51 protein-coding genes and 1 tRNA gene (1 of these 52 running past the window's edge) are annotated in these 57,671 nt (G+C 62.7%); 30 read left to right on the forward strand and 22 right to left on the reverse strand.

Annotated elements, in window-relative coordinates; all coding sequences use genetic code 11:
* Positions 1-292: 292 nt before the first annotated feature.
* The 3 genes from BMW72_RS13540 to BMW72_RS13550 all read right to left on the reverse strand — a co-directional run bounded on the left by BMW72_RS13540 (position 293) and on the right by BMW72_RS13550 (position 2,514).
* Positions 293-571 carry a cupin domain-containing protein gene (locus tag BMW72_RS13540; RefSeq protein ID WP_092111434.1) on the reverse strand — a complete coding sequence of 93 codons (279 nt, stop codon included), beginning with the start codon at positions 569-571 and terminating at the stop codon, positions 293-295.
* Between the two features lie 57 nt (positions 572-628).
* A complete protein-coding gene (locus BMW72_RS13545) occupies positions 629-1,894 on the reverse strand; it encodes an MFS transporter (RefSeq protein ID WP_092111535.1) in 1,266 nt (421 codons plus the stop codon).
* 176 nt (positions 1,895-2,070) lie between these two features.
* Positions 2,071-2,514 carry a VOC family protein gene (locus BMW72_RS13550; protein ID WP_092111436.1) on the reverse strand — a complete coding sequence of 148 codons (444 nt, stop codon included), beginning with the start codon at positions 2,512-2,514 and terminating at the stop codon, positions 2,071-2,073.
* Positions 2,515-2,815: 301 nt separating this feature from the next.
* Between BMW72_RS13550 and BMW72_RS13555 the strand changes: the two genes are divergently transcribed.
* Positions 2,816-4,687, forward strand: coding sequence for an FAD-binding monooxygenase (locus tag BMW72_RS13555; protein WP_092111536.1), 1,872 nt, complete (start codon positions 2,816-2,818; stop codon positions 4,685-4,687).
* Between the two features lie 24 nt (positions 4,688-4,711).
* Here the strand turns inward: BMW72_RS13555 and BMW72_RS13560 are convergent, their stop codons facing one another.
* The 7 genes from BMW72_RS13560 to BMW72_RS13590 all read right to left on the reverse strand — a co-directional run bounded on the left by BMW72_RS13560 (position 4,712) and on the right by BMW72_RS13590 (position 9,114).
* On the reverse strand, positions 4,712-5,236 hold the full coding sequence (locus tag BMW72_RS13560) for an FHA domain-containing protein (protein ID WP_166787817.1): 525 nt from the start codon (positions 5,234-5,236) through the stop codon (positions 4,712-4,714).
* 20 nt (positions 5,237-5,256) lie between these two features.
* On the reverse strand, positions 5,257-5,922 hold the full coding sequence (locus BMW72_RS13565) for a hypothetical protein (protein WP_092111441.1): 666 nt from the start codon (positions 5,920-5,922) through the stop codon (positions 5,257-5,259).
* Complete coding sequence (locus BMW72_RS13570; protein ID WP_134361460.1) at positions 5,912-6,532, reverse strand: hypothetical protein; 621 nt, start codon at positions 6,530-6,532, stop codon at positions 5,912-5,914. Before BMW72_RS13570 ends, BMW72_RS13565 begins: the two co-directional genes overlap by 11 nt.
* 2 nt (positions 6,533-6,534) lie before the next feature.
* Complete coding sequence (locus tag BMW72_RS13575) at positions 6,535-7,233, reverse strand: hypothetical protein (RefSeq protein ID WP_092111443.1); 699 nt, start codon at positions 7,231-7,233, stop codon at positions 6,535-6,537.
* Positions 7,233-8,408, reverse strand: a complete 1,176-nt coding sequence (locus BMW72_RS13580) for a hypothetical protein (protein ID WP_134361461.1) — start codon at positions 8,406-8,408, stop codon at positions 7,233-7,235. Before BMW72_RS13580 ends, BMW72_RS13575 begins: the two co-directional genes overlap by 1 nt.
* A gap of 68 nt (positions 8,409-8,476) precedes the next feature.
* A complete protein-coding gene (locus tag BMW72_RS13585; RefSeq protein ID WP_092111445.1) occupies positions 8,477-8,764 on the reverse strand; it encodes a hypothetical protein in 288 nt (95 codons plus the stop codon).
* Between the two features lie 53 nt (positions 8,765-8,817).
* Positions 8,818-9,114, reverse strand: a complete 297-nt coding sequence (locus BMW72_RS13590; RefSeq protein WP_092111446.1) for a WXG100 family type VII secretion target — start codon at positions 9,112-9,114, stop codon at positions 8,818-8,820.
* Positions 9,115-9,258: 144 nt separating this feature from the next.
* Between BMW72_RS13590 and BMW72_RS13595 the strand changes: the two genes are divergently transcribed.
* Together BMW72_RS13595 and BMW72_RS13600 are read left to right on the forward strand one after the other, a co-directional pair.
* Complete coding sequence (locus BMW72_RS13595; protein ID WP_092111447.1) at positions 9,259-9,843, forward strand: hypothetical protein; 585 nt, start codon at positions 9,259-9,261, stop codon at positions 9,841-9,843.
* Positions 9,844-9,869: 26 nt separating this feature from the next.
* Positions 9,870-14,291 (forward strand): FtsK/SpoIIIE domain-containing protein, encoded by a 4,422-nt coding sequence (locus BMW72_RS13600; protein WP_134450460.1) that lies wholly within the window; start codon positions 9,870-9,872, stop codon positions 14,289-14,291.
* A 12-nt stretch (positions 14,292-14,303) separates the two neighbouring features.
* On the opposite strand, the gene arfB is transcribed toward BMW72_RS13600, so the two are convergent.
* The 6 genes from arfB to BMW72_RS13630 form a co-directional block, all read right to left on the reverse strand.
* Positions 14,304-14,726, reverse strand: a complete 423-nt coding sequence (arfB, locus tag BMW72_RS13605; protein WP_092111451.1) for an alternative ribosome rescue aminoacyl-tRNA hydrolase ArfB — start codon at positions 14,724-14,726, stop codon at positions 14,304-14,306.
* A 36-nt stretch (positions 14,727-14,762) separates the two neighbouring features.
* Positions 14,763-15,524 (reverse strand): SCO1664 family protein, encoded by a 762-nt coding sequence (locus BMW72_RS13610; RefSeq protein ID WP_092111453.1) that lies wholly within the window; start codon positions 15,522-15,524, stop codon positions 14,763-14,765.
* Positions 15,524-16,087 (reverse strand): DUF3090 domain-containing protein, encoded by a 564-nt coding sequence (locus BMW72_RS13615; RefSeq protein WP_092111455.1) that lies wholly within the window; start codon positions 16,085-16,087, stop codon positions 15,524-15,526. The genes BMW72_RS13610 and BMW72_RS13615 overlap by 1 nt, the downstream gene beginning before the upstream one ends.
* Positions 16,088-16,105: 18 nt before the next feature.
* Positions 16,106-16,804, reverse strand: a complete 699-nt coding sequence (locus BMW72_RS13620) for a histidine phosphatase family protein (protein ID WP_092111457.1) — start codon at positions 16,802-16,804, stop codon at positions 16,106-16,108.
* A 52-nt stretch (positions 16,805-16,856) separates the two neighbouring features.
* Positions 16,857-17,624, reverse strand: a complete 768-nt coding sequence (locus BMW72_RS13625) for an MOSC domain-containing protein (protein ID WP_166787816.1) — start codon at positions 17,622-17,624, stop codon at positions 16,857-16,859.
* 81 nt (positions 17,625-17,705) lie between these two features.
* Positions 17,706-17,906, reverse strand: a complete 201-nt coding sequence (locus BMW72_RS13630) for a hypothetical protein (protein WP_092111461.1) — start codon at positions 17,904-17,906, stop codon at positions 17,706-17,708.
* A 230-nt stretch (positions 17,907-18,136) separates the two neighbouring features.
* On the opposite strand from BMW72_RS13630, the gene BMW72_RS13635 reads away from it, so the two are divergent.
* Entirely contained in the window at positions 18,137-19,141 is a 1,005-nt protein-coding gene (locus BMW72_RS13635) for an NYN domain-containing protein (RefSeq protein WP_092111463.1), read from the forward strand.
* Here the strand turns inward: BMW72_RS13635 and BMW72_RS13640 are convergent.
* On the reverse strand, positions 19,138-19,878 hold the full coding sequence (locus BMW72_RS13640; RefSeq protein ID WP_092111465.1) for a hypothetical protein: 741 nt from the start codon (positions 19,876-19,878) through the stop codon (positions 19,138-19,140). The two genes, BMW72_RS13635 and BMW72_RS13640, sit on opposite strands and share 4 nt — an antisense overlap.
* Positions 19,879-20,129: 251 nt before the next feature.
* Here BMW72_RS13640 and BMW72_RS13645 point away from each other — a divergent pair.
* From BMW72_RS13645 to BMW72_RS18810, 5 genes are all read left to right on the forward strand, one after another.
* Positions 20,130-20,206 (forward strand) — tRNA-Pro (locus BMW72_RS13645).
* A 177-nt stretch (positions 20,207-20,383) separates the two neighbouring features.
* Positions 20,384-20,641, forward strand: coding sequence for a helix-turn-helix domain-containing protein (locus BMW72_RS13650; protein ID WP_241984068.1), 258 nt, complete (start codon positions 20,384-20,386; stop codon positions 20,639-20,641).
* Positions 20,642-20,647: 6 nt separating this feature from the next.
* Entirely contained in the window at positions 20,648-21,835 is a 1,188-nt protein-coding gene (locus BMW72_RS13655) for a tyrosine-type recombinase/integrase (RefSeq protein ID WP_092111467.1), read from the forward strand.
* A 286-nt stretch (positions 21,836-22,121) separates the two neighbouring features.
* Positions 22,122-22,265 carry a hypothetical protein gene (locus BMW72_RS18805; RefSeq protein WP_166787815.1) on the forward strand — a complete coding sequence of 48 codons (144 nt, stop codon included), beginning with the start codon at positions 22,122-22,124 and terminating at the stop codon, positions 22,263-22,265.
* Between the two features lie 61 nt (positions 22,266-22,326).
* Positions 22,327-22,581 carry a DUF1801 domain-containing protein gene (locus BMW72_RS18810; protein WP_241984067.1) on the forward strand — a complete coding sequence of 85 codons (255 nt, stop codon included), beginning with the start codon at positions 22,327-22,329 and terminating at the stop codon, positions 22,579-22,581.
* 200 nt (positions 22,582-22,781) lie between these two features.
* On the opposite strand, the gene BMW72_RS13665 is transcribed toward BMW72_RS18810, so the two are convergent.
* On the reverse strand, positions 22,782-23,021 hold the full coding sequence (locus tag BMW72_RS13665) for a hypothetical protein (protein ID WP_092111469.1): 240 nt from the start codon (positions 23,019-23,021) through the stop codon (positions 22,782-22,784).
* 310 nt (positions 23,022-23,331) lie between these two features.
* Here BMW72_RS13665 and BMW72_RS13670 point away from each other — a divergent pair, with 310 nt between their 5' ends.
* The 3 genes from BMW72_RS13670 to BMW72_RS13680 all read left to right on the forward strand — a co-directional run bounded on the left by BMW72_RS13670 (position 23,332) and on the right by BMW72_RS13680 (position 29,540).
* Entirely contained in the window at positions 23,332-23,991 is a 660-nt protein-coding gene (locus BMW72_RS13670) for a hypothetical protein (RefSeq protein ID WP_134450459.1), read from the forward strand.
* Positions 23,981-25,180, forward strand: a complete 1,200-nt coding sequence (locus BMW72_RS13675) for a hypothetical protein (RefSeq protein WP_092111472.1) — start codon at positions 23,981-23,983, stop codon at positions 25,178-25,180. Before BMW72_RS13670 ends, BMW72_RS13675 begins: the two co-directional genes overlap by 11 nt.
* Positions 25,181-25,586: 406 nt before the next feature.
* Entirely contained in the window at positions 25,587-29,540 is a 3,954-nt protein-coding gene (locus BMW72_RS13680) for a helix-turn-helix domain-containing protein (protein WP_092111473.1), read from the forward strand.
* A gap of 468 nt (positions 29,541-30,008) precedes the next feature.
* Here the strand turns inward: BMW72_RS13680 and BMW72_RS13685 are convergent, their stop codons facing one another.
* A complete protein-coding gene (locus BMW72_RS13685) occupies positions 30,009-31,259 on the reverse strand; it encodes an AlbA family DNA-binding domain-containing protein (protein ID WP_092111475.1) in 1,251 nt (416 codons plus the stop codon).
* 847 nt (positions 31,260-32,106) lie between these two features.
* Here BMW72_RS13685 and BMW72_RS13695 point away from each other — a divergent pair.
* From BMW72_RS13695 to BMW72_RS13710, 4 genes are all read left to right on the forward strand, one after another.
* Positions 32,107-33,129, forward strand: a complete 1,023-nt coding sequence (locus BMW72_RS13695; protein ID WP_092111479.1) for a MarR family transcriptional regulator — start codon at positions 32,107-32,109, stop codon at positions 33,127-33,129.
* Complete coding sequence (locus tag BMW72_RS13700; protein ID WP_092111481.1) at positions 33,129-33,890, forward strand: hypothetical protein; 762 nt, start codon at positions 33,129-33,131, stop codon at positions 33,888-33,890. Before BMW72_RS13695 ends, BMW72_RS13700 begins: the two co-directional genes overlap by 1 nt.
* Before the next feature lie 158 nt (positions 33,891-34,048).
* Positions 34,049-34,516, forward strand: coding sequence for a hypothetical protein (locus BMW72_RS13705; RefSeq protein ID WP_241984066.1), 468 nt, complete (start codon positions 34,049-34,051; stop codon positions 34,514-34,516).
* Between the two features lie 100 nt (positions 34,517-34,616).
* Positions 34,617-35,084 (forward strand): SRPBCC family protein, encoded by a 468-nt coding sequence (locus BMW72_RS13710; protein ID WP_092111485.1) that lies wholly within the window; start codon positions 34,617-34,619, stop codon positions 35,082-35,084.
* A gap of 110 nt (positions 35,085-35,194) precedes the next feature.
* Here BMW72_RS13710 and BMW72_RS13715 read toward each other — a convergent pair whose 3' ends face one another.
* On the reverse strand, positions 35,195-37,096 hold the full coding sequence (locus tag BMW72_RS13715) for an ABC transporter ATP-binding protein (RefSeq protein ID WP_092111487.1): 1,902 nt from the start codon (positions 37,094-37,096) through the stop codon (positions 35,195-35,197).
* A gap of 853 nt (positions 37,097-37,949) precedes the next feature.
* Here BMW72_RS13715 and BMW72_RS13720 point away from each other — a divergent pair.
* The 13 genes from BMW72_RS13720 to BMW72_RS13780 all read left to right on the forward strand — a co-directional run bounded on the left by BMW72_RS13720 (position 37,950) and on the right by BMW72_RS13780 (position 49,681).
* Positions 37,950-38,342 (forward strand): ArsR/SmtB family transcription factor, encoded by a 393-nt coding sequence (locus BMW72_RS13720; protein ID WP_092111488.1) that lies wholly within the window; start codon positions 37,950-37,952, stop codon positions 38,340-38,342.
* Positions 38,335-39,573 (forward strand): MFS transporter, encoded by a 1,239-nt coding sequence (locus BMW72_RS13725; RefSeq protein ID WP_092111490.1) that lies wholly within the window; start codon positions 38,335-38,337, stop codon positions 39,571-39,573. The genes BMW72_RS13720 and BMW72_RS13725 overlap by 8 nt, the downstream gene beginning before the upstream one ends.
* A gap of 165 nt (positions 39,574-39,738) precedes the next feature.
* Positions 39,739-40,197: a hypothetical protein gene (locus BMW72_RS13730; protein WP_092111492.1), complete on the forward strand. Its 459-nt coding sequence runs from the start codon at positions 39,739-39,741 to the stop codon at positions 40,195-40,197.
* Between the two features lie 238 nt (positions 40,198-40,435).
* Entirely contained in the window at positions 40,436-40,885 is a 450-nt protein-coding gene (locus BMW72_RS13735) for a DUF305 domain-containing protein (protein ID WP_338419471.1), read from the forward strand.
* 198 nt (positions 40,886-41,083) lie between these two features.
* Positions 41,084-41,881: a M23 family metallopeptidase gene (locus BMW72_RS13740; protein ID WP_092111495.1), complete on the forward strand. Its 798-nt coding sequence runs from the start codon at positions 41,084-41,086 to the stop codon at positions 41,879-41,881.
* A complete protein-coding gene (locus BMW72_RS13745; RefSeq protein WP_134450458.1) occupies positions 41,874-43,130 on the forward strand; it encodes a M23 family metallopeptidase in 1,257 nt (418 codons plus the stop codon). Before BMW72_RS13740 ends, BMW72_RS13745 begins: the two co-directional genes overlap by 8 nt.
* A gap of 100 nt (positions 43,131-43,230) precedes the next feature.
* Complete coding sequence (locus BMW72_RS13750) at positions 43,231-44,091, forward strand: WD40/YVTN/BNR-like repeat-containing protein (RefSeq protein WP_092111499.1); 861 nt, start codon at positions 43,231-43,233, stop codon at positions 44,089-44,091.
* Positions 44,092-44,361: 270 nt separating this feature from the next.
* Positions 44,362-45,663, forward strand: a complete 1,302-nt coding sequence (locus BMW72_RS13755; protein WP_241984065.1) for a multicopper oxidase family protein — start codon at positions 44,362-44,364, stop codon at positions 45,661-45,663.
* A 120-nt stretch (positions 45,664-45,783) separates the two neighbouring features.
* A complete protein-coding gene (locus BMW72_RS13760; protein WP_092111502.1) occupies positions 45,784-46,038 on the forward strand; it encodes an SHOCT domain-containing protein in 255 nt (84 codons plus the stop codon).
* Positions 46,038-47,498, forward strand: coding sequence for a multicopper oxidase family protein (locus BMW72_RS13765; RefSeq protein ID WP_092111504.1), 1,461 nt, complete (start codon positions 46,038-46,040; stop codon positions 47,496-47,498). The genes BMW72_RS13760 and BMW72_RS13765 overlap by 1 nt, the downstream gene beginning before the upstream one ends.
* Before the next feature lie 103 nt (positions 47,499-47,601).
* Positions 47,602-47,760 carry a MarR family winged helix-turn-helix transcriptional regulator gene (locus BMW72_RS19335; RefSeq protein ID WP_241984064.1) on the forward strand — a complete coding sequence of 53 codons (159 nt, stop codon included), beginning with the start codon at positions 47,602-47,604 and terminating at the stop codon, positions 47,758-47,760.
* 162 nt (positions 47,761-47,922) lie between these two features.
* A complete protein-coding gene (locus BMW72_RS13775; protein ID WP_198416365.1) occupies positions 47,923-48,600 on the forward strand; it encodes a response regulator transcription factor in 678 nt (225 codons plus the stop codon).
* Positions 48,575-49,681: a sensor histidine kinase gene (locus BMW72_RS13780; RefSeq protein ID WP_092111508.1), complete on the forward strand. Its 1,107-nt coding sequence runs from the start codon at positions 48,575-48,577 to the stop codon at positions 49,679-49,681. The genes BMW72_RS13775 and BMW72_RS13780 overlap by 26 nt, the downstream gene beginning before the upstream one ends.
* A 182-nt stretch (positions 49,682-49,863) precedes the next feature.
* Here the strand turns inward: BMW72_RS13780 and BMW72_RS13785 are convergent, their stop codons facing one another.
* On the reverse strand, positions 49,864-55,407 hold the full coding sequence (locus tag BMW72_RS13785) for an Ig-like domain-containing protein (RefSeq protein ID WP_174843186.1): 5,544 nt from the start codon (positions 55,405-55,407) through the stop codon (positions 49,864-49,866).
* A 318-nt stretch (positions 55,408-55,725) separates the two neighbouring features.
* On the opposite strand from BMW72_RS13785, the gene BMW72_RS13790 reads away from it, so the two are divergent.
* Entirely contained in the window at positions 55,726-56,619 is an 894-nt protein-coding gene (locus BMW72_RS13790; protein ID WP_092111512.1) for a DUF808 domain-containing protein, read from the forward strand.
* 294 nt (positions 56,620-56,913) lie between these two features.
* On the opposite strand, the gene BMW72_RS19035 is transcribed toward BMW72_RS13790, so the two are convergent.
* Positions 56,914-57,671: the 3' portion of a hypothetical protein gene (locus BMW72_RS19035; protein ID WP_092111514.1), read on the reverse strand. 565 nt of this gene lie beyond the right edge of the window; only the last 758 of its 1,323 coding nucleotides appear in the window; the start codon falls outside the window, past its right edge — the gene reads right to left on this strand; the stop codon is at positions 56,914-56,916.

Raw genomic sequence — 57,671 nt, forward strand, 5'->3', positions numbered from 1 at the left:
TCTGCAACGCCGCCCACTCCAGCATCGACACCTCCGGCTGGAACATCCAAATGCGAAACGGCCGACCCTGGATCCGCGGCCCCCTCCTCTTCGACCCCACCCAAACCTGGCGCCCCGCCGGCCAGAACCGCGCCGCCACCCCCACAGAACCACCCAACTGGAACAAATAAGTCCCACAGACGCACGGCCAGCTAAATCGCCTTGGAGGGCGCCCGCTCGGCAGTAATCAGTCTCTCCATGTTTGCGGAGATGACCGTTGACCAGATCGAGGATTAGGGCAATAAGTCGACCGTCAGGCTAGCTTTTCTACCTCAACGAATTCGATGATGCGCGACCCGCGATTCTCGACGGTGTGTTCGGCACCCGAGGGGCGTGTATAGCTCTGGCCGGCGCGAATTTCCGCGACGATTTCGGAACCGTCGGCGTTGATGACGTGCATGGTTTCACTCACCATGGGTACGACCACGTACTCATATTCGTGCACGTGCATAGGAATGGCGTCTCCCGGTTCAATCGTCCACTTGGTCGACCGAAAAATACCATTGTCGATTTGCGTCTCACCGGTGGCCATGCGTTCCCCTTGCTCGATTAGCAGACATTGGGTCGATCCTACTCAGGGCGGGACGGCCTACGCGGCGGGTGCGGCGGCATCCGCTCGTGCGGTGTTGGTGTCGGCGCGGTCTCTCTGGCGGCGGCTGGCCAGCAGAAACGGCACGCCGATCAGCTCGACGACGGCGCCGATCACGAGCGACGGGCCGTAGCCCTGCAGGTCGGCCGCGCGGCCCAGGGCTGGCTGAATGACAACCCCACCGAGGCTGCCGAACAGGGAGTCGAACGACAGCACCGTCGCGCGCTGCTTCGACGGGATCATGTCGTTGAGATAGGCCTGCCGCACCGGCCCGGCCACGGCGAAGACGAAACCCCAAACCACCAGGAGCACCACGGCTAGCCAGAACACGCCGTTCAGGCCGAGCGCCACGAGTGTGCCGATACTGATGAGACCGGCCACGAGCATCATGCTCGTGCGCTTGGCGAACAGGGAGCGGATGCGCGGCGCCAGCAATCCGCCGCCCACCTGCGCCAGAGACAGCACGGCCGCGGCCAATCCGGCGATGGAGTAGGCCGTCGGGTCGCCGTAGAGCTGCAATAAATAGGGCTGCAGCGCGTAGAACGCGTAGATGCCAACCCCGCCGGCGAACGGCGCCGAAAAGATGACGTAGCGCACCGAGCGCTTGCGCAGGCCGTGTTCGACCGACTGGGTGAGCACGTTGCGGGTCGCTTTCAGCGGGCCGGCGGAGCGGTCCGGGGTGAAGCCGAGGTCTCTCATCACCATGTAGGCGAAAATGAACATCACCACGAGCACTCCCGCGCGCACCAGGAACGGCACGCCGAGGTTGGTGGCCTGGGCTATCACGCCGCCGAGCACCGAGCCGGTGAACATGGCGATTCCGGTCACCACGAGACCGCGGCCGAACACGGCCTCGAGGCTGCCGGTGTATCCGGTGAAGGCGAGGGCATCGACCAGCCAAGCCTCCACCGCACCGGAGAAGAAGGTGAAGCCGAGCCCGAGCAGCACCGAGACGAGCGCCCACCAGACGAAGGGAGAGTGCCAGAGCCACAGCATCCAGTACAGGCCGGTCGTGACCGACAGGGTGATGGTGCCGAGCAGGTACGACACCTTGCGGCCGACCGTGTCGGCAACCACGCCGGTGGGAATCTCGAAGATCACCATGCCCACCGTGAAGAACGCGTTGGCGGCGAAGGCTTCGAAGTTCGACAGCCCCGCGTCGAGCAGAAAGAGCGTGTTGATGCCCCAGATGAACGAAGCTGCGAGAGTGTTGCCGAGCATCAGCGTCAGGTAGATGCGCTGCACCCGGCGCGCAGCCGGGTTCACAACCAGCTCCGCACGCTGCATGTTTTCACAGAGCAATCATCGACCCTGTTCGAGCGGATGGCTACCGCGAGCACCCCGCGGCGTTTCGGTCACCCGCGTCCAACGTAACCGGCGGCCGGGCCAACATTGGGCCCGGCCGCTGATCGTGAGGACCGTGGCTGTGAGGCCACCAGGGATCAGATCGCCGACGGATGCTCGGCCAGGTAGGCCTCCGGACCCTGTTCGGCGGCGACCGGGTCCATCCAGAGGGCGCTGAACTCGTTGCCGTCGGGGTCTTGAAAGTCGCGGGCGTACATGAACCCGTAGTCCTGGGCTGCACGCGGTTCGGTGGCGCCCGCGGCAAGCGCCGTGTCTACAATCAAATCGACCTCCTCCCGGGAGTCCCGGCTGAATGCGGTCTGCGTGAGTACCGTGGTGCTCGGGTCGGCGATCGGTTTGTCGGTGAAGGTGGCGAAGAAGTCTCGCGTGAGCACCATGAGGTAGAGGTTCTCCTCGATCACGATGCAGGCGGCGTTCTCATCGGTGAACAACGGGTTGATGCTCCAGCCCAGTGCGGTGAAGAAGGCTTTCGACCGGTCGAGGTCGATCGTGGGGAGATTGACGAAGATGCTGGTAACCATGGTGACTCCTTGGTCTGGCGAGATTGGTCTGGCGAGGTTTGCCCGGACGTTGCGAGCTCCTTCCATCGTTGTGAGAACACGCGATGTGTCAAGGGCCAGTTGCCGGGCGGGCGGTGCCGACCAGGTCGCGCTCAACCCGCAACCGATGGTCCGTGCCCCAGTCGATACCGGCCGACGTTGCGAATTTTCCCAGAACGTATATGATTCGACAAATGATAATAGAACACCTCGTTCTATTATCGAACAAGCAATGAGGCTGGCATTCGACCTGCCGCCGACCACACAGAGAAGTGAGGAAGCCGTGCAGTTTCACCACCACGGATACGTGTCCACCGATCCCCGCAAACAGGATGCAGCCGGGGTCGGCATCGATCGCCCCGAGGAACTGCCCGACAACGTCGACGTTCTCATCGTGGGAACGGGACCGGCCGGCATGATCACCGCCGCCCAGCTCTCCCAGTTTGCAAACATCACGACCCGCATCGTGGAGCGTCGCGGCGAACGCCTCGCGATCGGCCAGGCCGACGGCATTCAGGCGCGCAGCGTCGAGACCTTCCAGGCCTTCGGCTTCGCGGAGCGCATCATCGCCGAGGCCTACCGCATTACCGAGATGGCGTTCTGGAAGCCGGACCCCACCAACCCGGCCAACATCATCCGCACGGCCCGCGCCATCGACGATCCCACCGGCATCAGCGAGTTTCCGCACCTCATCGTCAATCAGGCGCGGGTGCTGGACTACTTCGCCGAGGTGATGGCCAACGCCCCCACCCGCATGACCCCGGACTTCGGCTTCGAGTTCGTCAGCCTCATCAACACCAACGAAGGCGACTACCCCGTCACGGTCACACTCCGATACACGGCGGGTGCCGAGCAAGGCCAGGAGCGTATCGTGCACGCCAAGTACGTGGTGGGCGCCGACGGCGCTCGCAGCGGAGTGCGCGATTCCATCGGCTGCACACTCGCCGGCGACGCGGCCTTCCACGCCTGGGGCGTCATGGACGTGCTCGCCGTCACCGACTTTCCCGACATTCGCACCAAGTGCGCGATCCAGTCCGGAACCGGCGGGAGCATCCTGCACATTCCGCGCGAAGGCGGCTACCTGTTCCGCATGTACGTCGACCTCGGCGAAGTGGCCGCCGACGACAACGGCGAGGTGCGCAAGACCTCGATCGACGAGATCATCGTCAAAGCAAACGAAATTCTCCACCCCTACACACTCGAGGTGAAGAATGTCGCCTGGCACAGCGTGTACGAGGTCGCCCACCGGCTCACCGACCGGTTCGACGATGTGCTGCCTGACGAGGTCGGCATCCGCTCGCCGCGGGTGTTCATCATGGGTGACGCCTGCCACACGCACAGTGCCAAGGCCGGCCAGGGCATGAACGTCTCGATGCAGGACGGCTTCAACCTCGGCTGGAAGCTCGGCTATGTACTCGACGGCCGCAGCCCCGAGACGCTCCTCGGCACCTACTCCGCCGAGCGTCAGGTCATTGCCAAGAACCTGATCGACTTCGACAAGGAGTGGTCGTCTCTCATGGCCGCGAAGCCGGAGGACCTCAAGGTTCCGCTCGAAGATTTCTATACCCAGACGGCGGAGTTCCCCTCCGGCTTCATGACGCAGTACCCGCCGTCGATGTTGATCGGCGAGGCCACGCACCAGTCACTCGCCACCGGTTTCCCCATCGGCAAGCGCTTCAAGTCCGCCCCGGTTGTGCGCGTCGGCGACGCCAACCCGGTGCAGCTGGGCCACCACCACCGCGCCGACGGCCGCTGGCGCGTGTACGCCTTCGCTGACGCCGACAACTCCGCCGTCGCCGACTGGGCCGAGTGGATGCGCACCGCTGCCGATTCTCCGCTGCTCGCGCACACCCCGGCCGACAGCGACATCGACAGCGTCTTCGACGTCAAGGTGATCCATCAGCAGGCGCACACCGAGGTGGACCTGGGCCAGGTCGACGCGGCGTTCCTGCCGACGACCGGCCCGTTCGGGCTGATCGACTACGAGAAGGTCTACGCCGCCGACCCGCACGACGACATCTTCGATCGCCGCGGCATCAGCTCGGGCGGCGCCGTCGTCGTGGTGCGCCCCGACCAGTACGTCGCCCACGTGCTGCCGCTGACCGCCACCGCCGAGCTCGCCGCGTACTTTCGGCAGATGCTGCTCGTTCGGTAGACGCTTGCCGCCGGGGTGTCGCGATCAGCTGCGGGCGATTTTTACCTCGAAGTTGCCCAGCAACAAGGCGTCGCCGTTTTCAACAACGTATCGACGACCGGGCACGCACTCGACGCGTGTGCCGTCGACTGCCATGATTTCGCTGCCATTTGCTGAACGCAGGTCGACGACGAGCAGCCGACCTCTGGCATCCACTTCGAACCCGAGGTGGTTACGGGAAAGCGACCGCCCGTCATCGGTGACAGCGATGGTTTGCAGGCCGCTGGAGGAGTCCGGACTTCGGCCGATCACTCCCGACGGGGCCTCCACCGCGATCGGTCGACCGTCAACGATGAAACGAAAATGCGGAGTGTCCGCAGCTCGCCGACCGGACACTGGCCGTACCGGGACCGCTACGGGGAGCTGCGCGGGCCGCACGATCGCGCTCGGCGTACCGGGCGCCACCGACTCCGGAATCGGATACACCTCAATGCGGCCAAAATGGCCAGCGCGCCACCGAGCACTCACGTCGTCGGCCGTGATCACGGGCAGTTCGGGCACAACGTCCACTGAGCGACGAGAGCGTCTGGTCACAGGGTCCCGAGAACAAGACAGGCCAGCACTATCGCCAGGAGGACTGCACTCGCTTCCCAGAGGAGAAATGCGAGAAATCCGATCTCATAACGAATGGGACGATGCTCGAGCCAGGTGTAGTAATCCGGCTGTCGCTTAGCCACAGCCAAGGGACTGATCGACTCGGAATGCACGCGAAGCCTCGCTGGCATTGCTTGCGCGATGGCGACCAGGTCATTCATGCGCCAGAGCCGCATGCTCAGGCGCAGCACCGTCTTCTTTCCAGAGCGTATGACCGCCCAGCGTTCATCGTTGACTCCAATCGGCGTTCGAAATTCGCGAATCGGAATCGATCCCGAACCCACCACCGACGCAAAATACACGATCTCGGTCGATGCGTCCGACTCAATCCGGCGCAGGCGAAAGAATACATCCCGATATTCCAGGTAGCCACCGGGAACGATACGCACTGATCTCGACCGTGCTCCGGCATACATGACCGTGAGGATTCCCGGAATGATGAAAACCAGAAACCACATCACGCGCGCAGCCCCAGGATAAACGAGTAAGAAGGCGATTATGGCGAGCGCCGTAGCGCTGACCATCCCCACCGATGCCCAGAAACGCCAGCGTATTGGCGTCAGCACAACGCTGTCGAGAACAACGGATGCCTCAATCGCCACGCGTGATCCCCTTCGCGAATTCCTCGGTCAAGGTGCGCAGTGTCGGGGTGAACGTGAGATCGTCTGTGGTTGTCGTGACGGTGAGCAACATCGTTGGCCCGGCGTGATCGTCGAGAAGCCAATACCAGCAAATGTGTTCGGAGATCACCGCATCGCTTTTGCGCGCGCGGCCGCGGCGGAGTGCGCGTCCAATGGCCTGCGGCTCGTTCACGTAACGTTGAATGCACAGCGTTGCCTTGCCAAGCGGCGTGTCGTTCGGCGAAATCTCCGGATCATCGATCATGAGCGGGCCCGCTGCTAACGACTCAGTAATCGCATCGGCGACGGCACCATCTCCGGCGGCCAACCGCCATCGCACAATCAGTGCGCCCAGGAGCCCCACATTCGGCGCATCGGGCACAAGAGCAAACCCCGCGTCGGCTTCGACCGAAACCATGAGATTCGCCGTGGCTTCGAACCTTGTTTCCAGATCTGCCGCGAGTTCGCGCGAGACCGGTGCGTCAAATCGACTCAGTACCACCTGAGCCGCCATGATCGCTCCGGCGTGAACGTCGTCGAGATGGAGCTCGACCCAGGAGTCAGGATAGGTGAAATTCAGGGGAACGGTCACGATCAGACCCACTTCAATGTCGTCACAATGGCATCGAACATCAGCACCTGCACCTCGCTGAAACTGCTGTCGTCGCAGCTGAAGACGACGAGAAGGAAGGCTCCCGGCGAGGCAGGAACCGGTAGGAGATAACTCACTCGTGTGCTGGGGAGCATTCGTCCGGACGATTCCTCGTTCCGGATGAGCGCGACGGCCTCAAACGCTTGGGCGGTATCGGCCTTCGGTAAGTCGAGCTGCGCACTCCCAGCGAATTGGCCTGCGACGAGACGTCGAAACTCAGCCACCGTCGATGCCCGATGTTCAACCGCACGAAAGCAACGCCCGACTTCAAGATCAACGAACTCCGACTCTGTCGCTCCGAATCCGGCAACCTCGGCCAGGTCCGCCTCGTCGAGGTCAGCAGCACTTGCGCCGAGGTACGTCATCGAGACGACAAAACTCATTACTACCGGGACGCCGCGGATCTCCTCCGAAAAAACGTAAAGATCGAGTGCACCGGCCGCCTCCGCGTCGGAGACCAGACGCGGCATCTGTTCACGCAGAGCGCGCTCCGTGAGTACGTGGTCACGTCCAGACTGTTTCCGCAGTTTCCAGGCAATGAACCGTTCGATTGATTCAGCTGAGCCGTCGCCGGTCGTGACCCGTTGCCAGCCCGCCGGAACGGTGATGCGGTATCCGGAAACCGTGTCGGAAGCCGTCATCACAGTGAACCGACATGAACGCGCGTGAGGTCTGCCACGTAATCACCCGCCATGACTCCGCCAATATTTTGTACGCTCTCAAACAGGCCACCTATGCCGAACATGGTCGCACCCGTGGCAGCAAACGCCGGAATGATTCCGGCCTTGAGCCCGCTAGCTAGAATTTCGGGGGCTCGCAGGGACGCTCCCGCGCTGTTCACGCTGAGAAGTTTGGCGAGTCCGTGGCCGAAGAGTTCGTCGACGACCCGGGTCGACGCTGCCGACTGCGTCGCCACTGCTTTCGTGCCGGAGTAGGCAGCACTGTAGCTGAACCCAGCCGCCCTCGCCGCATGGCCCGCGGAGTGAGAGATCGAGCTGGTGAGTTTTGTGGTGACCTTCGCCAGCGCACCGCCAGAACCGAAAGCGACACACGACAACGCCAGGCCGGCCACGGAGATCCACACGTCAGTGCTGGTGGCGTCACCGGTGCCTGCTTGCGCCAGGGTGATCGCGGTGCTGACGGCGGCCAGGACGATTCCGACCAGTACCAGGCCAATGATGCTGGTCGCCGGGAACACAACGAGAACGAACAGAACCGCCAGAGCGAGGATAACGCCGATGACCGACAGGATGTCCTTGACCACGTTCAACCAACCGCGCGCATCGTGGACCCACTGTTTAATGCCTTCGTACCACTGGTCAGTCATCTCGTCGTTGCTCGAGGCCCGGATGGCGTTCGCGGCACGAGTATTGGTGGCCGCCCACTCGCCCCCCGCCTCGGTGAGGCGTGCGATGTAATTCTTGTTGTTCCGCACAACCGTCTGTGCCGCCTCGAGGGCCTTCTTACGCTCAGACTCGGCAAGGACATATTCCGGGCTGCCGGGTTCTCCAGGCACAATCCGGTGCACGGCCTCGCTGACGTCCACGGCCCCGATGCGGGCCGCCGCGAGATACCCATCGGCACTCGCCTGCACGAGGTCCAGCTCGGTCTTGTAGTCTTCCAGGGCCTTCGCCGTTCCTTCGTATCGGCCCTTGGCCTTCTCGATTGCGTCTGCGAGATTGCCTGCGGCCGACTTGAACTCGCGTCCTGATTCCGAGTCCCAGCCATCTTCCACGTATAACTTGCCGAGCGCGGTCACCTGGTCAGCAATCCGCCTGGCGACGCGGCGCATGTCGCGCGCACTCGCCTCGATCACTGACGTGTCCCCAGCGACAGGATCGCCGGACAGCCCGAGCGGCTGCCAATCTGTTGGACGTGCCATCGCTAGGTCCCCAATATTTCGTTGGCTAACTTGAGATCGACCTGCGAGAACGACGATTCAGCATCGCTGGCCATCGTTTGCACGGCGTCGATCGACTCGAGCAACCGTCCGCGCCGGGTCTTCCAATTGTTCCAGAACTCGTCCAGGGCATCGAGAACGTCGTGCGCACTAATCGCACTCGCGGTTTCGGCGGCACTCTCGGGGACCTCCGAGAAGTCCGAGTGGAGGGTGCTGAGATTGGTGGCCAATCCTGCGATGACGCCCAGTGAGACGGAGATGCGCGTAGTCATGCCGGTTTCTCCCTACCGCAGCGCCACGCGAATGACCCTGGCTATCAAGTTGCTCAGCCCTTCAGTGCGTTGGCGAGCTCGGTGTCGGTGGAGCCCAAGGCTTCGGCGGTCTTCTCGAGAAACGTTGCAAGGCCGTCAATGGCCTGGATCGTTTCGGTCGCGCTCTTGTTATAGCTCGTGTACGTCTCCTCAAAGGCAACGGAAGACTTTTCAGTGACGAATCCATCACTCACCAGGCCTTCGATGTGACTCTTGAGCTTGCCGAGGACGCCCTCGGCCTCTTTCTGCCCGTCACGTAAAACCTTGGCGCCGGTTGCGAGATCCTCATAGCTAACCTTGATGCTGCCCATCGTGCACTCCCCTTGTTCGAAATCTCAGTGTTGGTTCCACGGAGGCGAACGTCGCCCACCCCGCGGTTCCTATCAAAGATAGCCGACACCGAACCCCACAATGGGTGACTTAGGCTCGTCAAGACGGTTTCATACGATCTGGGGGTGGACATGCGCGCAAAACAGAAGGCACCGGGGTTCAGCAAACCGAAGTCGCTGTGGTCGCACATTGGCAACGGGATCATCATCGTCGGTCTGCTCGGCTGCGCAGCCTATTTCATGTACGCGGGAGCAACCGGAGTTGCTTTCGACCTGCGCCGCAGCAACCTGACGGGGGCCATGGAGCATAGCGCGGCCGCTTCGTCGGGGAAAGTACCGTTCATCGCTAATCAACTTCTGTGGTTTCCGGTCGCCCTGGCTTTTCTGAACATTTTCGCTCTGAGGTATCTCAGTCGTTCCGATCGGCAGTTCTGGGTCATTTTCAAGTCGGGTGCAGCGAGCATGGTGGCGTTGTGCTGCGTCGGCCTCGGTGTGGAAATAGTTTGGGTCGCCAGCGGTGTTCCGTTCTCAAACTATTCGGGCATCTCGTCGAGCTGGACCGATCCGGCAAGCTACTTCTGGTCAATCGTTGCCTTCAGCGTCTGCCTGCTGACCGCTGTCGGGGTCGCCGCAGTCGGGGTATTCGCGGCGCGATTACAACGTCGAATTGTGAAGCCCGGGAGCTCCGGAAGGTCGCGCAAACCTGCCTGAGATGCTGGCCCAGCCAATGGCGCAGCGTGCCACCGCATACTCTGGATCTGCACTCATCCGTTTGGGGGATCAACGTGAAACTCGCCGTCACCGTCACGCATTCTGCGTCCGAGCGCAGTTCCGACCTGGTATTCGAGGTTGAAGCAGCGACGCTCATCGGTGAGGTTGTGCGCCACGCCGGCAAACTCTTTGAACTACCTGACGACGAGCTAACGGTAGCGTTTCTCGACACCGTTCCGGTCGACCTGTTGGATGAAATCGGTTCTGGCCCCCTCCTCGACGGTGCTGAACTCATGATAGGAACCCCCCGTGCGTACTCCGCTCGCCCCTTCGAGCATCAATCCAGTCTGCGGATCGTCAGTGGTATCGGCGCCGGTACGGTGTTCTACCTGTCACCGGGCATCGGCGTCATCGGCACAGATTCGCGCTGCACACTGCGCGTTGGAGATCCCGATGTCGCTCCCTTCGCCGCTTGGGTATCGACGGATGCCTCCGGTCGCGTTGAAATCACTCCGTCCAGAGACGCTCCCCTCTTCATCTCCGGCCTGGCCGTGGCCGCAGCCACCGGAGTAGACCCGAATACCGAGATCCGCATCGGCAACACCTTGTTTGAGTTCGCTGTTCCTCAAGGCTCGGATGCCGCTATCACCCGTTCCGACGAGCTGCCCCGGCTCGACTACACCCGACCCCCTCGGTTGCTGCCGCCGGAACGACCGAGCGTATTCAAGCTTCCTACCCCGCCGAAGGAATCTGCTCGGCGACCGCTGCCGCTGATCACGGCCCTCGCGCCAATCGTGGTCGCAGTCCTGATGGCCGTTCTCTTCAAGCAGGTGAGTTTTCTCGCCTTCGCGGTGCTCTCTCCCATCATGATGATTGCCACGTACACGAGCGATCGACGCAATGGTCGAGTGTCATTCCGCAAGCAGCGGGAGGACTACGTCATTCTCAAAGGAAGGATCGAAGCCGACGCTGATGCCGCGCTCGTGCGCGAACGCATCGAACGGCGCAGGGAGGCACCAGATGCCGCAACCCTGCTCGAAATTGCCGTCGGTCTGCGGTCACGCCTGTGGGAGCGCCGCCGAACCGACGATGACTACCTGAATGTGCGCATCGGAACGGCCGACCTTCCGTCCGAGGTGATCCTAGAAGATCCGGAAGAGTTGGAACACCGCCGCGGTGTCACGCGGATTGCCACGGAAGTACCCGTCGTCCTCGATCTTGCCGCGAGAGGGGTTGTGGGAATTGCCGGTACGAACCCGGCCGCTCAGAACCTGGCGGGCTGGTTCGTCGGGCAGATAGCTGTACTGCAAACACCGCGCGACACCTCGATTTATGTTCTGACCGATTCACACTCGGTGCAAAATTGGTCGTGGTTGCGCTGGCTTCCCCATGCGCGTCCGGCGGTCGGTCAGGACGCAGCGGTAATGATCGGGAACGATGCCGAGACCCTTGGCCGTCGCGTGGCGGAACTTGGCCAGATTGTGGAAGCCCGGCTGCGGGCATCCGTTGGCACTCGTGGACGCGTCTGGGCCGACCCGGATATTGTCGTCATTATCGACGGCGCGCGCCGCTTGCGAGCCTTACCCGGGCTGATTCGTATTCTGAAAGACGGGCCGGGCGTCGGCGTGTACGCCGTCTGCATCGACGTCGATCGACGACTCCTTCCCGAAGAGTGCACGGCCGTCATTGTGATGGGGCCGACCAGCGTTGACCTGTTTCAGCAGCGGGCCGAAGATGTCATCAATGCTCGCACCGATGTGCTCCCTGAGGCCTGGTTCGCTCAGGTAGCCCGTGCTCTCTCCCCCATCGTCGACATCAACGACGAAACGGCATCCGGAGCACTGCCTGGGTCGAGCCGGCTGCTCGACGTGTTGCAGCTCGACCCCCCAACCGAGAACGCAATTGTTGCGAAGTGGCGTATGGGCGGTCGCACCACGGAGGTGGTCGTCGGCGAGAGTCTCGATGGCGCTTTCAGCTTCGATTTGCGGCGCGACGGGCCTCACGGCCTCGTCGCCGGCACGACCGGATCGGGTAAATCCGAGCTGTTGCAGACTATTGTCGCCTCACTCGCTCAGGCGAACAGACCAGACTCCATGACTTTTGTACTCATCGACTACAAGGGCGGGGCAGCGTTCAAGGACTGCGTCGACTTACCGCACACGGTTGGCATGGTCACCGACTTGGACACCCATCTGGTCGAGCGCGCCTTGGAATCACTCGGGGCCGAACTGCGCCGACGTGAACATCTGCTCGCTGTTGCCGGAGCCAAAGACATCGAAGACTACACCGAGCTGTCCGACGCCGACCCGGCGATCCAATCGTTTCCCCGGCTGCTGATTGTCATCGATGAGTTCGCGTCGCTGGCACGTGAACTGCCCGACTTCGTCAGCGGCTTGGTGAATGTCGCCCAGCGTGGTCGGTCATTGGGGATCCATCTCATTCTGGCGACTCAACGCCCCAGCGGAGTGATTTCTCCCGAAATCCGCGCGAACACGAATCTGCGTATCGCCTTGCGAGTGACGGACGCCGCGGAAAGTGCCGACGTCATAGATGCGCCCGACTCGGCACAGATCTCAAAGAACACTCCGGGTCGGGGATATATTCGCCTCGGAGCATCAGCGTTGTTGCCGTTTCAGTCCGGACGTGTTGGTGGTAAGCGACGCAGTGCCAGTGCAGCCCCCAGTCGCGCCCTATGGAGCAATGAAACTCGCTGGGAGGACCTCGGACGTGCGGCAGCGGAACCGCCAAAAATCGAACGGAACACCGAGAAAGAAACGGATCTGCAAGCACTCGTACAGGCGATCTGCCGGGCTAGTGAGAACATGGCTATTCCGCCGCAGCACAGGCCCTGGCTTCCGGCCCTCACGACGTCCATCGTGCTCGATGACATCAACGAATTCGCCCTGGACGACAGCCACGACACCGGCTGGTCGATCAGCCCGATTCCTTACGGTCTGCAGGACCTGCCGGCACTCCAGCAGCAGGGCACCGCGTTCTTCGACCTCGATTCTGCCGGGCACCTGTTCATCGCGGGGGCGCCGCGAAGCGGACGCTCGCAGGTACTTCGCAGCATCGCCGGCGCCATCGCTCGCAACACGTCGGCCGCCGACGTACACCTGTATGCCCTCGATTGCGGTAACGGTGCGCTCATTCCCCTCGGCGATATGATGCACACCGGCGCCGTCGTCATGCGCACTCAAACCGAACGCGCGCAACGCCTCCTCGCCAAGCTCGTCCTGGAGACCCACCGACGTCAGGAAATCCTCGCCAACGACGGATTCGCTGGGATCACTGAGCAGCGCCAGAACGTGGTGGCGGGCAGCCGACTCCCGCATATCGTCCTGCTGATCGACCGCTGGGAAGGATTCCTCGGCAGCCTCGGCGAGCTCGACGGTGGGGCCTTGGTTGATCAGGTGACCATGCTCTTACGCGAAGGTGCGAGCCTCGGGGTCCACGTCATCATTGCGGGTGACCGACAGCTGCTCTCGAGCCGCATCGGAACGCTCGTCGAAGACAAGCTGGTCTTGCGACTGTCTGACCGCGGGGACTACAGCTACGCCGGTCTGAACGCCAAGAAATTGCCTGATGTCATTGGTGAGGGTCGCGGCTTCGTCGCGGAAAGTGCGATCGAAACTCAAGTAGCACTCCTCACCGCAGATTCCACTGGTCAGGCGCAGTCCGCCGCGTTAGTCGAACTCGGCCGAATGACTTCAGCGAGGGATGCCTGGGTGCCGCGATCACGCCGTCCGTTCCACCTCGACGTGCTGCCGAGCACGATCACATTCGCCGAGGCCTGGGAGCTGCGCGCTCCGGAGCGCACTGGACTCTGGGCAATGGTCGGGGTGGGTGGCGACGACTTGCTGGCGGTAGGCCCGACCCTCGATGACGGCATGGGTGCCTTCATCGTGGCAGGAGCGCCTAAATCGGGCAAGAGTACTGTCCTCGTGACGATGGTGCGCTCCCTGCTTGCTCAGGGTGCCGAGGTTGTGTTACTAGCTCCCCGGCTCTCGCCCCTGCGTGATCTGGCGGGAACACCGGGCGTGCTGGCCTTGATCACCGACGCTGAGGTCACCGCCGACACTCTTGAAAATTTGTTCCCGGTCGGCCGCCCGCGGCGGGTGCTCGTGATCGACGACGGCGAGCTTGTTCGTGACACCGCTGCCAAGTCGTGGTATTTGCAGTTCGTGAAGTCGTGTGCTGACCATGGGCAGGCGATCATCCTGGGCGGCGGAATCGGCGAGGTAGCCTCCGGAATTACCGGTTGGCAGATAGAGATGAAACGCGGCCGCAGAGGTGCCCTGCTGAGTCCGCAAGCCACGGGCGACGGAGAACTCATCGGAACGCGTCTTCCACGCAGCTCCGTTGGCGGTCCGGTTCACCTCGGCCGCACCATCCTCAACCTAACGACGGGCGGCGACCTCCTAAACGTGCAGGTGCCCGTGGGATGACAGCATTACCGGCTACTCGGCCGCGGGCCGCTGGCGGTTCTGCTTCGTGGCCGAGCGCTGTTGCTTGACGGCGAGGTGCCGGCGGGCCGAACCCCGGGTCGGTTTGGTCGCGCGGCGCGCGGCCGGTTCCGCCGCCAGCCCTGCAATCACCAGGTCGGCGAGCTTGCGCAGGGCAATCTCGCGATTGCGCAACTGGGACCGCTGCTCGCTCGCGGCGATCGTGACCACGCCGGAAACGAGACGGTGACCGAGTCGGGTGAGCAGCAGCATCCGCGCATCGTCGGCGAGCACCGCGGAGTCGGCGACGTTCCAGGACAGTTCGACGCGGCTGTCGGAGGTGTTCACGTGCTGGCCGCCGGGCCCGGACGATCGGGAGAACCGCCAGCCGAGTTCGCGGCCTGGAATGGTAAGCGCCGGTGACACCTCAAGATCCATGCCTCCAGCGTGGCACAGTATCTGCGTTTGTCGCAGCTAGAACAGCGGCCAAGGCACCGCGGGCATGTCGCCGCTCGGGGCCGGGAATCGTGCAGCCGTGTGCAATCGGCTGCAACGCTCGGCGAGCGCGGCGACTTCGTCGGCGCTGAGGAGGCCAGCGAGGCTGTCACCGAGGGCACCGCTCAACTCGGCGCTGACGCGGTCGACGCCATCGAGCTCGTCGGTGCTGAGCGGGTCGCCGAGCCACCCCCACAGCACGGTGCGCAGCTTGTGTTCAGCGTGAAAGGTGAGTCCGTGGTCGACGCCGTGCCGATGACCGTCGGGCATCGGCAGAATGTGGTCTCCCTTGCGATCGGCGTTGTTCACGACAATGTCGAACACAGCCATGCGTCGAAGCGGGGCCGTGTCTTCGTGGATGAGGCTGACCATCCGTTCGTTCTCGTCTCGCCCATCGAAAACGTGGCGCCATCCAGACCCTGGCACGGCCTCGGCCGCCACGATGTCGACGGCGGTCTGGGCCGGGTCGGCATCCTGCCAGAGCTGCACCATTCCCGGGCCCATCGGGCCGCCCCGCAGCCAGGTGCGCGGCACCACATTCCAGCCGAACACCTGTGAGACGAGGTAGGCGGCCACCTCGCGGTTCGCCAGACCGGCGAAGTCCCAGAGCGGATGCTCCCCCGCAACCGGCTTGTAGACGACCGCCACCCCGTCGATGCTGGCGAGAAATGTCGCGTTCGATGCCGTGTTGATGCGGCCCGTGAGCCGCAGCTCGCCGTGCTGCAGGTCGGGCTCGGACATCAGACCTCGGGCAGGGTGCAGGTGTGTCCGTCGGCGTCCACTGGATAGCCGCACAGGGGGCACATGGGCCGCCCTGCTCCCACGACCTCGCGGGTGCGCTTCGCGAAGGCGCGCGCGGTGCCGACGGGTATGCGCACCAACAGCATTTGCGCGATCTCCACCGAATCGGGCGAATCGTCGTCGTTTTGGTCTTCCTCCTCGTCTTCGCCGTCGATGAGCGGGTAGGCCTCGATCACGACCTGCACCGTCGAGGGATCCCAGCCGAGGCTGAGGGCACCGGTGCGAAATTCTTCTGCGACGGGCTGATCGAGGGGGTCGTTGTCGACCAGCTCGACCGGTGTCGTCGTGGGAATGCTGAACGGATTGCCTTCGAAGGTGATCAGCTGGTCGAGAATCTCATCAATTTTCTCGGCGAGCAGCGCCGACTGCTGTTTCTCCAGCGCGATGCTCACGATCCGGGTGCCGGTGCGCACCTGCAGATAGAACGTGCGCGATCCGGGCAGTCCGACCGTGCCGACGACGACCCGGTCGGGCCAGTCGAATTCATGAACGATTGTGGGCATACAAATACTCTAAGCGCGTCAGGTGCGCGGAGCCTGAGGCCCGGCCCCGCCGCCGACCGGTGCGTCAGCCGAATGGATGCCGGTCGCCAGCCACGACAGGTCGCCGGCATCGGTGTTGGTGGCGTGAACGCTTGGCCGCCCCACGCCGTACCGCACGATTGAAACGGATGCCGGCCCCACGTTGATGCGCTGGAACAGGTCAAGGTGCATACCGAGCGCGTCGGCCAGTATTGACTTGATGATGTCGCCGTGGCTCACCGCCACCCAGACTGCGTCGGGCCCGTGCTCGGCTTCGAAGACAGCGTCGTGGCGTCGAATAGCGGCCACCGAACGCGCCTGCATGGCGGCCATCGATTCGCCGCCCGGAAAGACTACGGCTGAGGGCTGCGTCTGCACGACCGACCAGAGGTTCTCGGTGGCGAGGTCGCTCAGGCTGCGGCCCTGCCACTGGCCGTAGTCGCACTCGGTTAGTTCCTCATCGAACGGCGTCACTGGGGAGCCGGTCTGACGGTCGATAATTAGTTGCGCCGTTTGCCGGCAGCGCTCCAGGGGGCTTGAGACCACGCCCACCAGCGGCACGGCCGCGAGCCGTTGCCCGGTCAGTGCCGCCTGCTCCCGCCCGAGCTGGTCGAGGCTGACTCCAACGGTTCGTCCGGCCAGCACTCCGGTGGCGTTTGCGGTGGTGCGGCCGTGCCGCACGAGAATAACTGTGGCCATGTGCCCAGCCTAGACATCCGCTCACCGGTTTGATCGCGGGTCAGGCCACTATTCAGTCGTGCGGTTCGTCTACCAGCCGGGCCTCGTCGCCAACTGACACCGCTCCGGGTTGGATGACGCTGGCATAGACACCGAACATGATGTCGTTCCCCTTCAGGCGATAGCCACCCAGGGATTTCAGCAGGTGAGTTCCCCGAACGCCGGTTTGCGGGTCGATGTCGATGACCGCGCATCGCGGTATACCTCCCTTGATGAGCAGTCGGGCACCGCCCACTACCAGCTCGCGGCCGGCCCACGAATCCTCGATGTGCGCGTCGGCGTCGCCGGTATCGATTGTGAAGGTGGAACGGAAGCGGCGTGTGTCGACGGCTCCGCCGACTTTGTCGGCCAGCCGATCGAGTGAGCTGGTCGTGGAGATCGTGATCGGATCGGCGTAGACCACACCTCCCGTGACCAGGCTCCGCGCGAGAACGACGCTGCGCCCCAGCAGACGCGAGAACTCGCTGGCCCAGGGTCCGTCAACCACCTGCATGGGCGTGCCGCGACCCCAATATTTCAGTTCGATCTGTTGCCCGGTCGGCTCCGGCACGGCCGAGAATCGCCGTCCGTCGATCTCCACCGAGAGAACTCCAGCGGCCCAATCGGCCTCGCAACCCACCAGCGCGGCATTTTCGACGGTTTTCAGAATCTGTCCGGTGTGCAGATCAACGACGGCGAAGTCACGGTCCCCGGCGGCACCGTCGTGCCCCAGCTGAACGCTCTGCCGCGGCTGGTGTCGGCCACCTTTCAGGGGCGAAATACCGATATCTCGAATTTGCATGATGCTGATTACCCTAGCGAGGGGGCGGGGCATCCACTTCTCATGCGTCTCGTCGGCCGACCGGGCGTCGAGTGGCGGCGATCAAGCACCGATTGAGAGCAGCACGTGGTAGACGACATAGACCGGCCAGACGATAGCCTGCAGCAGTCCCAGGATGACACCCCAGAAGGTGCCGGTCGACACCGAGACGAAGTAGATCGCCGCGCCGATGTAGGCCAACAGAAACACGAACCCCCACGGGCCATCGCGAACGACCACCCGAGCTCGACTGTTTGTGGTCATTGCGTCCTCCGTTGATCGTTCTCCGTCACGAAAGACAGTAGTCCTGTCTCGATCCTGGACCCAGCTGGTGTGCGGCCGGCGGCACCCAGAAGGGCGGTTTCGAAAAAGAACGAGCGTCGCCCCTCTTCCTCGGTCACGTCGAACCCAAGTTGCCCTCCACCCGCAGCTCGGCGCAAACTAGGAGTACCGGATCGCTACTGAGTCTTCCGCCTGCGGCTGAGGAGCTCACCATGACCGAACCAAACGACGCGCGCGTCGGTCTCTATATCGACTTCGACAACATCGTCATCTCGCGGTACCAGCAGTTGCACGGGCGAAATGCCTTCCAGCGTGACGGCATCCGCGATTTCAATCGACGTAGCCCGGATGCCGACCCCGAGATCGCCGCTCGGCTCGCCGCTGCGACGGTTGACTTTAACGCCATCATCGACTTCGCTGCGTCGTTTGGCACCTTGGTGGTCAACCGGGCCTACGCCGACTGGTCGGTTCCGGTCAATGCGAGTTACCAGCGCCAGCTCATGTCCCGAGCGGTGGATCTGACCCAGCTGTTCACCACCACGACCCGAGGAACCAAGAACGGGGCGGACATCCGTTTGGCCGTCGACGTGGTCGAAGACCTCTTTCGCCTGCCCGACCTGACCCACGTCATTATCATCGCCGGCGATTCCGACTACATCGCCCTCGCTCAGAAGTCGAAGCGGCTGGGCCGTTTCGTGGTGGGGATCGGCGTTGCGGGTTCGACGAGCACGTCGCTCGCCGCCGCCTGCGACGAGTTCGAGGACTACGACTCACTGCCCGGGATCGGTTCGGCCAGCCCGGTCGTCGCAGAGTCCCCGCGCGAGAGCCGCAAGGCCGCCGAACCGGCTCCTGCCAAGGTCGACCCGGTTGTCAGTCCGGCCCGAAGGCTCACCACGATTCCTATGTTCTCGCACACCGAAGACGCGCAATACGACGAGCCGGAGCTTGGCGATGACATCGACCCGCAAACTCTGGCCACGGACCTCCTGGTGCGTGCCCTGCAGATCGGTCACGCCAAGGGAGATGCCGACGAGTGGCTCAATACAGGCACGATCAAGAACCAGATGCGCCGCATGGACCCATCGTTCAACGAAAAACCCCTTGGCTTTCGTTCCTTCACCGACTTTCTCGCCTCACGCAGCGACCAGGCAGAGCTGAAGGAAGATGGCCCGCACCGGCTGATCCGGCTGCGCCCCGAAGCAGGAAGTCGGCGCTAAGCAGTCACTTGACGCCGCGCAGCGGATCGGCGACGAGAGCGCTCTGCCATCCCTGCCGCTACGAGCATCGCCACGCCTGCCGCGGCCGTCGACACGGCGACGATGGTCTCGGTGAAGGGAGTCGTGTCGTGCGACTGATAGCCCAGAAGGGCCGGAGCAATCTGGAAAGTGGCGACGATATAGCCCGGCAAGGTGACGCCGAGCAGCAAGAGGCACGCAACGGATGACGCCCATGACACACGCAGCCAGCGCACGCTCAAGGCGATCAAACCCGCGAACCCTATCAAGCTCAGCAGCATCTGCACCGGCAGGAATTGCAGCGGGGACGGAACACCCATGAGGCCCGAAACGAGGGCGTGCATGCCGGTGATGCCAAAGGATGCTGCGGTGGCGACGGTGAGCATCCGCTCAAAGCCACTGTCGCGACTCGCGGCTGATCGCGCCAGGGCTCTGATGCCCAGCGCCAGCAGCAGAAGACCCAAACCGAAGAATTGCGCGGTCGTGCCGAGGTTTTCCCACGGGTCAGCGGGGTAGGAGTAGTCGAAACGGTGGTCTTCAATCGAGATGTCGGTGCGCGTCCATGAGCCGGTGAGCACGACCCACCGTTCCAGCGAGGCGACAAGCTGCAGCGCGGCCGCTGCAAGAAACAGCCCGGCCGCGGCGAGCGACCAGCGGACCGAAACACGACGGGCGCGAACGATCGGGGCGGGGTGATCGGTGCGTGCGATGGCTACCATGCGATCAGAGTAGCAACAGGGTTACGTGAATCTAAGCGTGAGGGCGTTATTGCCGCCTCGTCTCACGAGAGCCTTATCGTCGCCGGACCCGTCGCGACGCAACCAACGAACCAGGTCAGCACGCAGGCCGCGGCAATACCAGGGCGATCGTCGGTGCCCTTTCATGTGTTCATCGGTCCTCTCATAAGGCGGTAAGCTCTTACAGTTGTCTTCCGCAGGTTTCGAATCTTGGAATCGCTGTGCGGAAGCGGCGGGCTGTGGCGCAGCTTGGTAGCGCACTTGACTGGGGGTCAAGGGGTCGCAGGTTCGAATCCTGTCAGCCCGACCAAAAGTCCCGGAAACTCAAGGGTTTCCGGGACTTTTTAGGTTAAAGATTTGATTAAGTCATCACTACCCCATCACTTTCAGCGTTCCAGAGCCGGTGACTCGGCCTTCTCGTGCGAGTCGCTGTCGTCGGTTTCGGTACCTCCCGATTGTCCGGGATTGTCGTGCACACCTTCTGGGCATGAGTATCCACGACGACAAGCTGACCTCCCTTCCCACCGACGGCTGGGGGCTCGAACCCCTGATGGACGTTGCCGAGCTGGCGGCCTACCTGGGCATCCCCATCTCCACCGTCTACGACTGGCGGGTGCACGGCAAAGGCCCCACGGCCTACCGGTTCGGCAAGCACCTGAAGTTCGCGATCTCCGATGTGCGAGCCTGGATCGCCCAGCAGCGGGAGCCCTCCCCCAGCGAGCCCAGGCGCACCGATCGGCGGTGAGCTGAGATGGCCCGGCAACGGTTGACGATCGGCACCTTCGGTGACATCAACACCCGCCAGACACCGACCGGCCGGTACGAGGCGAGAACCCGCTACCGGGACTGGGACGGCCACGCGCGCCTGGTGCAAGCCACCGGTGCCACGGCCAACGCCGCCAAGCGGGCGTTGAAGGCCAAGCTCGCCGACCGGGACCTGTTCCAACCCGCCGACACGGCGCTGACGCCCGACAGCCTGTTCAAAGACCTGGTGACGTACTGGCTGGAAGACATCGACCTGGAGGATCGGATCTCCCGAACCACGCGCAACCTGTACGAGCGCAACATGCGCACCCTGGTGTCACCGAGCTTTGACAACTTGGCGCTGCGGGAGATCGGCGTGGCCCGGTGCGACAAATTCATCAAGCAGCTCGCGAAGCTCTCCTACAGCCGGGCCAAACAGGCCCGAGTCGTGTTGCGGCTGGCATTGGAACTGGCGGTGCGGCACGAGGTACTCCCCCGCAACCCAATGGACCACGTCGCCCGCCTCCACCGCGAGCCGCACGTGCCCAATGCCCTCACCGCCCCAGAGGTGAACGTCATCCGCGCGGCGATCGCGCACTGGGAGAGCGCCGCCAACCATATCTCTGGCCCCAAACCCGATGGCCAGCTCGGCGCGATCATCGAGGTGATGCTCGGCACCTCGGCCCGCATCGGTGAGGTTCTCGCCATCCGACGCCGGGACATTGACATCACCAGTGCCGTGCCCTCCATTCGCCTGGCCGGAACCATCGTCAGTCGCAACGGCGAACTGACTTTCCGGCAAGACCATCCCAAAACCGCGAAGTCCACGCGTGTTGTGGCACTTCCCACTTTCACCGCTGACGCCGTACGCCGGCGGCTCGCCAAAGTCGGGAGTCTGGGCCTGGATGGGCTGCTGTTTCAGTCCCGCGACGGCACTCCGTTGACGACCGCGAACGTGCGCCGTCAGTTGCGACAGGTACTCGAGGGAGCGGGCATCAACGGAGTAACACCGCACATGTTCCGCCGCACGGTCGCCACCGCGGTCAACACCAACGCCAGCATCGAACTCGCCGCCGAGCTGCTTGGCCACACGGACACAAGGGTCACGGTGATGCATTACATCCAACGCAGCGAGCTGGTGAACCCCGCCACCGCCGCGCTGCTCGACCGCGCGTTCAAAAAAGATGAGGAGTGAGCACGGTGCTGCCACGGTGGCAGCACGGCTTGATCTGGGTTTTCTGCAAGTCATGCCACAAGCTGCCCAACCGCCGCCGAAGATGTCGACCGGAGCTTGGCAAGAGTTGCCGACTGGAATGCGGTGGTGCCACGGTGGCACAACCGTCTGATCTGGAGTTTTGTCGAATCCGTGTTCACGTTCGTTCCGGTACCCAGGGTGCCTGCTAGAACTATCCTCAGTAATACACCGAAATTTGAGCATGCGCAATCGTCTTTTGGCCGCGTGGAAGGAATAGCATCTCGCCATGGACAGCACCGAGAGCGAAGTTCAGAAGGCAGCGGAAGGTGCTGCGGTGTCGGGAGATGCTGCGTGGGCGTTGCCTGAAGCTATAACTGGCCGAGCGAGCCCCGCGAAAGCGGCCGTCGGCGACAAGCCCGTCTCCGCCTAAATCGCCAGCCTTCCGCAGCCGCAGCGCCGCCGCCAAAACACTGCCCAACGTCAAGCGCTCTGTGAAGTGGGGCATGGCCTACTGCGGAGTAGGCGACGGGTGGTGCTTCAGCAGCGGCGGCTTCGCCGGCCACGTCAAGCTCATGTTCATCAACGGCGCGGCTCTCAAACCGGTACCGCCGGTGACACCGGTAGGGATGGGCAAGTCAACGCGGGGTCTGGAGCTCGAGTCCGTGGGCGACTTGGACGAAAACGAGATAGCGGCGTGGATGACGCAAGTCGCGTCTGTGCCGGGAATCGGAGGCAAGAAAAAGTGATGCCGAAGCTTGTCGCGTCGGCCAGAGTTCGTCCGCGACGTAAGACACGTGTGTCGAGCCATCTCCCGAAATTACCGGGAGCGGCCGCGGCGGTACTGGGCCGACCTCTGCCCATTGCGAAAATCGAATTGGTGGGCGGGCCATGCGCGAGTCACTTCCACCTGTCGTAGCGCCGTCAGCGGAATCGGTGCCGCTGGCACCTAGTGCACTGTCTGGCGGCCATCAAAGTCTGGTCCCAGACCTTCTCGGAAATCTGCAAACGTTCCTCGATCAACCTCATCCATCGACGCGTGCGATCCGATCATGAAGCACCACCGGGACACGGCCTGGCTTAGTTGGTCGACTGTCAGGCCCGGCATGATGCGGATGAGTTCCTCCGCGCGCCGCTTGCGCCGTTCGTCATCCTGAAAATCACTGTCGGTCTTATAGTCAAAGCCCATACGCACACAGTAACGGGGGGTATGCCCTGAGCTCGGGAATTTGGACTACCTGTCATAGGAGGTGTATCGGCGCGAAAGTACTTGGCCGCCACCACCACGGTCACATCGCCGACCACCTCGGTAGCGTTGGATTGAACTAGCGAACGATCAGCAATGTAAAAGAAGAAGCTCGTGTCATCCACAGCGCGAACTGCGGCCCCGCACTCCGGCATCGCCGAAGATGCCATAGTTATACTGTGCGAACGAGAAGCGATGTCCGGGGAGAATTTCTTTGGGCACCCGGTGAGGATTCGCACGGAGGAGCTGTCTCTTGAGCTTCCTTTCACATTTCACTGAAAACGAAATGCTCACCTTAACCCGATCAATACATAGGTCCATTCTTAGCGCTGGATACCCGGGAATCCAGGACTTGTCCGAGGAAAGCGCCTTGGGCTTTGTTCGCTACTTCATCGAGCAACATCCCGACGTGATAATCGAGAAGTTTTCTTTTGCGACTTCGTACACCGTCGAAATTCTTGAACAAGCACGAAAGTTTGCTGAGGACGAAAAGTTTGAGTTCGCGTCCATGTTTTACTCGACATGGATCGAACACACACTTAACGCTCTGATCGCAGCTGAGCTGCGGTTTCAGGGAAAGGCCGACGGCGAAATCGAGTCAGTCATTCGAGCCAATTCCCTCAAGAAGAAGATGACTTCCGGCTGGATTTCTGTGTTCGCGGCATCTTTTGGACTCTCGAAAGAACTAGTCGAAAGGATCCTTCGCTTAGCTGAAGTTCGGAACGAGTTCGCTCATTACAAATGGCGGGCCTCTCAAGCGCAGGACCCAGTCGAGCTTCACGACGACGCGCGCACTGCCATCGGGGTAGCTGAGTCTGTGGTCGGTGACCTATCCAGGATTGTGGATGCTTACACGCATCGTCATGCTCAAGTAGATAGGAGGGGGATTGAAGGTGAATGCAATGCCCCGTAAAGGACGTGGTGTGCCCCACTCGTTACACGATTGGATCCCGGATCGCCATCTCGGCGTCGCCGCAACGCTGTCACACGCCGACGAGTTGGTCGGACAGATCGGTGATCTGCTCTTCGACTACCAGACGCTACCCGGGGGCATTATCTCCCTGAGGGAGGTACTGACGGGCTCCTACAGTAGGACCGTGGTGGAACAGCTGGCTCCTATCCCGCGCAAGATACCGCTGCTGGTTGCTGACGCTCTGGTAGCGCTGAGGGCAGCGCTCGAGCATGCGCTGTTCACTGAGGTCGAGTTCTTGGACGGTGCGCTCGACGAGAAGGCGGCCAGGCTCGTCGAGATGCCCGCGTCAGACACCTACGAGAAGTTCGACGAGTGGACGAAGAAGCGAGTCCGCAATGGCCCGCCGTCGCTAAGAGCTGGTAGCGAGCTCATGCGACGGATTGATGGGCTGCAGCCGTTCCACCGCACGGGCGCCCCTCAGGCGCATCCTCTTGCTCGACTCGTGCTTCACACGAACCACGCGAAGCACAGGACACCCGCAATCACTTCGGTCCGCTTGGCCGCCCTGTACCGCGACGATCAAATGCCCCATTCGGTGCGCGACCTGAGTCCGCGACCTGAGGAGCCGCTGCGCGTCGGAGACGTCATCGCGGAAACCCCTCTCGGCGCTCGGGTCCCAGTCACGCTATTTCCAACGATTGGGATCAACCGGCCGGGTTCGGATCGGTGGCCGGTGCTCATCCAGGAGCTCGATGAAATCTCCCACTGGGTGCGCACCCAGGCCGTGCCACGCCTCATCACCGGCGGGGAGCCACCCGAGCCCGCGCTCCCGACTCGTTACGAGATCTCAAGCGGCCACTTTGACGAACGCAGCGCAATATCTGCGGGGTCGACGACATCGGCAGCGGAGCGCCAGAAGCAGCACGTGAGTGCGGCGACGTGCCGCATCAACCTTGTCGACGTCCTGAGCAAGCTTGAGGGCTCTCCGAGTACTCCCGCGATCATGGCGTGGCTGGCCGAACTCTCCGACGGGGAGGTGCTCACTAGGATGTACCGAATAAAACCGACCCACAACTACGACCCGAATATCGTGCTTCGCAACCTGGAGGTGTTGGAGGGCCTGCGTGTCGAGGCTGAGTCGTTCGCCTGTGACTACACGCAGCCCGTGCCACGTCCCGGCGCTGAGTGAAAGTACCGAGCCTAGGACTGCGGCAGTTCGAGCCAGCCTGCGGCGACGAACGTCGCAGGAGTTCCCTTCCGTTGGTCGGATGGTTGGTGCGCCGAGACTTAATTTTGAGACGCACATACCGCCGGTCGCCCAGTGACCGCGTGCGGTGTTAGGACTCCTGGTTGGCGACCGGCATGTCCGATTGCTTCCCGAATTCAAACGTCAAGTTTTTTGAATCACGTCAGCGGGGGTTAGGAACACCCGCCAAGGGACACATCCGTTGATCAAACACACGTAGCGCGGGAACCTCGTCCCAGCGACCGGGCAGCGCGATGGGTACGCCATCGGTGTTGGGTGAACCCAGCTCAAAGATTGGTTCCAATCGAGCGAAAAGTACACAACATGCACAATGAGATAGACTTTTGGTATGTCTGGTGACCAGTTGAAGCCTTTTCTGAACGTGCGGGAGACCGCGCAGATTCTAAGCGTCCATGCGAACACCATCCGAAACTGGGTGAAGAGCGGAACAATCGTATCTTCTCGCGTGCCGGGATCGACCACTCATCGCTTCGCGCGAGAGGAGGTTCTGCGGCTGCAGAGAGAGAGCGGGAAGGCCACGTCATCCGTCGCACCCATCTTGCGACTCGACGGGCCGGAACTGGTTACGGCTAACGAGCTCAACCTGTGGGCCACAAGGGCGGATGCCAAGGGAACATTTCCTGACTTGATGCGTCGATTGCTCGCCGCTACGACGGGCATCACAAATCTGGACGTGCGAGCGTATGAAGGCGTAGCTGCACACGGGTGGGATGGCAGCGCTAATTCCTCGGGCAGTACATACCTCCCTGCGGGAGCACTGCGGTTCGAATTCGGCACTAACGCGGATCCCAAGTCGAAAGCGCAGAACGACTATGACAAGCGCGTAGAAGCACTCCCCACCGACGCCTCCTCCGTTGTCATCGTGGCCACCCCACGCAATTGGCCTGGAGGGAAGGTTTGGGCTGCTGATCGCGCTAAGGAGAATAAGTTCGCTGGCGTCGAGGTCTTGGACTCCCATCGGCTCGAAGGCTGGCTTCGTGAAGCGCCTCCCGTTCACTACTGGATTTCGGAACGGCTGGGATACTCTCCCAGAGACGTCCGGACGCTTGAACGCTGGTGGAGCGATTTCGAGGGTCGCACGACTATTGCGCTTCCCTCGACGCTGTTCGGTGCCGGGCGTTCCGCGGAAGCCGAAGAATTTCGCGCGCGTCTTCTCGGAGGCGGGTACGTGGGCGCAATCGTTACAGTTCAGGCGCCGTGGAAAGATGATGCCTTGGCATTTATTTATGACGCCTTGAGTGGTCATGACGATATGCTCCACCGCACACTCTTGGTGAGTGATGAGGCTATTTGGGCCCGCCTCGTCGAATCGACGTCCCCCTCAATTCTTATTCCGCTTTTCAGCGGCCAAGTGGATCTCCGCGCGGCGACGAACAAGGGACACCGCGTAGTGCTTGTCGCTGACGGTGACGACGTCGTGCGCGATGGGAAGATCTCGGTTCCGAAGATCGACCACGTTGCCGCTCGCGAGACACTCAAGCCCGTGATTGCAGATTCCGTCAAAGCGTCGAGCATGGTTGCACTTGGACGTCGGAGCATGCCGGCTCTCATTCGGTCAATTGCCCGCGAACCGCGATTCAAGGCACCCGAGTGGCTGGTTGACCCTGATCAGGCGGCTCTCCTCGCCCCGCTCGCCCTCGCCACCTCGTGGACAGCGATCGACAGCGATCTCAGCGTTCTTGAAATGCTAACTGGTCGGTCGCGGCAGCAAATTGAACTCTTGCTCAAAAGCCTTTCGAGCCGTCCGGACGCACCGTTCGTCCGCTCGGGCGGGATATGGCGGATGACTTCGCCAGCCGAAGCCGCCCTCCTACTTCTTCCGAGACTCGGCGACGAGGATATGAGTCGGTGGGCTGAGATAGTTCGTGAGGTGCTCCTCGAGCGTGAGCCCTTCGAGGGGATGGACGCTGTCGCGAGGATGACCGCAAGCATGACGGGCACCGCGGCCAAGTACTCGGAGACCCTCCGGAAGGGACTGGCGGAAGGCCTGGCGCTTGCCGGCGCTAGCAATGGAGAGCTGTCAGGTGAGTTGATCCAGCGAACGGTCGATGCTATCGTCCGCCAAGTACTTCAGGCCGCGAACTGCGACGCGACCGGCGCTACATGGGCGCGCTTAAGCTCGGCTTTACCCGATCTCGCTGAAGCGTCACCCGACATATTCCTCGATGCGCTTGACACCGACCTCGGCACCCCAGATCCGATTCTCCGGACGATGTTTAGGGACTCGGGAGCCGACTCCATTTTCGGTGCGTCCTCACCCCACTCGAGTTTGCTGTGGGCCATCGAGGGTCTTTGCTGGTCGCCCTCGCATTTCGGACGGGCAGCCTGGATACTGGCGCAGCTATCGTCAATCGATCAAGGTGGGCGACTCACGAATCGACCGGCCGAAAGTCTGCAGAAGATCACGACGGCCTGGGTGCCCCAAACAGGTGCTTCGGTCGACGACAAGCTCGCGGTGATCGATCGTGTACTCCAGCGACTACCAGAAGTCGGCTGGAAGGTTGCTTTAGGAGTATGGCCGAGCCATCATGCCGTTGCGTTCCCTCCCCACCAACCCACCTACCGAGATTGGGCTCCGACCAGGCAGAACGTTGCCATTCCCGACTGGATGCGCTTCGTGCACGAGCTCATGAATGTCGTCGTCAGAGCCGCAGGTCTTGATGCCAACCGTTGGAAAGAAGTGATCCCGCATATTGCGGAACTACCGAGTTCCGATCGTCTGCACATCATCGAGAAGTTTGGCGAGGTCGTCGCCCGCCAAGATTGGGGAGACGAGAAATTGCACGCCGTATGGGGGACGCTCGACGTCGAGCTCGACCGACACGAGGAGTACGCGGATGCCGCGTGGGCGATGCCCGCTTCCGATGTCGCGCTTCTTCGCAGGATCGCGGATCAGCTTAAGCCGAGCGAAGACTCGCGGAAGTTTTCCAAGCTGTTCGACTGGCGCGTACGCGTCCCCGGCCTCAAACTCGGGGACGAAGGATATGACGCTGAAGTCGATTACCTACGTCGCGAGGCGATCGGCGCCGTGCTTATGCTTGGCGTAGAGCAACTCAGGACTCTTGTCGAGGACGTGAAGACGCCGCACGTCCTGGGTTACCTTCTAGCCTCAAGGGAAGACGTTCCCGAGCAAGAGGTGGTGAGTTGGCTCGCCTCCGGCCGAGACAATCTTCGACAGGCCGCGTTGGCATTTGCCACTAGCAAAATTCAAGTCACAGGCATCGAGTGGCTGAAGACTGCGCTCACTAGTCCGCACTTAGAGCACACGGACACACGTGAGCTCCTTATGGGAGCCGTTCCTTTCAAGAGAGAGTTCTGGACGGAGATTGCATCGCTAGAATCTGACTTGCAGAATGCGTACTGGCAGCGGGCCAATCCCTACGAAGTTTCGAAGCAAGATCGTAAGGATGCAATTCGACTCCTTCTCGAACACGAACGTCGCTGGGCAGCGATAACTCTGCTAAGTGCGGTCTTGCATGATGATGTCACGCTTGACGTTGACCTCGTCAAGTCGGCGTTTTACTCCATTCTTGAAAGTACTGAACCAATTCAGGACTTCACGATGAGCAGCTACCACGTTGGCAACCTTCTTGAATATTTGGAACTTAAAGTTCCTGAAGATATCGAACTTCCGAGGTACGAGTTCTACTTTTTTGAGTTGCTACAGAATCACCACCCGTCGAAGGCCCTCTACCGAGCGCTCGGAAGTGATTCAGAGGACTTCGTCAACATGGTCAGTGCCATCTACCGCGGCCAGAACGAGCCCAAACGATCGCTCGATGCGAATGAAAGTGCCTACGCCAACTTGGCCTGGAGCGTGCTGCGGGAGTGGCACACGCTCCCCGGGCAAGGCGACGACGGCTCAATCGATGCCGCTCACCTGACCGAGTGGGTTCGCTCAGCTCGGCTCGCATTGTCGGACACCGGGCGATCCGCAATCGGTGACGAACAGATCGGGCACGTACTTGCGTCTAGCCCCATCGGCCTGGACGGCGTTTGGCCAGCCGAGACCGTGCGGGAACTGATCGAAAATATCGGAAACGCCCGCATCGATGCCGGTCTCGCGATGGGAAGGACTGGCCGGCGTGGCGTTACCAGCCGCGGTGTTTTCGATGGAGGTGAACAAGAGCGCGTACTTGAGACTGAGTATCTTTCCATGGCTGCCAAGGTCGCGACGAAATGGCCGCGTACGGCTCGAATCCTTCGATCTATTGCCGACGATTATCACCGGGATGCGCTCCGCAACGATGCCGAAGCTGAACGAATGGGCGATCGAGCTTAGGCGAACTTCGGCGCGTCCAGAAGTATCATGCTATGCAGTCCGGAAATAGAATGTCATTGGAACCCAGAGCCTTGACTCGCGGGGTACCATGCTGCACGGCGGGATGAGACGTAGGCTTCTAATGGTAAGAAATCAACCTGGACCCCGTATGAGCACGCCACCACAGCCGCGCGGATTCAGCTATCCGCAGTTCAAGACTGCAGTCAGAAGATCAGACTGTGACGCCGGCGCTCGTTGCACACGGTTCTAGCCTCTGGGAAGGTAGGGTCATTCGCTCTCGCTGCACGGCTAGAGTGCTTCAGCCTTGGGCGCTGTCAGGGATTTCGTACGTGACATTCGCTGGTGGGCACCGTAGACCAATAATGCCACGTCTGAGATTCTCTTTGACCTTTCTAACACGCTTTGACGCCGACCAAAAATGGGGCCATTACGGGCAGTTGGTTCTACGGCTAACCATGGGCTGCGACTCTAGTCATCATCGTTGGCAGGTGGCTCTTTCATCATATGCAGCAATGTGATGCCACCTTGGTTCACGCAGTCCTCGGCCAATCTGAAGGCGTCGCGGTGGAACGACTCGTTGGAACCCGCCGCGTTGATGGTTGAACGTACCGATTCGAATCTCCGCAGAGTCGTCGAAGTTCCAATGTGCAGGTTCAGTCTTCCGTCAACGTCCAGAACCTGAAGTGGCTGTTCGCCGTTCCATGCGACGCCCACCCGAACCTCATACTCATCGAGATGCTGGGCTTCAGCCACGGCACGCACAAGTCCTGCGAAATCTGCGATGCAGCCTTCGAGGCCGCGTCCTTCAACCTCCCATCCGTCAAAGTAGGCGTCAGCGCTCCTTCGGTGCCCTCCGATAGCAGCCGCCAACATCACGGAGCCGTCATGGTGAACGTCAGCCCACGCTTCCTTCCAACGCTCGCGTTCTGCATTGGCCTTATTGACTGCGGTCCATCGCCGCAGACCAGGGCGAGGGTTGAGCCTATCCATACTCTCGAGCGGATGGACGCCGTGATTATTCGAGTACGACAGCGACACTGTTTCGGCTCGTGCGAAGATGGCTCGCGTCTCGTGGCGATCTGGCCGGGAAAGGAGCGACGGAATACGCGGATGTGCAACAGCAACGAACCAAGCCCTCTTCTGGCTGTCCCGTCCTTCAGCGGCTTCGTCATACAACGCGTTCACTGCGTCGGAGGATCGTCGGCGTTCCTCGAAGCGTGCGCGGTACATGACCTCGATCTGCCGTTCCTTCATCCAGGCCGTGTCAGCATCATTGCGGATGGGTGCGCCGAATAAGTCGTTCTTGTATACCAAGTGCGGGCCGTCCACGCTGGCGGGAACCACCACGGCGACCGCATGGGTCTCCATCCCCAGTCGGTAGACACCCAGTCCGAACACGGGAGGAGAGATCGCTGTGACTGCGGCGCTGCGATAGGCGCGCTCGTGACCCTCAGTAAACTCGCCGACATCCTTGCGCCCTGTCGCCGCCTTCTGGCTCTCCGCGACGCCGTAGACGATCATCCCGCCGCCGCTATTGGCCATCGCGGCGATGTCCTTTGGCACGTCTGTCTGCGACAGATTCTTGATCGGTGGCAGCTCTGACTTCCAGTCGAGGTCGTCGGTCTCCGTTACGCCGACGTCAACCGCGGAATCAAGGATCTCGTCAGTTAGAGGGCGCGGTGTCAGGCCGAGTGCCCGGTGCAGCGGTGTGAAGTTCATGCTTCAAGGCTACGGAATACCGCCGACATTTAGCGCAACCGCGATGCGCGGCATGTGAACATTCCCCGTACCGGCCTCGGAGAAGATTGCTCTGGGCAGTTGCCTATCGTCCGGACTCTTTCCGTCGGCTCGCAGTAGGGCCGCACTTAGCCGTCAATGGGAATCTGGCCTTCGCTCGCGACCTGAGCGACCGACGCCGGCATCCAGCTTGGATTGCCACGCCTCTTGCAGATCGAGGGGCCAGCTGTTTCGTCGGTGATGAAACGGTGCAGCCTGGCGCTCCTCCTGAGTATGAGCGACCTGCAGAAATCCACCATCCGACGGATGATCTCGACCTACTGCGTCCGGTGTGGCTCGGCGCTGCCGCCGCCCGCGGGCACCGGACGACCGCGCGTCTTTTGTGGGCCTGCCTGCCGCAAAGCAGCGTACGACGACAGACGGGCTCGTAAACCGGAGGCATTTCACGTGCGGATTGTCGACCGTACTGTCGTTGAGACGGTCGAGATGATTCGGACCATCGATGATGGGCACGACATCGCCGAGTGCGTCCGACAGGTCTGCGGATCACCGCGGGCGGTTGCCAACGTCCTCCTCGCTCTGACTAGCTTGGCCCGGTTGGACACACTGCTGCTGGACAACAAATGGGCTCCCGCACTGCGTCTGATCGTCGACTTGAACCGGGCCGTTCAGAATGCTGCTGAGCGCACAAGCCGGCGCCGTGGACACTGAGATCGTCGAGGGACTGGACCACGGAGAGATCGAGACTCACGCACGCGGCATCCTGCTCGATTCCATCTAGAGAAAACACGCGCTAGTAGTTATAGTGAAATAACTCACTAAAGGGAATATGGAGATCACGGTGACGGCTTCGGCGATTACTGAGTCTGACGCAGTTGACGTGCTCATCGCGGCCGGTTTCGACGTGTCCGTGTTTTCCGACCAGCGGCGGGGCGTTGGCCTTCTCTTGAGCAGAGACGGAGAAACCGCTGCAGTGCAAGTGAAGGTGCGACAAAAGACAATCTACGAATGGGACGCCCTGCATTTGCTGGAGAATGCCCACGAGCGAGTCTTGGTCGTGGTGCCCGTCGCAAGCCGCGGCCTGATCGACGCCGCGAAGCGCGATCGGCGGTTGGGCGTTGTATCGCTCAGGGATCGACTCCTTGTCTGGGACCGCGAGGAGATTCACTCGCCAGACACGATCGGGGCGGCAAATGCGTCAGAGGCTGTGCCTGGCCGTCGACGCAACCCTTGGGGTCGCTGGGCACTCATGCGTGCGTACCTCCTCGACGGGGAGCCTCGATCCCAAGTCGAACTGGCGAAGGAAACCGGCGTGACGCAGTCTGCCGTGTCCAAGTCAAACAGAGCGCTCGATGGCCTTATCGTCAGATCAGCTTCTGGCTGGAGGGCGACAGATCGCTTAGCGCTCTGGGAAATGTTCATGGCTGAGTACGCGGGACCGGGCGGGATCACAACACACTGGTATGGGCTGGATGCTGTCACTGACCAGTCGAATGCGGTTGTGGCCGCCGGCGCATCCGCTGGAGTTCAGGTTTTGGTCTCTGGAGACTCCGCAGCTGACCAGTTGGCGCCGTGGCGGGTGCCTACGCGTGCTGTCATCTACGCCTCGTCGGGGATCGCCCTGAGCAAGCTTGGCTTCGCGCAGACCACTGCTGCGCGTGCCACGCTCACGTTTACCGTTCCGACCGACCAAACGATTTGGGCGACCGCAGCCTCTCGTTCGCAACGAACCACCATGCCGACCGTCGATCCGGTCATCGCGGCGTGGGATGTCAGGCGGACGGGTGGCCCGGACGCGGATGAGGCTGTTCAACGGATCCGTGACTTTGTGCTGGCACGAGGAGGATCTTGATGATCCGACGCTCGGTGGAGACGGTCGCGACCTCCAACGCCGACGACGCCGCCTACCAAGCGTTGGAAGACGTGGTCCGTATCACCGAGCACCTCGAGGATGTCCGTGTCGTCGGCGGCCACATGGCCAGCCTGCTGCTGACCGCATTCCCCGTCGCGGGAGCCATCATCCGGCGCACGGCCGACGCGGACGCCGCGATATCGACCTCGATCGCCGCCTCTGGGCAGATCCACCGTGCGCTGACGGCTGCGGGATACGTTGCCGCGAGCGGCAACCACTATGCCAAGGGACCCCTCGCGATCGACCTGCTCGTGCCGTCCGGCACGAATGAGTTTGTGAACGTAGAACACGGAGGACGCGGCTTCGACGCCGCTCCTGGCCTCATGCGTGCTTTCGCTATGGAGCCCATCTTTCTCGATGTCGGCGTCATGCTCACCGATGGGAGCCGCCACGAGTTCGCAGTCCGCGTTCCATCGGTCGAGATCGCGGTCACCTTGAAGGCCTACGCAACCACCTCACGAGCCGCACCGAAGGACCTCACGGACCTCTACAACCTGCTGAGCGTCGCGAACTCGTACGACGAGGACCGAATCGGCGCTTGGACGCTGAACGGCCACCTCCAGGGCACCCGACTCGACTCTGGCCGCATCCTCCACAACATCGCGGACAGCGCTCAGACCAGTGCGCTGATACGCGAGGCGGGAATTCCGCAGGAGCGACTCGCCGCCCTGATCCGGAAGCTCGTCACAGATCCGCGCTAGCAGCCGACAGAGGTTCGCGGGCTTGTCCATTTGTGGAGGTGCGCACGCGCAAGCACTTCCATGGCTACGGTTGTAACGAGCACAGTGATTGAGAGCGCGTGATGACGTACAGCGTAATTCGAGTTCGCGCGACGCCTGGTGCCTCGCGCTCAGGGCACATGGGTAACGTGCTCGTGGTTGCTGGTATCGCGGTGGCCGCGTGGATCTCTTTCGGCCGCCACCTCTTCGGGATCGGTGGCGACCTCACCATCATCTACGCGGCGACGCTGGGTGTGACTTTTGCCGCCTTGCTGGTGTTCACGGGGCTCGCGGTACGACGCACGGCACGTCGAGGGTTCGAAACTCGCGCGATAACATACGTGTTTTTCCTTGCATCAAGCGGTATCGGACTCTTGCTGGGACTCACGCTTCCAGATTCAACACCTCGCGGTTTGCAGACAATCATCAGCGGATCCACACAGCCTGCGTTGGATATCGCTATTGGTATCGCGAACCCCCTGGGCGTTATCGGAATCGCGACCGCGATCATTGCGCTCGTGCTTTCGATTCGCGATTCGCGCGGGCGAATTACGCTTGTTGAGTCTTGGGGCGACGAGGATGACGGCGCCCTTGTCGACCCCGCGTAGCGGCAATACGTTGCATCGACGCCGCTCCTGAAAGACCCACGTGCAGCGCGTCAGGCCGGAAACACCGTCTAAGAGACAGCCCCCACCTAGGCTGAGCAGTATGACGGTCGAACAGGTTGAGCAAGGGCCTCGCCAAATCGCGCGCACTGTTGAGGTGCCGGCTTCGGCCGAAGACATCTTCGCGTTGGTGGCTGATCCGCACCGTCACGGTGAGCTGGACGGCTCGGGCACCGTCGGCGGTACGGTGTCGGGACCGCGGCGGCTCACCCAGGGCGCAAAATTCTCGGTAGCGATGAAGCAGTTCGGCTTCCCGTATCGCTTCACCAGCACGGTGACGCGCATCGAGGACGGTCGGCTTGTAGAGTGGCGTCACCCCGCGGGACACCGGTGGCGCTGGGAACTCACGCCGCTCACGCCCACGTCTACGCGCGTTACTGAGACGTTTGACTACAGCACCGTCCCAGCCGTTCAGGGAAAGGTCTACGAGCTGCTCGGCTTTCCTCGGCAGAACGCAGCCGGCATCGAAGCCACCCTTCGCCAACTCGCGTCGCGCTCCGCCGGCGCTTGACGTGAGGCCACCGGGCCGGAGTCGGTTACGCGGCCGTGATTACCAGCGCCACCGACTCGTCGGTCGTCCGGCTCAGGCGCCGGACCGCATGGTGGCGAAGTGCTCAGTGACTAGATCTCGCTTAGCGCTTCCGCATCCGCCGCAACATTCTTCTGCACGGCGAACTGGGTCCGGTGCAATTCCTCGTACCGCCCACCCACAGCCAGCAGTTCCTCGTGCGTACCGCGCTCCACGATCGAGCCGTCCTCAACCACGAGGATCAGGTCCGCGCTGCGGATGGTGGAGAGGCGGTGTGCGATCACCATCGCCGTCCGTCCCTTGAGCGCTTCGCTGAGCGCCGCCTGCACGGCGGCCTCAGACGTCGAGTCCAGCGCCGCCGTCGCCTCGTCGAGGATGACGACGCGCGGCTGGGCGAGCAGGAGCCTCGCGATGGTCATCCGCTGGCGCTCACCCCCGGACAATCGGTAGCCACGCTCGCCCACCATGGTGTCCAGCTGGTCGGGCAGGGACCGGATGAGCGGCTCGAGCCGCGCACGGCGGACGGCGTCCCACACCTCGTCGTCGGACGCTTCCGGCCTCGCGAGGCGCAGATTGGAGAGGATGGTCTCGTGGAACAGGTGGCCGTCCTGCGTCACCATGCCCAGGGTGTGCCGCATGGAGACGAAAGTGACATCGCGGACATCCGTCCCCGCGAGGCGCACGGCGCCGCTGTCGACGTCGTACAGGCGCGAGAGGAGCTGCGCAATCGTGGATTTGCCGGCACCGGACGAACCAACGAGGGCAACGGTCTGACCCGGCTCGATCCTGAAGGACACGCCGTGCAGCACCTCCTCACCGCCGCGGGTGTCCAATGTGGAAACCTCCTCGAGAGACGCGAGAGATACCTTGTCCGCGGACGGGTAGGCGAAGCGCACGTTGTCGAACTCGACGGACACCGGGCCTTCAGTCACGGCGACGGCGTCGGGCTTCTCCTTGATGAGCGGGTCAAGGTCGAGCACCTCGAAGACGCGCTCGAAGCTGACCACCGCGCTCATGATCTCCACCCGTGCGTTTGCGAGGCCGGTGAGCGGCGCGTAAAGGCGGGTGAGGAGGAGCGCCAGGGTGACCACGTCACCGGTGTTCAGCTGGCCGGCTAGTGCGAGGAAGCCGCCGAGCCCATACACGAGCGCGAGGGCGAGAGCGGAGACGAGCATCAGTGCGGTGTAGAAGACGAACTGCAGCATCGCGGTGCGCACCCCGATGTCGCGGACACGGGCGGCGCGGACGCGGAACTCCTCGGCCTCCTCGTCGGGCCGGCCGAACAGCTTGACGAGGGTGGCGCCGGGCGCTGAGAAGCGCTCGGTCATCTGCGTGCTCATGGCGGAATTGTGGTCGGCGGCCTCGCGGCGGAGCGCGGCGAGGCGGCCTCCCATGCGGCGGGCGGGTACCAGGAAGATGGGGAGCATGATCACGGCGAGAACCGTCACGAGCCAGGACGTGCTGAGCATGACGATCAGGGTGAGGATCAGCGCCACGACGTTCGTGACCACGCCGGACAGCGTGCCGCTGAAGGCCTGCTGAGCGCCGATCACATCGTTGTTGAGCCGGCTCACGAGGGCGCCCGTTCGTGTGCGGGTGAAGAACGCGATCGGCATCTTCTGCACGTGGTTGAAGACGGCGGTGCGGAGGTCGAGGATCACGCCTTCACCGATCCGCGCCGAGTACCAGCGCGTCACGAGTGACACGGCGGCGTCGGCCACGGCCACGAGCGCGATGACGACGGCGAGCCACACAATCGTGGTGACCGCGCCCTGGGCGACGATGACGTCGACCACCTGGCCGGCGAGTACCGGCGTCGCGACCGCGAGGAAAGCTCCCACGGTGGAGAGGGTGATGAAGATCAGCAGCTTAGACCGGTAGGGCACCGCGAACGTCATGATCCGCCTCACGGACTCACGGGAGAAGCCGCGTTTGCTGTCCCTAGCGCTCGACATCTTGTGCAGCGAGCTCCAGGCCGCGCCTTCCATGCTCATGGTGGTTCCTTTCGCTCGAACAAGTTTAGATGGCGAGTTGCCCGAGCTCCGTGTTCTCCCCAGTGGCGGCGAACCGGGGCTTCTTTCATGAAACGGCTCGGCCGGCAACGAGCGCGTGGGCGGGGTTTGCAACTTGGCTGCCGAGGCGATGCGCGGTGCGCCGGTCAGCGTCATGGACCGCGTCAGGGCCGCGGTCATTCCCCGACTGTGCGCCCGCCAAAAACGATTCATGAGGTCATCATTTACTCATCACATTCATCACTAAATGACCCAAAATGATGACTTAGAATTGGAGGCAGCGAACCGCCCGGTTCCCTGTAAACACGAGGGAATCCGCGGGTTCTCGGGAACTTTCGGCAATGACAGAATTTAGGCTAGAACCTACAAGGGGTCGCAGGTTCGAATCCTGTCAGCCCGACCCATCGAAACGTAAAGTCCCGGTAGATCGCAAGATTTGCCGGGACTTTTCGTTGCCATGTGAATTGACGGTTCGGGCGCGACCCAACACCGTGCGTCGACCCAACATCGACAATCCAACAGCAGACACGCTGAATCGCCCGGCTGCTGCCCTTGACACCGTGCAGCAGAAAATTCTTGGCCTGAATTGGCAGATCAACCTACAGGGAACGGGCACCACGACCGTAAGCATGTGTCTCAGGTCGGGTACCGGCAACGAACGCACTGTCTCCAGCGACCGGGCTGCCAAGCGGTGATTTTAGTACTGCGGGCAAACGCGCAAGTACGCTCACAAGGCCGTGGATGGCCACCTGCTTCTCAACCGGGAGTGGACCGCCGATCTCAACCCGACTAGCACCGGCAGCGCAACGAGGGTGCATTGTGCAATAATCTGCGTATGAATGCAGATAAGAAGATGTGCACGCTGGATTCGGATGGGGAGTACGTGGAGCTGGCGGTGGAGGTCTTCGCGATGCTCTCCGACGCCACGCGCATTCGCATTATTCTGGCCCTGCGCGACACGGAGTTGTCGGTCAACGAGCTCGCCGAGACGGTCGATAAGTCTCAAGCTGCCGTCTCCCAGCACCTCGCGAAGCTGCGGCTCGGGCGCATCGTGGCAACGCGCCGAGAGGGCACGCGGGTGTTCTACCGTCTGACCAATGAGCATGCCCGCCAGCTCGTCGCGGATGCGATTTTCCAGGCTCAGCATGCCGTCGAGGGAACACCGACGCACCACCGGAATCCGGTTAAGCGGGCTGCAAATGGCCACGATGTGAGCGCTCATGCTTGAGGTTCTGCGCAACCGAACCTATCGCCGGTTGTTCAGCGCGCAGATCGTGGCGCTGGTCGGCACCGGGTTGCTCACCGTGGCTTTGGGCCTGCTCGCGTTCGACCTGGCCGGCGGCGACGCCGGCATCGTGCTCGGCATCGCACTGACCATCAAAATGCTCGCCTACGTCGGCATCGCCCCTGTGATCTCCGCATTGACTGCGCACGTGCCGCGCAAGACCTTGCTGGTATCAGCGGATGTGCTGCGCGCGACCGTCGCCCTCTCCCTGCCGTTCGTCACCGAGGCTTGGCAGATCTACGTTCTCATCTTCGTACTGCAGGCCGCATCGGCTACCTTCACCCCGGCATTTCAGGCCCTCATCCCGGCCGTGCTTCCAAAGGAGAGTGACTACACCCGGGCGTTGTCACTGTCCCGTTTGGCCTACGACCTCGAATCACTGCTCAGCCCGATCCTGGCTGCTACTCTGCTGACCGTGGTCAGCTACCACTCATTGTTTGTGGGAACTGTCGTCGGATTCGTTGGTTCTGCCGCGCTCGTGCTCACCGCAACCCTGCCGGCCCATCAAATTTTCCCTCCGACACCGTTCTGGGAGCGCCTCACCCGCGGTGCGCGCGTCTTTTGGCGCACACCGGAATTGCGCGCCCTCCTCGCCATGAATATGGTCGTCGCCACGTCGACGGGCATGGTCATTGTCAATACCGTCGTTCTCGTGCAAAGCCACTTCGGCCGGGCACAGTCCGACTTCGCCCTAGCCTTGGCCTGCTACGGATTCGGGTCCATGCTCGTCGCGCTCGCGTTGCCGCAGGTACTCGAGCGATTAGCCGACCGAACCGTCATGCTGCTCGGGTGCGCTGTATTACCCGTGGGGCTTTTGGCCCTCGCCGGCGTTGTTGCCCTACCCGTAACCATCCTGACCTGGTCTGGTCTTCTCGTGATCTGGTTCGCGCTCGGCGCCGCTACCGCCCTCATCCTGACGCCGTCGGCACGACTGTTGCGCCGCTCGTCCGATGAGACGAATCGGCCGGCCGTCTTTGCCGCACAGTTCTCGCTCTCTCACGCCTGCTTCATCGTCACCTACCCTCTCGCCGGGATACTCGGCGCCCTGCTCGGGCTGGCACCAACCGCAGCGGTGCTTGCCGGCATCGGGATATTCGCTGGCATCATTGCAATTCGTGCGTGGACGACTCAGAAGACGCTCAAAGCGCCCACAGATACACCGATCGCCGCCTGAACGAACGGCGTACTGCCTGACGTGCTGCCCACGGAACGGATTGTCCTGGTCGGCGGTAGTGCTCTGGTGAAACTGGCATTCAGGATTCACCGATCGCCGTGGGGTACGCTGGTAAGGAAGACATCGGCAGGTCGGTCGTGGACTGTGGGCAGAGAAGTAGGTGAAATGACGCTGGAGCGTGCGGTACGACGGCTGATCTCACCCGTCTCTGTGTCGCCGTTGGTCTCGCTGCTTGCCTTGGCCGCGCTGCTCTTTGCCGTGTTTGCCATACACTCCGAGGCGACCGGGCATGCCATGCACACGCCGGCCCCGGCTTCATCGAGCGTTGCTGTCTCATCGTCTGCTGCTGAGCAATCTGTGGTGATGGGTATGGCTGCTGTCATGGCTGCTCCCGTCGTCGCGGCGATCACGTCGGGAAGCCTGGACGGAATGCTTGATTGCGCTCTGCTTGCTATGACGTGTGTCCTGCTACTCACCCTCGTTGCAATGGTGTTCCTGACTCGGCTTCCAGCCACGTACCGGCGCCTACTCGATGCAGGCGGCATCATCCTGAACTCCTGGCGCACCGCCGCCCTGCCGGTTCAGCGGCCCAGCCTGACCCTTCTCTCCATCTGTCGCGTTTAGACCGAGATGCAGCTCCGAGCCACCCCGTGGCTTCGGAACTTTGCCGTGCCCACGGCCACTCGGTTTCTACTACTTCTCGACGAATGGATGAACGATGCTCAAACCACGAACTTTTCTGTATGCTGCTGTAGCCTTGGCGGCCACACTCACCCTCAGCTCCTGTGCCGGAGGTAGTCCCGCCACCGACTCAGCAAACCCCTCAGCCAGCCAAACCACAGCGGCCTTCAATTCAGCGGACGTGACCTTTGCGCAGATGATGATCCCCCATCACGAGCAGGCCGTTCAAATGAGCGATGACCTGCTCGCTAAGGACGGTATCGAACAAAGCGTCATCGACATCGCAACCGAAATCAAGGCTGCCCAGGAACCTGAGATTGCCCAGCTGAAAGACTGGTTGGCGGCGTGGGGCGAAGACGAGAGCAGCATGTCCGGCATGGACGGCATGGGCGGCGGCTCCGACGGAATGATGTCCGACAACGACATGATGGCCCTGCAGGACGCTTCGGGTGTAGAGGCCAGCACACTGTTCCTCGAACAGATGACGGTGCACCATGAGGGGGCTGTCGCGATGGCGCAGCTCGAAATCGATGATGGTGAGAATGCGGACGCCCAGGCGATGGCCGCCACCATTGTCAAGACGCAGACGGCCGAAATCGCCGTCATGGCCGAGCTCCTCGCCTCGCTCTAAAACGACACGTTCGGGGCGGGCTCTTCTTTAAAAGAGCGCGCCCCTGGAGCCCATTTTTCGTTTCCCGAATGACCTGCAAGGACATAAGTATGCACTGCCGTCACTCTCTTCCTCTGGTGCGCCTCGCGGGCGCGGTGATCCGTGGATAGCACCGGTCACGTCGCCACGGCGCCCCACATCCCCGGCACCACTCCACACATGTCGCGACGCGATCTGCGCGCCATGGAAGCCATGCTGCGTGAGGGCCGATCCGGCCCGTCGAAAGCTACACCACCCCTGATGGGCGCCCCCCGGCCGATCCCGCTCCGCAGGCGCGCCGCAGCCGGCAGCGCCATGGCGATGATCGCGCTCTTCGCGATCAGTACGTCCCTGCCCGCACTTGTGGTCAAGACAGACACACCACAGGCTGCCGCCGCTAGCAGCGACGCCCAGGCGGACGATCTACAAAGCGTCAGCGCGGCCGGGACAGCATCCGTTCTCATCGAACGCGACGGCTACACCTTCACGGAAGCACCCGAACCGGCCTCGTACACCGAAGTTGCCAGCAACGGGGAATGGGCCAGCCTGAGTCCGGGCCAGCTCAGCGACCAAGGCTGGGCTCTACCGGTGCTCGGCCGAATATCGAGCCCCTTCGGTTCTCGCCCGAACAAACCAGTGGACGGTGTCGGTGACTTTCACAACGGAACCGACATAGCCGCACCCTGCGGCCAGCCCGTCTTCGCGGCCACCGGAGGCAAAGTTGTCACCTCGGGCTATCAGGGTTCGTACGGCAACTGGATTCTCATCGACCACGGCAACGGCATCGAGACGGGATATGCGCACAACAGTCAGCTCCTCGTTGACCCAGGTCAGCTGGTCGTGGCCGGTGAAATCATCGCCGTTGTGGGATCAACCGGTGCGTCCAGCGGTTGCCACGTGCATTTTGAAACTCGCGTCGACGGTGAACGCGTCGATGCGGAAACCTTTATGAACACCCGGGGGGTGTCTCTTGGCTAACCGCAAGATGGCCACTCGGTTCGCTCTTGCAGCGGTGACGGTTCTGTCGCTCCTGGGGATCGCGGCACCGGCCGGCGCGGCGGAGTACCCGAGCTGGTCGGATGTGGAATCCGCACGATCGTCCGAAGCGGGTAAGCAAGCGCAGGTCACGGAGCTGACCGGGCTGATCGCAGGCCTCACCGCCGAAGTGGATGCTGCGCGTGCGGAAGCATCTCGTCGCGCATCCACTTATGAAGCCGCACAAAACACATTCGACGATGCGACCTTGCGAGCGACAAATTTACAGGACCAAGCTGACGCTGCTTCGGCCGCCGCCGCAATTTCGGGCGAACAGGCCGGACGGCTGGCAGCCGCGCTCGCTCGGTCGGGAAACAGCGACTTGTCGTTGTCGCTGTTCCTGGACGGGCCCAGCGCCAGCGACCTCCTGAATCAGCTGGGTTCCATGAGCAAGCTGACCGAGCGGATGAGTGTGGTCTATGAGTCCGCTGCCGCCGACGAAAACTCCGCCAGATCGCTCACTGATCAGGCCCAGATCGCTCAGCAGACGCTCGGTGCGCTAGCCGAGACGGCTGAAACCGCGTTGGCCGAAGCGATGGCCGCCAGCATTCGGGTGGAGGCGGCGCTAGGTGACCAGCAGGAAGTTGCCGCAACATTACAGGCGCAGCTGGCAGTTCTGACCGAGGATCGGGCCGCGACAGAAGCCGACTACGCCGCGGGTGAAGGTATCCGCCGGGCGTCCGAGGCTGCGGCCGCGAAAGCGCGCGCCGCCCAAGCTGCGGCCGCAGCATCGGCGGCTGCAGCAGCTAGCAGGCCAGCGGGCGGCAGCGGCACGCCCAACGCACAGGGATGGACCGTGCCCGTGTCGGGCTGGATTAGCTCAGCGTATGGGGCTCGGCCTAATAAACCGGTGGCGGGGGTCGGTGCGTTTCACTATGGAACCGACATAGCCGCGGGCTGCGGCCAGAACGTGTCCGCAGTATCGGCGGGAACAGTCAGCTACGCCGGCTGGCTGGGCTCCTACGGCAACTGGGTCCTCATCGACCACGGTGACGGCACCCAAACCGGTTACGCACACAACAGCTCACTGCTCGTCAGCACCGGGCAACAAGTTGCCACGGGTGCCACCATCGCTCTCGTCGGAACGACGGGTGCGTCCTCGGGCTGCCACGTGCACTTTGAAACACGAGTCAACGGTGCCCGTGTCAATCCACAACCCTTCATGAGCGCTCGAGGAGTCACTCTTGGCTAGATTCAATCGGTCACGGAGCCGGATCATGGCACTATCGTTCCCACTCGTTGGCCTCATTGTTCTCACGGGTTGTTCCGCCAATGATTCGGATTCAGCGGAAGTGTCGTCCAGCCTCGACTCGGTGGCGAACGCTTTCGAGCACGTGCACGGGCTGGGCGCTGATCCCCTCACCGGAGACACCTACGCGGCCACCCATCAGGGGGTGTGGCTCATTCCTACCGGGGTGCTGGACGACACCTATCTGGCCGGGGCGCCACGAGCCGACGCGACCCAGCCGCTACAGATCGCAGGCCTGGCGCAGGACACAATGGGCTTCACCGTGGCTGCGCCCGGTCAGTTGTTGGCGTCGGGTCATCCCGATCCGGCCGAACCCAGCGACCTGGCGCTGCCCAATCTGGGACTCATCTCCAGCACGGACGGTGCGTCCACCTGGGTGGCCCTTTCGTTGGCGGGCAAGACCGATTTTCACGATTTGGATGCAGTACCCCTCGACGACGGCACCCTGCGCATCTACGGGTACGACGCGGGTGCCGGGACCATTTCCATCAGTGACGACTCCGGCCTGACCTGGTCAGCGGGAGCGAAACTGGCGCTTCGCGATCTGAGCGCGGATTCTGCCCAGGCCGATCGGCTCTACGCAACGACTGCCGAAGGGGTCGTGGTGAGCACCGACGTGGGTCGCACGTTTACCGCCGTGCCAGGCGCACCCGTGCTGCTCCTGCTGGACACCGTCGACGCAAACGCTGGCGGAGGATTGGTCGGTCTGGATCCCAGCGGCGTAGTTTGGCGCCAGGACGACGCCGAGACGTGGACGCAAACCGGAACGACCGGTCACGCCCCCGAAGCGTTCGCCGTCGTCGGCGGTTCCTCACCGTGGATCCTGGTCGCGGACGCCACCGGCATCTCCGCTAGCAACGACTTCGGGAACACGTGGACCGCACTGGTAACGCTGTCCAGCTAGCACCTGCACCACCGAACGACACCGGCCATCCGACCGACGTCCGCATCATCGATTGAAGGAAATTTGATGAATTCGTCTTTCACGCGTCGCGTCTTTCTCGGCGCTTCTCTGGCCACGGCAACCACAGCAGCACTGGCCTCCTGCGCACCGTCGGCCTCTCCGGCTGCCCAAGCGGTCGATCGTATCCTGCCAACAGATCGGCTGGTTTCACAGTACGAAGACGCTAGACCCTCGACCGGGACAACGGTCACGCAGAAACTCACCGCCGGCGTGTTCGACACGACCGTCGCCGGCATCGCTCTGAGCACCTGGGGTTACAACGGAGTACTCAATGGGCCCGTTATCCGCGCGAAAACCGGGGACACGCTCAACGCCCCGGTCACCAATGCGCTCGCGGAGTCGACCAGCGTGCACTGGCACGGATTGGCTTTGCGCAATGACGCCGATGGGGTCCCTGTTGTGACCCAACCGGCGATCAAACCGGGCACCAACTTTGACTACACGTTTCGACTCAATCAGCCCGGCACCTATTGGTATCACTCACACGTTGACATGCAACGCGAACGCGGGCTCTCCGGCCCGCTCATCATCGAGGACCCGCGAGAGCCCTTGCTGTACGACCAGGAGTGGGTGATCCTGCTCGACGATTGGCTCGACGGCATTACCGGCACACCAGACGACGTTTTGGACGAACTTTCCATGGGTATGGACATGTCCGGAATGGATATGCCCATGACGCATATGCTCATGGGCACGACCAGCACCTACCTCGGCGGAGACGCCGGGGATGTGCGCATACCCGCCCACCTCTTCAATGGCAAAGCGGCGCAGGACGCGGAGGTGTTCCAGAGCCGGCCGGGCAACCGCATTCGCCTGCGGATCATCAACGCGGCCGGAGACACCGCCTACCGGGTCGGCATACCGGGGCAGAAAATCACCCTGACCCACACGGACGGGTTCCCCGTGCAACACGAGGACGTCGACGCGGTAGTCCTCGGCATGGGCGAACGCATCGATGCGATCCTCACCGTTCAGGACGGATTCACGCCTCTTCTGGCCATCCCCGAAGGCAAAAACGGCCGCGCCTACGGTCTCATCAGTACCGGCAGCGGCACCGCCCCCGATGCCGGCGCCCTTCCGTCAACCTTGGACGGTCAAATGACCGACGGAGGCCGCCTCACCGCAGACGAATCCGTACTCCTCAGGGACAAGGCACCCGACCGCCTACACACCGTGCGCCTCACGGGCAGCATGGGGAAGTACGACTGGAGTATCAACGGGCGACGCTTCGACATGACAAAGCCATTTGCGGGCGCTTTCGATATCAGTCTGGATGAGCGCGTTCAGGTCAAGATGATCAATGACACCAGCATGTGGCACCCCATGCACCTGCACGGACACAGCTTTCAACTGGCCAACAACGGGGCACGCAAGGACACGGTAATCGTGCGCCCGAAGGAAACCGTCACATTCGAGTTTGACGCTGATAACCCCGGTCAGTGGATCGCGCACTGCCACAACGCGTACCACGCCGAACGCGGCATGATCGGACTGTTCTCCTACGTGCGCTAGCGCTCCGGCCCCAGCGCCGGTCAACTATCCGATCTCAATTTGTGCGGCTGACATCCAGCCGCAACATATACCCCTAGTCGTATAATTAAGTGTTTTTCGTATTATGAAAGGAATCGCATCATGATGTGGGGCAACGGAACTATGGGGTGGTCCTGGGGATACGGACTGCTGGCAATGGTCGGCATCGCACTCCTCGTGTACGTCATCATTCGGATATCGACCAAAAACGCGGAACCTGGCCCCTCGTCGCCACCTCCATCAGTTCCGTCTGATCTGACCAGCGCACGAAAGATCCTCGACGAACGATTTGCTCGCGGAGAGCTGACAGCAGAGCAGTACCGCGACCAGATCCGGGTGCTCGGCGAAGGACGATGATGGCCGACATCAGCCGCCGAAACGCTCTCATTCTCGGCGGCGTAGGAATCGGCGGGGTGGCCATCGGCGGGACCGGCTTCGTGGTGAATCAACAATCAGGGCGGCCGCAGGCTTCGGAAGGGTCGCGTGGAGTCGCTCTCGTTCAGCCCACCGAAATGCGGAGCACCAATGGCATGTTGACGGTGGCGTTGGAGTCGTCGCCTCAGCAGGTCAGCATTGCCGGCCGCACCGTGCGTGCGCTCAGCTACAACGGGGGCGTCCCGGGCCCGACCCTGCGCCTTCGGGCCGGCGACACTCTAAACGTCAACCTGCGCAACGGACTCACCGATCCGAGCAACCTGCACGTGCACGGCCTGCACGTCTCGCCCGAGAATAACGGCGACAATATGTTCGTCATGGTCGACCCTGGCGGTTCATTTGACTACCAGTACAAACTGCCCGCCAATCACCCGCCGGGTGTGTATTGGTATCACCCGCACCACCACGGTTATGTCGCCGACCAGGTATTCGGCGGCCTCTATGGCGCCATCATCGTGGAAGACCCTGAGGAGATTCCCGCCACCCGGGAACGCGTAGTGGTCATCTCCGACATGACCTTCGATTCATCCGGCACCATTTCAGCCGCCACCGAAATGGAGAAGATGTCGGGCCGCGAGGGTGAACTCGTTTTGGTCAACGGGCAGCTCTCCCCCGCACTGAGCGCCAGCCCCGGCGAGCGGGAACGCTGGCGGGTCATCAACGCATGCACTTCCCGCTATCTGAGGCTTCGGCTCGACGGGCAGCAGCTCACCCTCCTCGGCATCGACTCCGGCCGGTTCGAATCTCCCCGCGACGTTGACGAAATCGTCTTGGCTCCGGGCAATCGCGCAGACCTCCTCGTGACCGCGCTCGCCGGCACCTCCACACTTCGCGCCCTCCGCTATAACCGTGGTGCCTCCGGTGGAATGATGGGTGCCCGCACGACCAGCTCCGCGGATGTCGCACTGGCCACGTTCGCTGTTGCCGGCACCGACACGGCCGCATTCACCGCGGTACCCGAGCAGCTCGCACCACGGGACTTGCGTTCCGCTGCCGTCACCGCTCGACGCGAATTGAGATTCGCCATGGGAATGGGCGGCGGCATGGGCGGCGGCATGATGTCAGCCACCATCAACGACCGCACATTCGATGCCACCCATGTCGACACCACCGTGCAGTTCAACAGCATCGAGGAATGGACGCTCACCAACACCAGCACCCTCGACCACCCGCTCCACCTGCACGTCTGGCCGATGCAGATTATCGAACAAAATGGCCGTCCAGTCGACTCAGCTATCTGGCAGGACGTCGTCAACATTCCGGCACGCAGCATCGTGCGCGTTCGGATCGCATTCGACGATTTCAGCGGACGAACCGTCTACCACTGCCATATCCTCGACCACGAAGACGCCGGCATGATGGGCATCATTCAAGCGATCTGATCACCAGCGGGCCGCCGATCAAAAGCGAGGCATGCGCCGAGGACTTGCCTCAGCATTTGATTGCCGGCCCTGGGTGGAACCGGGATCAACCGACCGATGCGAAATGGCGGTCTCGTCTCGGGTGGTGACCGGCCTGGAACGCAAAGGCCTCGTTCAACGCGCTGCCTGCGAAGAAGACGGCCGTGCGACCAACGCCGTGCTCACCCCGGACGGCGAGAAAGCCTACGAAGCCGCAGTGACGACCAGCGATATCACGTTCTAAGAAATAAGTACAGTCCTCCTTTAAGCGGACATCAGCGGTAGATTGCACCTGCGCCAAAGAAGATCTGACGCCGACGCACCCAGTACCGCAATGGTGGGTTGTGTAGCCGGAGCGGCAAAGCCGCCACCACGCAAGTGTGTGCGGGAGGGGAGGGACGCCGACGTGAAACGTATCGTGGTCGTTGAGGACGAGCCCCTCCTGGCTCAACTCCTCCGCCGGATCCTGGGCGGTGCAGGCTACACGGTCACCGTGGCCGGCACCGCCGTCGACGCCCTGGCGGCTATCCGCGCAGTGGACCCCGACCTGATCATTTTGGACCTTTTACTGCCGGACGGACGCGGCGAGGACGTCCTGACCGAAGTGATGAGTTTCCGTCCGTCGAGCCGCGTCCTCGTGCTGTCATCGATGACACAAGTCGCGACCAAGGTCGGCGTGCTGAACGGCGGTGCGGTGGATTTTCTTGCCAAACCGTTTGCCAACGCCGAACTGCTGGCCCGGATCAACACCCGCATTCGCACACCAGCGTCGTCGCAGGCGTCGGCTGCCAGCATCACCCGCTACCTCCGCAGTTCTGGCGTCAGTATCGATCTGCAGCAGCGGGAAATCGTGGTCGATGGACTCCGTGTCCCCCTCACGCAACGAGAATTCATGCTGCTGGTCTATTTGCTCGAGCGGGCGCCTGAGCCCTGCACACGGGCGGAATTGCTTGAACAGGTCTGGGGGACGAAATTTGACACCGGCACGAACGTCGTGGACGTCTGCGTACGCCGGCTGCGATGGAAACTGTCGAACGACAAGATAGAAACGGTGCGCAATGTGGGATATCGGATCACGGCTTAAGGCAGTCCTCGTCACCGTCTGGGCGGTCTTTGCGGGGCTGAACTGCTTCCTCACCTTCGCACTTCCGGGCCAGGAGACCATCCCGTACCACCTGGTGTGGGCCAGCTTCGCGCTGCTCTACGGACTGTGCCCGTGGCCACGGCGTGCCACCCTCGTCGTCTTCGCCGTCATCATGACGAGCACCGGGATCGCCCTGGTCCGTCACGCTCTGGCAGGGATCATCGGGTGGGAAGAGTGCAGCGAGATTGTCCTGATGGGCGGAATCATTTCGTTGTTGATCTGGCATGTGAACCGGCAGTGGGCGGCGCAGGCTCGACTGCGGGCTCTGCAGCAGGCCGACCGTTACCGCAGCGAACAGCGGGAGAACGCCGCTCGCTTCGGCTCGCACGAGGTACGCACCCGGCTGACTATCGCCAGAGGCTATGCGCAACTCATCGCCGACCAGTCGGCAGAGCCGACGGTTCGTGGCGACGCCGAGCTGGTGGTGACTGAACTGGTCAAGGCGTCGGCCTTGGCGACCAATTTGCTCACCCTGGTCCGTGTGGTGGAGCCGTCGGACCCCGAGCCGGTCAATGTGGACCGGATGCTGGCCGAGATGCTGCGTCGGTGGTCGGTGACTGCCGACCGCACCTGGAGCGCCCGGAGCGCGGTCGGCACCGTGCAGGGCGACAATGAGCGACTCGAGGCAGTGCTGGACTGCCTGCTCGAAAATGCGGTCAGGTTCACCGGTCCGGGTGACGTCATCGCCATGACCGCCGAGACTCAGGGCGGCGAGATGGTGCTGACCGTCCAGGACGCCGGGGCAGGCATCCCCGCCGCCGACCTGGCCTCCATCTTCGAGATCTTCCGAACCGCCTCGACCGCAGGCGAGCGGGCCGGCAGCGGGCTCGGCCTGTCGATCGTCAAGGCCGCGATGGAAGCTCGAGACGGTACCGTCTCGGTTGCCAGCTCGCTCGGTCACGGCACAACCTTCACCCTGCGATTCCCCGTACAGCCGGCGTCCCTCACCCCACGCCCGGAACTCACCTCCGATGCGGCTGACCGTGATCCCCTCAACGAAGCAGTCACCGCCGTCTGCTAGCCTCCGTTGCGAGCCGAGGAACCGGCGGACCCGGGCACGAGGGCTGAAGGATTCTGCTCCCTGGCCAGGTGGGGCGAGATTGTCGGCACATTGTTCTCTTCCTGCAGATTGTGCATTGCCTGGACGGGGGCAGCACGCCGCCACCCGGCCCTGAATCCGGGTGGCGGCGTGCTGTAAGGCAGCTAGTTGCCCGTTGTGAAAGTCCAGATGACGGGGACTAACGGGTTGCCAACGGTGTCCTTGATTCCGCTGTTGAGGGTGACGGTGTATCGGGTATTGGCCAGCAAGGTCCCGTTCGGGTTCAGTGTCGCTACCCTCGTGGTGCTGGAGTAGCTGACCCTCGAGGTGAAGGCGGCGCCGGTCGACGTGCGCTTGATGGTGAAGTTCCCGCTTGCCGCGGCTGCGCTCGGCAGACCGGTGACCGCCTCGTTGAAGGTTGCGGTGATGTTCGCCGTTCGGCTGACCCGGGTGGCGTTGACCACCGGGGTGCGAGCCGTGACGACCGGGGCGGGACCGGTGATAAATGTCCACGTCTTGGCGCTGAGCGGGTTCCCTGCCACGTCCTTGACGGCGTTCGTCAGCGACAGGATGTAGGTACGGTCAGCGACCAGCGGGGCGTCCGGAGTCAGTGTTGCCAATCGGGTGGTGGAGTTGTAGGTCACCTTCGACGCGATGGTCGCCGTCCCCAGCTTCAGGGTGAAGTTGGGGGTGCTGGCACCGGTCGAGGGCAGACCGGTCACGGTCTCGCTGAACGTTGCGGTCAGCGGAGTCCGCGTGGCGGTGGTTCCCACAGCGACGCCGGTGGCTCCGGCGGCGGGGTTTGTCGTGGTGACCGTCGGGCTGGGTCCGGAGGTGAAGGACCAGCTCGTGGCCGACAAGGAGCCGCCCGACGCACTCTTGATGGCCGTGGTAAGCGAGAGCGTATACGGCTTGTCAGCGGCGAGCGCCGCCGTCGGGACGAGGGTGGCCGTACGCGTCGTCGTGCTGTAGGTCACCGAAGCCGGAACGGCCGCGGTGCCCTGCTTCAACGTGAACGTGGTGTTGCTGACACCGGTGACGGGTTCATTGAAGGTGACAGTCGGTCGCACGTTAACTGCTACCCCTGTCGCCCCGGATCCGGGGTTCTGGGCGGTCGTGCTCGGCGTGGTGGAAGCGGTGAGCAACGGCGCGGACACCGTGTTCCCGGCCGCGTTCCACGCCGTGACCCGGTACGCATACTGTCCGGTTGCGGCGGTCTTGTCGGTGTAGGCAGTGACGTTCGCCAGACTGGTAGCGATCTGGGCGTAAGCGCCGACCGCACCGTTGGCGAGTGGTGCGCGCTCGATCCTGTAACCGATCTCGTTTTTCGCGTTTCCCCAGGTGGTGGGATCGGTGATCGATACCGGGGATCCGTCGGTCCAGGTCAACAGCACGTCACTTGTGGGTCGCGTGAAGCTCACCACCGACGCGTCGGGCAGCGTGCGGGGTACACTGACCGAGATGGGCCGCATCATGTCCATCTCCTCATGGCTGAGGATGTGGCAGTGCCACACGTACTCCCAGCCGAAGTTGGTCATGACGTTGCTGATCGGGGCGATCGGGTCACCGTTGGTGTCGGTGTTGTTGAAGCCCGCTTCGGACCCGTTCGGGCCGGTTGTCGAGCCCTTGGCGCCCAGCGGCATCATGGGGTTGAGCGGCCTCATGCTGTCCGGGATGGCGAACGGGAGTTTCGGCAGAATGGGACGAACCGCCACGATCGTGTCTTCCAGCGGACTGACCCGTACGGTGTCCTTCCAGCCGAGTTCCGTCGGTTCGGGCGGGATGATGATGTTGTCCCAGGTGACTCTGTTCAGTACCTGCACATCGTTCAGATGGAAGTGCAGCGGATGGGTGTCCACTCCGTTGTGAGTGATCTTCCAGATCTGGGTGCCGTCGGCGTTGGTTGAGATCGGGGTCACGTCGAGGCTGTTCGTGCCCTTGGTGCCGTCCAACAGCTCCGTGGCAGGGTTGACGTACGGGTAGAGGATGACGTTCTGCAGCAGCGGTGTCGCTCCTGGAGCTTCCAAGCCGATGTTGCCGCTCATTCGCCCCCACTCGTCGAAGTTCGCCGAGTTCATCTCGTCGTGGACGCTCTTGCCCTCAATGGGAATGCTGAGCTGAGTGCCCGACAGCGTGTCGAACTTGAATTGGTCACCTCCCTGCTCGGCGATCCGGGCAAAGCCGTCACACTTGGCGGCAGGGTTGGTGGCCGCGTTGCAGTACCCGCTGCCGACGAAGTTCTTGCCGTAGGCCTGGTTGTACGCAGCCTGGCCCACGACGATGGGGTTCTGGCTCGACTCGAAGACTCCGGCGGGCTTGCCTGCCGCGTCGGTGTGGTGATCGAACGCCGCCATCAGCTTGCCCATCTGGTCAGCCGTAGTGTTGGGCCGGTCGAAGGCCAGCGCCGGTGCCGCGTTCGAAACCTTGACCTGCATAACCGATCGCGTGTCCGGCCCGTAGCCGGGCAGGGTCGTCGGAGCGCCAGCCGGGGACATGTCCGGTCCGCCGGCGTAGTAGTCGTAACCAGGGATCCTGGCCGGGAACGCCGCAGGTGCGTCGTTGTAGAGGATCAGCGTCTTCCCCTTATAGGCGGAGAAATCGACGATCACATCGGCACGTTCGGCCGGCGCGAGCAGCAGCGAGTGCTGGTCGACGTTGCCAACATCGAATCTGGTCGCGTCGGTGATCCACGTCGTCTCGTGGGCGGGGACCACCGCCGGGGTCGGCAGGAAGCCTCCCTCGTTGCCGATCTGGATCCAATCGGGGCCCTTGGGACTCTTCGTGGTGTCCGGCGTCGGGAAGACGACCGGGTCGGTCTGCGCCAGGGCGACTTCGCTCGGCTTCAGCGCGACCTCGGTGCCGGTCGCGGGATCGGCGACGTACCAGGACAGGTTCCAGAACCGGTCGTCGGAGCCGTTGAGGATGCGGAACCGATACGTCTTCGGTTCCATGGTCGTGGTCGGGTAGGCGGTGCCGTTCACGACCGGCGTGTCGTGGAAGGCCTCCATGCCGACCGAGTTGTTGGGTGTCGAGGGAATAAGGGCCGGTTCGCAGAAGTCGGCCACGTTCGGATCGCAGGTCGGGTCGAAGTAGGGGTTGGCCATGGGCGGGTACTTGGCGTCCTTGGCTGGCGGCCAGAACCACGGGCCGTAGAACCATCGGCCGAACGAGCTCATCCCGCTGGGGTCGCCCGGGTTCTGCGCCGGCATGTAGACGTGCGGCTGCCAGAGGTTGCCCTCACCACCCCACTTCTTCGAATCCCAGGTGGGGTCGAGCTGAGCCATCCGCTTCGCGCTCGGCACGAAGGTCTTGTCCTGGATGGTGAGCGGGGTGCCCATTCCAAGGCCGTCGAGGGCGCCACCGGGAGCCATCAGCTTCTGCTCGGTGTCGTCGGTGATCATGTACCCGGCTTCCTCGCCGGCATACACATTGAGCCGCGTGATTCCCCACGAGTGGTCGTGGTAGAACATCATGCGCGCACTCTGCTGATTGGTGTAGAAGAAGGTCTCTGCACCAGGACCAGGGTCGGGCATGTCCGGAACGTTGCTGACGCTAACGCCCTTCGGGTACGCGGTGTTCTCACCGGTTGGGGTCACCCACTGGTGCGGTGTACCGTCACTGATCCACGGAGTGATACCCCCGTGCAGGTGCAGAGTGGCACGGTTCTCGGAATAGCACGTGCTCGGTTTGGGAGTCTCCCCGCACATCGGGTTGCGCACACCGTCGAGCACACTTTTCTCGTCCGGTGCCATGTCCATCGGGATTTTGGTGGCTGGGTCGAGCGTCATCATTCCGGGGCCGGAGCCTGCGCCCATCACCGAGGTGTCGACCGGAAGGAAAAGATCGCCGGCGACGCCGGTGGGCAGCAGGTTGCGGAACAAGACCCGGACGGGCTTGTTCTTGGTGGCGAGGATCGTCGGGCCGAGATAATGCGGCTGGTCCACACCGGTGAAGCTGATGGGGCTGTCGGGCAGGGTTGGGTCGAGGTTGGCGTTGCCGAGCGCGACATTCTTACCGGGAACGACGGTGGTTGAGATTTGTACGTACCCGCGGAGCAGCGTGGCCGGGAGGTCTCGATGAAACTTCATGCGGTACTGCACTACCGCGATCTCGTAGTAGTCGGTGCCGGGGTACGTGGTGGTGTCCGGCACTGCGACCGGGATGTACTGGCCCAGGTCGTTGGCGTTGGCTTCTCCTTGCCCAGGAAGAGTGTCGACAAACTTCTTGATTCCCGGGGTGAGGTAGCCCGCGCCGGGGGTGGTGACCACGATGTCAGTGACCGAGCCCTTGACCGCCACTTTGGCCGTAGCGCTGGCGCCCTTGTCGGCCGCACCCAGGGTGTCGGCGATCGTCACTGCTGGTGTTGAGTCATAGCCCGCCCCGCCGTCGGTGACGTCGATGCGGGTGACGCCGATGGTGGCCTCGACCTGGGCCGGCCGATCGGGAGCTGTCTTACTGGCGTCGGTGAGGGTCACTGTCGGGGCCGAGGTGTACCCGCTCCCCGCATTCGCGATCTCGACGCCGGTGACCACGCCGTTGGCGTCCATCGTTGCGCTGGCCGTGGCTTGCTCGCCGTCGGCGAGGTCAGGCTGGGAGATATTCACCAGCGGCTGGGCCTGATATCCCGCACCGCCGTCGGTCAACTTCAGGTTGTCGATAGTGCCGCTGGCGAGCGCGTGCGCCTCGGATCCCGCGGTGGGGTTCCCGCCCGTCAGCGTCACCGCGGGCGAGGTGAACCCGTATCCGGTCTCGTTGACGTCGATGCTGGTTATGACGCCGGTGGCGATCCCGGCGGAGGCCTTCGCTACCGTGATCGGGGTGACCCCGGCTGTTGTGATTTCTACTGTTGGCGGGACCGCGTAACCAGCACCCGGGCTGGTCACGGTTACACCGGAAATGGCACCCGTTTTCGGGTCGACCGAGGCAGTGGCTTCCGCGCCCGTGCCTGGGTCGGTGATTGTTGGCGTGACGTCGGCCGCGAAGGAGTAGGTGCGGTCGTGAGAGAAATCGGGGTAGTTCGAAGCACCGAGCGTGACGGTGCTGTCCGTGGCCGGAGCGACGTTGGTGGCCATGGTCGGGTCGCCGCTGGCCGGCGTGCTCAAGGTATCGCCATTGGCGGGTACGTCGGTGTCCACCGGAACGCCTTGGCCGTAGAAGCCGATCACGTCGTCCTTCTGGACTGTCACTGCCGGCACGAAATAGGTCTCGACCTCGCCGGTGTCTACTGTCGGCGTCGGGACCTTCAGCTCAGGGCTGGTGTAGACGACGGTGTATTCCCCCGAAAGACCGGTCGGTCGCAGCACCAGCGCGTGGAAGAGGTTACCCGCCGAGGTGGTCGGGCTCGCTCCTGCTGTGCCCTGGTTCCAACTTTGGAAGTCGTTGAGGGTGCCGGCCGGGAGCTTGGTGTGGTCGAGCACGACCAGTACCGGGCCCATATCACCGGTCGGCTTCGCATAGTCGGTCGCATACGTGCGCTCGGTCAGCGGGTTACCGTACCGGACCGGCGTCGGGGCCCCGACGCTAATTTTCACCATCGCATCCGCTAACGTCTGCGGGCTGTTGGCCCAATTGGGGTATGGACCGAAGTAGTGGGGCACCCTTGTCGTATCGGTGGCGCTCATGGGGACCGCAGCCTCGGCCGCATCGGGCCGGAAGAAATCGCGTAGTCCCATGGGACCGATGCCGCTGACCAGCAGCGCAAGCGCCACGGCGGCAGCCGGCCCAGCCAAACGACTTCGCGGGGCTTGGCGGAACGGTGGGCGGGCGGGTGATTGCATGATTCCCCTAACAATCGTTGGATGCGGTTGCGGACTCTATGCGATGAGGGTGCACCACCGGCGTCCTCGACGGGCCGTTTATGACACAACTGTCATCTAGCAGAATGCGTCGAAGGCCTGTGGCCTTGAGCACGTCGGCTCCGACCGGTGAAATTCCGGTGGTGAACCTAGGAACTGGGTCCCCACGGTAATCTGGACACCATTGCTGTCACCCGTTCGGAGGGCGACGAAAACTATTAGGAGAACCAGATGTCGGTCGGCCTGCTCGCCGTAGTCGATGACATACTCACCGCTGCCCTCAAGGCGAGTGCGAAAACGGCTGGTGTCGTCATCGACGACGCTGCCGTCACTCCACAGTATGTTCAGGGCTTGTCGCCAGCGCGCGAGCTGCACGTCGTCTGGCGCATCGCGCTGGGCAGCCTGTTCAATAAGTTCGTCATCATCATTCCGCTCGCGCTGCTCCTCTCCGCGTTCGCACCCTGGGTGTTGCCGTGGCTGCTCATCCTCGGTGGCTCCTACCTGTGCTTTGAAGGCGCGGAGAAAGTGACCGAATGGTTCGGCGCGCATCACGCCTCCGATGAGAGTGAATCGAGGGAGGAGGGCAAGCTCATCTTCGGCGCTATTCGTACCGACCTGATTCTCAGCACCGAGATCATGCTCATCGCCCTGGCGAGTCTCGACCCCGATTTTGGCATCTGGATGACGCTCGGCGCCCTGGTCGTCATCGGCCTCGGCATGACGGTACTCGTCTACGGTGCCGTCGCGCTGCTGGTCAAGATCGACGACATCGGACTGTCACTGATGAAAAATCCTGCACGACGAATGCGGCGCACCGGCGCGCGCATCGTGGCTGCCATGCCCGCCGTGTTCCGGGTGATCGGAATCATCGGCACGGTCGCCATGCTGTGGGTCGGTGGGCATCTGGTGATCGCCAACCTGGCCGAGACATTCTGGCAGGCCCCCTACGACCTGCTGCACGTCGTGACACACGCGATCGACTCGGCCGGCCCGGCCGTCGTCTGGGTCACCGACACGACAATCTCACTGGTGTTCGGCCTCATGCTCGGCCTGATCATCGTCGGCATCGTCTTTGGACTGTCGGGGCTTCTCAAACGCAACAAGCCAGGCGTCGTCGCTGCCTGACCGCGGTCGCCTTCCCTAGCTGCCCGGAAAGCGGATGCCAGCCAGCTGCGGACGCACCGCTGCGGCCGGTGACGTGTTCCACGGCGACTGCGCGAGCAGATCACCCTGTTCGAGACGGCGGGCTTCGTGGTGGTCTCCCGTCCATCCGTGGGTCGAGCAGCGGTTCAGCTCGCACTGATGGCACTTCACGTTGCGCGGGGCTGCGCCGGGGACCGACACAAAGGCGGGCCACGCGTGCTGTGTGCACGTGGGGCCCGCCTGATTCCTGCGAGGGAAATCCGGGAGAGGGGCTGCTTAGCCCTTCTTGATGACGACCGCGGTGTTGTCGCTGTAGTAGTTGCGTTGGAAGTCAATGATGGTCGTGGTCTTGGCGATCACTGCGCAGTTGGCGACCTTGGTATCTCGACCGAAATTGTTGTCTTTAATGATCGTGCCCTTGAGCGGACCGTAGGCTTTTTCGGCGATGTTGACGGTGCAGGCGCCGTTGTTGGCGTAGTTGTTGGTGTAAACGAAGTTGGACACCACTCCGCGGTCCTGGGTGATCTGTACGGCGGCGCTGTGCGAGTCGGTCAGGCGGTTGCCGGTGACCTTGACGTTGTTGCCGCTCTGCACCTGGATGGAGTCGTCGTGGCTGGGCGATCCGCCCTGGTTCGGGTCCTTGAGGTAGTGCATGTGGTCGTGGATCCAGCTGTTCTGGATGAGCACGTTGCTGCCGGTGACGTGAATTCCGTCGATGACATTGTTAATGTCTAGGCGGGTGGCGGTGAAGTTGTAGCCGTAGATGCCGTTGGCGTGGGGCGACGCCACCGTCGGCGACAGTTCGGTGTCGGTCACGACGAGGTTGCTGAATCCGCCGAGGTTGTTGATGAGGGCGCCGGGGCCGTTCATGGTGCGACCACGAATGATCGAGTTCTTGATGGTGACGTTGGCGGCCTGGATTTTGACCAGCCCGCGAATGTCCAGACCGCTCAGCACGGTGCCTGGCGTGGTGACATTGATGTCACCGTTGACGACCTTGAGCACGGTGCCGCTTGGAACGCCGGTGTTGGTCG

It is taken from the genome of Cryobacterium luteum (assembly GCF_900110125.1).
GTDB classification, from domain to species: Bacteria; Actinomycetota; Actinomycetes; order Actinomycetales; family Microbacteriaceae; genus Cryobacterium; species Cryobacterium luteum.

What these genes read in the sequence shown, in the direction of transcription:
- BMW72_RS13625 (WP_166787816.1), bottom strand. Translation starts at nt 17,624, where the DNA reads ATGCAAATTCGAGATATCGGTATTTCGCCCCTGAAAGGTGGCCGACAC.
- BMW72_RS13650 (WP_241984068.1), top strand. Translation starts at nt 20,384, where the DNA reads ATGAGTATCCACGACGACAAGCTGACCTCCCTTCCCACCGACGGCTGG.
- BMW72_RS13760 (WP_092111502.1), top strand. Translation starts at nt 45,784, where the DNA reads ATGATGTGGGGCAACGGAACTATGGGGTGGTCCTGGGGATACGGACTG.
- BMW72_RS13575 (WP_092111443.1), bottom strand. Translation starts at nt 7,233, where the DNA reads ATGACGGCTTCCGACACGGTTTCCGGATACCGCATCACCGTTCCGGCG.
- BMW72_RS19335 (WP_241984064.1), top strand. Translation starts at nt 47,602, where the DNA reads ATGGCGGTCTCGTCTCGGGTGGTGACCGGCCTGGAACGCAAAGGCCTC.
- BMW72_RS13620 (WP_092111457.1), bottom strand. Translation starts at nt 16,804, where the DNA reads ATGGCCACAGTTATTCTCGTGCGGCACGGCCGCACCACCGCAAACGCC.
- BMW72_RS13765 (WP_092111504.1), top strand. Translation starts at nt 46,038, where the DNA reads ATGGCCGACATCAGCCGCCGAAACGCTCTCATTCTCGGCGGCGTAGGA.
- BMW72_RS13725 (WP_092111490.1), top strand. Translation starts at nt 38,335, where the DNA reads ATGCTTGAGGTTCTGCGCAACCGAACCTATCGCCGGTTGTTCAGCGCG.
- BMW72_RS13720 (WP_092111488.1), top strand. Translation starts at nt 37,950, where the DNA reads ATGAATGCAGATAAGAAGATGTGCACGCTGGATTCGGATGGGGAGTAC.
- BMW72_RS13780 (WP_092111508.1), top strand. Translation starts at nt 48,575, where the DNA reads ATGTGGGATATCGGATCACGGCTTAAGGCAGTCCTCGTCACCGTCTGG.
- BMW72_RS13675 (WP_092111472.1), top strand. Translation starts at nt 23,981, where the DNA reads ATGCCCCGTAAAGGACGTGGTGTGCCCCACTCGTTACACGATTGGATC.
- BMW72_RS13790 (WP_092111512.1), top strand. Translation starts at nt 55,726, where the DNA reads ATGTCGGTCGGCCTGCTCGCCGTAGTCGATGACATACTCACCGCTGCC.
- BMW72_RS13540 (WP_092111434.1), bottom strand. Translation starts at nt 571, where the DNA reads ATGGCCACCGGTGAGACGCAAATCGACAATGGTATTTTTCGGTCGACC.
- BMW72_RS13585 (WP_092111445.1), bottom strand. Translation starts at nt 8,764, where the DNA reads ATGACTACGCGCATCTCCGTCTCACTGGGCGTCATCGCAGGATTGGCC.
- BMW72_RS13550 (WP_092111436.1), bottom strand. Translation starts at nt 2,514, where the DNA reads ATGGTTACCAGCATCTTCGTCAATCTCCCCACGATCGACCTCGACCGG.
- arfB (WP_092111451.1), bottom strand. Translation starts at nt 14,726, where the DNA reads ATGGATCTTGAGGTGTCACCGGCGCTTACCATTCCAGGCCGCGAACTC.
- BMW72_RS13740 (WP_092111495.1), top strand. Translation starts at nt 41,084, where the DNA reads ATGTCGCGACGCGATCTGCGCGCCATGGAAGCCATGCTGCGTGAGGGC.
- BMW72_RS13680 (WP_092111473.1), top strand. Translation starts at nt 25,587, where the DNA reads ATGTCTGGTGACCAGTTGAAGCCTTTTCTGAACGTGCGGGAGACCGCG.
- BMW72_RS13655 (WP_092111467.1), top strand. Translation starts at nt 20,648, where the DNA reads ATGGCCCGGCAACGGTTGACGATCGGCACCTTCGGTGACATCAACACC.
- BMW72_RS13635 (WP_092111463.1), top strand. Translation starts at nt 18,137, where the DNA reads ATGACCGAACCAAACGACGCGCGCGTCGGTCTCTATATCGACTTCGAC.
- BMW72_RS13610 (WP_092111453.1), bottom strand. Translation starts at nt 15,524, where the DNA reads ATGTCCGAGCCCGACCTGCAGCACGGCGAGCTGCGGCTCACGGGCCGC.
- BMW72_RS13695 (WP_092111479.1), top strand. Translation starts at nt 32,107, where the DNA reads ATGGAGATCACGGTGACGGCTTCGGCGATTACTGAGTCTGACGCAGTT.
- BMW72_RS18805 (WP_166787815.1), top strand. Translation starts at nt 22,122, where the DNA reads ATGGACAGCACCGAGAGCGAAGTTCAGAAGGCAGCGGAAGGTGCTGCG.
- BMW72_RS13730 (WP_092111492.1), top strand. Translation starts at nt 39,739, where the DNA reads ATGACGCTGGAGCGTGCGGTACGACGGCTGATCTCACCCGTCTCTGTG.
- BMW72_RS13710 (WP_092111485.1), top strand. Translation starts at nt 34,617, where the DNA reads ATGACGGTCGAACAGGTTGAGCAAGGGCCTCGCCAAATCGCGCGCACT.
- BMW72_RS13665 (WP_092111469.1), bottom strand. Translation starts at nt 23,021, where the DNA reads ATGGGCTTTGACTATAAGACCGACAGTGATTTTCAGGATGACGAACGG.
- BMW72_RS13705 (WP_241984066.1), top strand. Translation starts at nt 34,049, where the DNA reads ATGGGTAACGTGCTCGTGGTTGCTGGTATCGCGGTGGCCGCGTGGATC.
- BMW72_RS13590 (WP_092111446.1), bottom strand. Translation starts at nt 9,114, where the DNA reads ATGGGCAGCATCAAGGTTAGCTATGAGGATCTCGCAACCGGCGCCAAG.
- BMW72_RS13685 (WP_092111475.1), bottom strand. Translation starts at nt 31,259, where the DNA reads ATGAACTTCACACCGCTGCACCGGGCACTCGGCCTGACACCGCGCCCT.
- BMW72_RS13640 (WP_092111465.1), bottom strand. Translation starts at nt 19,878, where the DNA reads ATGGTAGCCATCGCACGCACCGATCACCCCGCCCCGATCGTTCGCGCC.
- BMW72_RS13715 (WP_092111487.1), bottom strand. Translation starts at nt 37,096, where the DNA reads ATGAGCATGGAAGGCGCGGCCTGGAGCTCGCTGCACAAGATGTCGAGC.
- BMW72_RS13615 (WP_092111455.1), bottom strand. Translation starts at nt 16,087, where the DNA reads ATGCCCACAATCGTTCATGAATTCGACTGGCCCGACCGGGTCGTCGTC.
- BMW72_RS13700 (WP_092111481.1), top strand. Translation starts at nt 33,129, where the DNA reads ATGATCCGACGCTCGGTGGAGACGGTCGCGACCTCCAACGCCGACGAC.
- BMW72_RS13630 (WP_092111461.1), bottom strand. Translation starts at nt 17,906, where the DNA reads ATGACCACAAACAGTCGAGCTCGGGTGGTCGTTCGCGATGGCCCGTGG.